The 57,448-nt window shown below is 71.4% G+C and carries 49 protein-coding genes, 3 rRNA genes and 2 pseudogenes (1 of these 54 cut by a window edge); 16 read left to right on the top strand and 38 right to left on the bottom strand.

From position 1 onward, the window contains the following. The 9 genes from ACVW07_RS00270 to ACVW07_RS00230 form a co-directional block, all read right to left on the bottom strand. Positions 1–704 carry the 5' portion of a TrmH family RNA methyltransferase gene (locus ACVW07_RS00270; protein ID WP_456817295.1) on the bottom strand. Its footprint begins 151 nt before the window's first position, so only the first 704 of its 855 coding nucleotides appear in the window; the start codon lies at positions 702–704; its stop codon lies beyond the left edge, outside the window. A gap of 37 nt (positions 705–741) precedes the next feature. Then, the gene (locus ACVW07_RS00265) at positions 742–2,010 is read right to left on the bottom strand and encodes an endo-1,4-beta-xylanase (RefSeq protein ID WP_456817294.1); all 1,269 of its coding nucleotides are present in this window, start codon (positions 2,008–2,010) and stop codon (positions 742–744) included. A 58-nt stretch (positions 2,011–2,068) separates the two neighbouring features. Beyond that, entirely contained in the window at positions 2,069–3,340 is a 1,272-nt protein-coding gene (locus ACVW07_RS00260; RefSeq protein ID WP_456817293.1) for an MFS transporter, read from the bottom strand. 82 nt (positions 3,341–3,422) lie between these two features. Next, positions 3,423–5,426: an ABC transporter ATP-binding protein gene (locus ACVW07_RS00255; protein ID WP_456817292.1), complete on the bottom strand. Its 2,004-nt coding sequence runs from the start codon at positions 5,424–5,426 to the stop codon at positions 3,423–3,425. Continuing rightward, positions 5,423–7,159, bottom strand: coding sequence for an ABC transporter ATP-binding protein (locus ACVW07_RS00250; RefSeq protein WP_456817291.1), 1,737 nt, complete (start codon positions 7,157–7,159; stop codon positions 5,423–5,425). The genes ACVW07_RS00255 and ACVW07_RS00250 overlap by 4 nt, the downstream gene beginning before the upstream one ends. After that, on the bottom strand, positions 7,159–7,866 hold the full coding sequence (locus ACVW07_RS00245; RefSeq protein ID WP_456817290.1) for a TetR/AcrR family transcriptional regulator: 708 nt from the start codon (positions 7,864–7,866) through the stop codon (positions 7,159–7,161). The genes ACVW07_RS00250 and ACVW07_RS00245 overlap by 1 nt, the downstream gene beginning before the upstream one ends. A gap of 91 nt (positions 7,867–7,957) precedes the next feature. Continuing rightward, a complete protein-coding gene (locus ACVW07_RS00240) occupies positions 7,958–9,163 on the bottom strand; it encodes an SPFH domain-containing protein (protein WP_456817289.1) in 1,206 nt (401 codons plus the stop codon). A 72-nt stretch (positions 9,164–9,235) separates the two neighbouring features. After that, positions 9,236–9,715 (bottom strand): NfeD family protein, encoded by a 480-nt coding sequence (locus tag ACVW07_RS00235; RefSeq protein ID WP_456817288.1) that lies wholly within the window; start codon positions 9,713–9,715, stop codon positions 9,236–9,238. Positions 9,716–9,823: 108 nt separating this feature from the next. Further along, a complete protein-coding gene (locus ACVW07_RS00230; protein WP_456817287.1) occupies positions 9,824–10,615 on the bottom strand; it encodes an ABC transporter ATP-binding protein in 792 nt (263 codons plus the stop codon). A 129-nt stretch (positions 10,616–10,744) separates the two neighbouring features. On the opposite strand from ACVW07_RS00230, the gene ACVW07_RS00225 reads away from it, so the two are divergent. After that, on the top strand, positions 10,745–11,509 hold the full coding sequence (locus ACVW07_RS00225) for a hypothetical protein (protein WP_456817286.1): 765 nt from the start codon (positions 10,745–10,747) through the stop codon (positions 11,507–11,509). A gap of 37 nt (positions 11,510–11,546) precedes the next feature. Here the strand turns inward: ACVW07_RS00225 and glgA are convergent, their stop codons facing one another. Further along, complete coding sequence (glgA, locus tag ACVW07_RS00220) at positions 11,547–12,773, bottom strand: glycogen synthase (RefSeq protein WP_456817285.1); 1,227 nt, start codon at positions 12,771–12,773, stop codon at positions 11,547–11,549. A 114-nt stretch (positions 12,774–12,887) separates the two neighbouring features. Between glgA and glgC the strand changes: the two genes are divergently transcribed. Next, complete coding sequence (gene glgC, locus ACVW07_RS00215; protein ID WP_456817284.1) at positions 12,888–14,129, top strand: glucose-1-phosphate adenylyltransferase; 1,242 nt, start codon at positions 12,888–12,890, stop codon at positions 14,127–14,129. Positions 14,130–14,223: 94 nt separating this feature from the next. Continuing rightward, on the top strand, positions 14,224–14,880 hold the full coding sequence (gene serB, locus ACVW07_RS00210; protein WP_456817283.1) for a phosphoserine phosphatase SerB: 657 nt from the start codon (positions 14,224–14,226) through the stop codon (positions 14,878–14,880). A gap of 56 nt (positions 14,881–14,936) precedes the next feature. Here the strand turns inward: serB and ACVW07_RS00205 are convergent, their stop codons facing one another. The 3 genes from ACVW07_RS00205 to fabG are packed head-to-tail and all read right to left on the bottom strand — an operon-like array spanning position 14,937 to position 17,026. Continuing rightward, positions 14,937–15,461: a SixA phosphatase family protein gene (locus tag ACVW07_RS00205; RefSeq protein WP_456817282.1), complete on the bottom strand. Its 525-nt coding sequence runs from the start codon at positions 15,459–15,461 to the stop codon at positions 14,937–14,939. Between the two features lie 15 nt (positions 15,462–15,476). Beyond that, entirely contained in the window at positions 15,477–16,247 is a 771-nt protein-coding gene (gene fabI, locus ACVW07_RS00200) for an enoyl-ACP reductase FabI (RefSeq protein ID WP_456817281.1), read from the bottom strand. Positions 16,248–16,282: 35 nt separating this feature from the next. Continuing rightward, positions 16,283–17,026, bottom strand: a complete 744-nt coding sequence (gene fabG, locus ACVW07_RS00195; RefSeq protein ID WP_456817280.1) for a 3-oxoacyl-ACP reductase FabG — start codon at positions 17,024–17,026, stop codon at positions 16,283–16,285. Between the two features lie 132 nt (positions 17,027–17,158). Here fabG and ACVW07_RS00190 point away from each other — a divergent pair, with 132 nt between their 5' ends. From ACVW07_RS00190 to ACVW07_RS00180, 3 genes are read left to right on the top strand one after another with little or no spacing between them, the layout of a single operon-like run. After that, entirely contained in the window at positions 17,159–17,494 is a 336-nt protein-coding gene (locus ACVW07_RS00190; RefSeq protein ID WP_456817279.1) for a DUF3099 domain-containing protein, read from the top strand. After that, positions 17,491–17,733 (top strand): hypothetical protein, encoded by a 243-nt coding sequence (locus ACVW07_RS00185; RefSeq protein ID WP_456817278.1) that lies wholly within the window; start codon positions 17,491–17,493, stop codon positions 17,731–17,733. Before ACVW07_RS00190 ends, ACVW07_RS00185 begins: the two co-directional genes overlap by 4 nt. After that, positions 17,730–18,650, top strand: a complete 921-nt coding sequence (locus ACVW07_RS00180; RefSeq protein WP_456817277.1) for an SURF1 family cytochrome oxidase biogenesis protein — start codon at positions 17,730–17,732, stop codon at positions 18,648–18,650. The genes ACVW07_RS00185 and ACVW07_RS00180 overlap by 4 nt, the downstream gene beginning before the upstream one ends. A gap of 16 nt (positions 18,651–18,666) precedes the next feature. On the opposite strand, the gene ACVW07_RS00175 is transcribed toward ACVW07_RS00180, so the two are convergent. Both ACVW07_RS00175 and ACVW07_RS00170 read right to left on the bottom strand, forming a co-directional pair. After that, a complete protein-coding gene (locus ACVW07_RS00175) occupies positions 18,667–19,347 on the bottom strand; it encodes a YceI family protein (RefSeq protein WP_456817276.1) in 681 nt (226 codons plus the stop codon). Positions 19,348–19,567: 220 nt separating this feature from the next. Continuing rightward, a complete protein-coding gene (locus ACVW07_RS00170; RefSeq protein WP_456817275.1) occupies positions 19,568–21,166 on the bottom strand; it encodes an ABC-F family ATP-binding cassette domain-containing protein in 1,599 nt (532 codons plus the stop codon). Positions 21,167–21,325: 159 nt separating this feature from the next. On the opposite strand from ACVW07_RS00170, the gene ACVW07_RS00165 reads away from it, so the two are divergent. From ACVW07_RS00165 to ACVW07_RS00145, 5 genes and pseudogenes are all read left to right on the top strand, one after another. Further along, positions 21,326–21,967 (top strand): biotin transporter BioY, encoded by a 642-nt coding sequence (locus tag ACVW07_RS00165; protein ID WP_456817274.1) that lies wholly within the window; start codon positions 21,326–21,328, stop codon positions 21,965–21,967. Between the two features lie 31 nt (positions 21,968–21,998). Next, positions 21,999–22,717: pseudogene (locus ACVW07_RS00160) on the top strand (energy-coupling factor ABC transporter ATP-binding protein). After that, positions 22,714–23,364 (top strand): energy-coupling factor transporter transmembrane component T family protein, encoded by a 651-nt coding sequence (locus ACVW07_RS00155; RefSeq protein WP_456817273.1) that lies wholly within the window; start codon positions 22,714–22,716, stop codon positions 23,362–23,364. The pseudogene ACVW07_RS00160 and the gene ACVW07_RS00155 overlap by 4 nt, the downstream one beginning before the upstream one ends. A gap of 106 nt (positions 23,365–23,470) precedes the next feature. Further along, positions 23,471–24,346: a KPN_02809 family neutral zinc metallopeptidase gene (gene ypfJ / locus ACVW07_RS00150; protein ID WP_456817272.1), complete on the top strand. Its 876-nt coding sequence runs from the start codon at positions 23,471–23,473 to the stop codon at positions 24,344–24,346. Positions 24,347–24,392: 46 nt separating this feature from the next. Next, positions 24,393–24,848 (top strand): hypothetical protein, encoded by a 456-nt coding sequence (locus ACVW07_RS00145; RefSeq protein WP_456817271.1) that lies wholly within the window; start codon positions 24,393–24,395, stop codon positions 24,846–24,848. Here the strand turns inward: ACVW07_RS00145 and ACVW07_RS00140 are convergent. The 8 genes from ACVW07_RS00140 to ACVW07_RS00105 form a co-directional block, all read right to left on the bottom strand. After that, positions 24,838–25,164 carry a metal-sulfur cluster assembly factor gene (locus ACVW07_RS00140; RefSeq protein ID WP_456817270.1) on the bottom strand — a complete coding sequence of 109 codons (327 nt, stop codon included), beginning with the start codon at positions 25,162–25,164 and terminating at the stop codon, positions 24,838–24,840. The genes ACVW07_RS00145 and ACVW07_RS00140 overlap by 11 nt on opposite strands. Then, positions 25,161–25,646, bottom strand: coding sequence for a Fe-S cluster assembly sulfur transfer protein SufU (gene sufU, locus ACVW07_RS00135; RefSeq protein ID WP_456817269.1), 486 nt, complete (start codon positions 25,644–25,646; stop codon positions 25,161–25,163). The genes ACVW07_RS00140 and sufU overlap by 4 nt, the downstream gene beginning before the upstream one ends. Then, positions 25,643–26,932, bottom strand: coding sequence for a SufS family cysteine desulfurase (locus ACVW07_RS00130; RefSeq protein WP_456820998.1), 1,290 nt, complete (start codon positions 26,930–26,932; stop codon positions 25,643–25,645). Before ACVW07_RS00130 ends, sufU begins: the two co-directional genes overlap by 4 nt. A 129-nt stretch (positions 26,933–27,061) precedes the next feature. Beyond that, on the bottom strand, positions 27,062–27,820 hold the full coding sequence (sufC, locus tag ACVW07_RS00125; RefSeq protein ID WP_456817268.1) for a Fe-S cluster assembly ATPase SufC: 759 nt from the start codon (positions 27,818–27,820) through the stop codon (positions 27,062–27,064). Between the two features lie 13 nt (positions 27,821–27,833). Next, on the bottom strand, positions 27,834–28,166 hold the full coding sequence (locus tag ACVW07_RS00120) for a non-heme iron oxygenase ferredoxin subunit (protein WP_456817267.1): 333 nt from the start codon (positions 28,164–28,166) through the stop codon (positions 27,834–27,836). Further along, a complete protein-coding gene (gene sufD / locus ACVW07_RS00115) occupies positions 28,163–29,461 on the bottom strand; it encodes a Fe-S cluster assembly protein SufD (protein WP_456817266.1) in 1,299 nt (432 codons plus the stop codon). Before sufD ends, ACVW07_RS00120 begins: the two co-directional genes overlap by 4 nt. Beyond that, positions 29,461–30,903: a Fe-S cluster assembly protein SufB gene (gene sufB / locus ACVW07_RS00110; protein ID WP_456817265.1), complete on the bottom strand. Its 1,443-nt coding sequence runs from the start codon at positions 30,901–30,903 to the stop codon at positions 29,461–29,463. Before sufB ends, sufD begins: the two co-directional genes overlap by 1 nt. After that, positions 30,900–31,643: a helix-turn-helix transcriptional regulator gene (locus tag ACVW07_RS00105; protein WP_456817264.1), complete on the bottom strand. Its 744-nt coding sequence runs from the start codon at positions 31,641–31,643 to the stop codon at positions 30,900–30,902. Before ACVW07_RS00105 ends, sufB begins: the two co-directional genes overlap by 4 nt. Before the next feature lie 209 nt (positions 31,644–31,852). Between ACVW07_RS00105 and ACVW07_RS00100 the strand changes: the two genes are divergently transcribed. From ACVW07_RS00100 to ACVW07_RS00080, 5 genes are all read left to right on the top strand, one after another. Beyond that, positions 31,853–32,776 (top strand): ABC transporter ATP-binding protein, encoded by a 924-nt coding sequence (locus tag ACVW07_RS00100; RefSeq protein ID WP_456817263.1) that lies wholly within the window; start codon positions 31,853–31,855, stop codon positions 32,774–32,776. Continuing rightward, complete coding sequence (locus ACVW07_RS00095) at positions 32,773–33,543, top strand: ABC transporter permease (protein WP_456817262.1); 771 nt, start codon at positions 32,773–32,775, stop codon at positions 33,541–33,543. Before ACVW07_RS00100 ends, ACVW07_RS00095 begins: the two co-directional genes overlap by 4 nt. Positions 33,544–33,636: 93 nt before the next feature. Then, positions 33,637–34,620, top strand: a complete 984-nt coding sequence (locus ACVW07_RS00090) for a COX15/CtaA family protein (protein ID WP_456817261.1) — start codon at positions 33,637–33,639, stop codon at positions 34,618–34,620. Positions 34,621–34,678: 58 nt separating this feature from the next. After that, complete coding sequence (locus ACVW07_RS00085) at positions 34,679–35,728, top strand: ATP-binding cassette domain-containing protein (RefSeq protein WP_456817260.1); 1,050 nt, start codon at positions 34,679–34,681, stop codon at positions 35,726–35,728. Next, positions 35,728–36,540 carry an ABC transporter permease gene (locus tag ACVW07_RS00080; RefSeq protein ID WP_456817259.1) on the top strand — a complete coding sequence of 271 codons (813 nt, stop codon included), beginning with the start codon at positions 35,728–35,730 and terminating at the stop codon, positions 36,538–36,540. Before ACVW07_RS00085 ends, ACVW07_RS00080 begins: the two co-directional genes overlap by 1 nt. A gap of 68 nt (positions 36,541–36,608) precedes the next feature. Here the strand turns inward: ACVW07_RS00080 and ACVW07_RS00075 are convergent, their stop codons facing one another. The 15 genes and pseudogenes from ACVW07_RS00075 to ACVW07_RS00005 all read right to left on the bottom strand — a co-directional run bounded on the left by ACVW07_RS00075 (position 36,609) and on the right by ACVW07_RS00005 (position 57,217). Then, a complete protein-coding gene (locus ACVW07_RS00075) occupies positions 36,609–37,226 on the bottom strand; it encodes an NUDIX domain-containing protein (protein ID WP_456817258.1) in 618 nt (205 codons plus the stop codon). Beyond that, entirely contained in the window at positions 37,226–38,893 is a 1,668-nt protein-coding gene (locus tag ACVW07_RS00070) for a CTP synthase (RefSeq protein ID WP_456817257.1), read from the bottom strand. The genes ACVW07_RS00075 and ACVW07_RS00070 overlap by 1 nt, the downstream gene beginning before the upstream one ends. A gap of 84 nt (positions 38,894–38,977) precedes the next feature. Further along, positions 38,978–40,651 (bottom strand): murein biosynthesis integral membrane protein MurJ, encoded by a 1,674-nt coding sequence (gene murJ, locus ACVW07_RS00065; RefSeq protein ID WP_456817256.1) that lies wholly within the window; start codon positions 40,649–40,651, stop codon positions 38,978–38,980. Then, positions 40,648–41,508: a hypothetical protein gene (locus tag ACVW07_RS00060; protein WP_456817255.1), complete on the bottom strand. Its 861-nt coding sequence runs from the start codon at positions 41,506–41,508 to the stop codon at positions 40,648–40,650. Before ACVW07_RS00060 ends, murJ begins: the two co-directional genes overlap by 4 nt. Before the next feature lie 44 nt (positions 41,509–41,552). Then, on the bottom strand, positions 41,553–42,581 hold the full coding sequence (locus ACVW07_RS00055) for a copper transporter (protein WP_456817254.1): 1,029 nt from the start codon (positions 42,579–42,581) through the stop codon (positions 41,553–41,555). Between the two features lie 76 nt (positions 42,582–42,657). Continuing rightward, positions 42,658–43,845 (bottom strand): putative cytokinetic ring protein SteA, encoded by a 1,188-nt coding sequence (gene steA / locus ACVW07_RS00050; RefSeq protein WP_456817253.1) that lies wholly within the window; start codon positions 43,843–43,845, stop codon positions 42,658–42,660. A gap of 6 nt (positions 43,846–43,851) precedes the next feature. Next, positions 43,852–45,592: pseudogene (recN, locus tag ACVW07_RS00045) on the bottom strand (DNA repair protein RecN). Next, positions 45,589–46,473: an NAD kinase gene (locus ACVW07_RS00040; RefSeq protein ID WP_456817252.1), complete on the bottom strand. Its 885-nt coding sequence runs from the start codon at positions 46,471–46,473 to the stop codon at positions 45,589–45,591. Before ACVW07_RS00040 ends, recN begins: the two are co-directional and overlap by 4 nt. After that, positions 46,470–47,588, bottom strand: coding sequence for a TlyA family RNA methyltransferase (locus ACVW07_RS00035; RefSeq protein WP_456817251.1), 1,119 nt, complete (start codon positions 47,586–47,588; stop codon positions 46,470–46,472). Before ACVW07_RS00035 ends, ACVW07_RS00040 begins: the two co-directional genes overlap by 4 nt. After that, entirely contained in the window at positions 47,585–47,905 is a 321-nt protein-coding gene (locus ACVW07_RS00030; RefSeq protein ID WP_456817250.1) for a hypothetical protein, read from the bottom strand. The genes ACVW07_RS00035 and ACVW07_RS00030 overlap by 4 nt, the downstream gene beginning before the upstream one ends. 243 nt (positions 47,906–48,148) lie before the next feature. Further along, positions 48,149–49,189, bottom strand: a complete 1,041-nt coding sequence (locus tag ACVW07_RS00025) for an HAD-IIA family hydrolase (RefSeq protein ID WP_456817249.1) — start codon at positions 49,187–49,189, stop codon at positions 48,149–48,151. Next, on the bottom strand, positions 49,186–50,202 hold the full coding sequence (locus ACVW07_RS00020; RefSeq protein ID WP_456817248.1) for a tetratricopeptide repeat protein: 1,017 nt from the start codon (positions 50,200–50,202) through the stop codon (positions 49,186–49,188). Before ACVW07_RS00020 ends, ACVW07_RS00025 begins: the two co-directional genes overlap by 4 nt. Before the next feature lie 1,762 nt (positions 50,203–51,964). Next, a 5S ribosomal RNA gene (gene rrf / locus ACVW07_RS00015) occupies positions 51,965–52,081 on the bottom strand. 75 nt (positions 52,082–52,156) lie between these two features. Then, positions 52,157–55,266, bottom strand: a 23S ribosomal RNA gene (locus ACVW07_RS00010). 429 nt (positions 55,267–55,695) lie between these two features. Further along, a 16S ribosomal RNA gene (locus ACVW07_RS00005) occupies positions 55,696–57,217 on the bottom strand. Together the 16S, 23S and 5S rRNA genes form the textbook arrangement of a ribosomal RNA operon. Positions 57,218–57,448 lie beyond the last annotated feature (231 nt).

Raw genomic sequence — 57,448 nt, 5'->3', positions numbered from 1 at the left:
GTCGCCGAGAGCCCGTGGCCCTCGGACCCGAGCATCCAGGCGAGGCGTTCCGGCAGCACCTGCACGAAGTCGGCGAGGTCGACCGAGTCGTCGCTCAGTGCCAGTGCCGCCAGCACGAACCCCTCGCTGCGCAGGAGCTGGAGGTCGACCGGCCACACGCGAGCGCGCGTGTACGGCATGGTCAGCGCCGCTCCCATCGAGACCCGCACGGAGCGCCGGTACAGCGGATCGGCGCAGTCCGGCGACAGGACGACGCCTTCGATCCCGAGCGCCGTGGCGCTGCGGAACACGGCCCCGACGTTGGTGTGGTCGACCAGACCGTCGAGGACCGCGATGCGGGTCCTGCCGGAGATCAGCTCGACCAGGGACGGCAGCGGCGGGCGGTGCATCGCGGCGAGGGCACCGCGATGCAGGTGGAACCCGGTGAGCTGCTCGACGACGTCGTCCGTCCCCACATAGACGGGCACCGGACCGAATCGTCGTTCGGCCTGCGCCACGAGCTCGCTCAGGGCGGGCAGCCACTTCTCGGTCATCAGGAGCGACCGGGGTCGGTGGCCCGCCTCGATCGCGCGGGAGATCACCTTGGAGCTCTCGGCCATGTAGAGACCCTCGGCCGGTTCGACGACTCGACGCAGCCTGACGTCGGTCAGGTCGAAGTAGTCGCTCAGCCGGGGGTCACGGGAGTCGACGATCCGCTCGATCATCGCGCGAGCCTGCCGCCGTGGTCCACCCCGGAGCGGGTCAGGCGAGCCGGGCGGTCGTGGTACCGACGCCCGCCGCCGCCAGGGTGAAGGTCGCCGACCGTCCGGCCGCGGTCACCGCGTAGTCCCCGAGGAACCCGGAGACGGGGACGCGCCCCTCGCCGTCGGTGACGAGCGTGGTCGGCGCCAGCCACCACTCCTCGCGCACGAGCGCGCGCAGCGCGTCGTAGGCGGGCTTGGGTGTCCCGTCGGGCCGCACGAGCCCCGCGGGAGCGTTCAGCCATGCGCCGCGGTCGGGCAGGCCCCAGTACGTCGAGCCGTGCACCGACGGGTGGGACATGAGCGTGCGGTGGTGGCGGACGATCTCGTCGGCCTGGCGCAGCTCACCCTCAGGCGTGGACGGCCACACGTCGACCTGGTGGTCGTTGAGGTCCTCGATGTGCGCGGGCATGAGCTCGCCGGACAGCAGGGTGCTCTCGGTGAAGTGGATGGGCAGGCCGAACCGGGAGAACCGCTCGATGATGCGGAGCGTCTTCTCCTCGCCCCAGTAGCCCTGGTGCATGTGGCTCTGCAGGCCGAGGACGTCGACCTGGATGCCGGCTTCGAGCACCGCCTCGATGAGGCACTCGTAGGCGGTCGACATGTCGAAGTCGTTGAGCAGCAAGGTCGCCTGGGGGTTCGTCTCGCGGGCCGCGTCGAACGCGAGCCGGATCGTCTCCACCCGCCCCCGCTCCCACGCGAGCCGCGTCAGGCCGTTGTCCTCCTTGTCGAACACCGGCATGATCACGACCTCGTTGATCGCGTCCCAGGTGTCGATGACCCCGGCGAAGTCCCTGACCTCCCGGTGGATCCGCTCCCGCTGGAGCTGCGCGATCTCGTCGGTGGTGAGGTCGAGCAGCCACGCCGGCTGCACGGTGTGCCACGCGAGCGGGTGCCCCTTGACCTGCACCCCACGGTCGACGAACCACTGCGCGGCCCGGAGCAGGCGTGCGGTGTCGGGGCGGCCGCGGACCGGCTCGAACCGACCCCAGTAGAACGGCAGCGTCGCGGCGTTGAACAGGTCGAGCCACAGGTCGCTCAGTGCGGGGACGTCACCCGACGGCGCCGGCTCCTCTCCGTTCGCGAGGTCGATGAGCTCGAACCCGGTGCAGCCGAACAGGAACGCGTGGCGGCGCTGCTCGACCACGACGGCGGTGTCCGCGAGCGGGACGCCGTCCGGGCCGAGCACGGTCAGTACGACGTCCGCGACGCGGTGCCGCAGGGTCGGGTCGGCGGCGCCGCGTGCGGCGTGGTCCAGGTGATGGTGCATTCCTTGCTCCTCAGTGTCCGTCGTCGTCGACGTCTCACCTTGCCAGACGTGGAAACCGCTATCGCACCGGGTCCACGGCCGGCGTGGTCCCGACGGTGACGGCGGGCGCGGCTGCACGCTGCAGCCGTCCACCGACGGCCGCCGAGCAGGCGCCCACCACGGCGATCACCGGGACGACGAGGAAGGCCTGGTGCGCCCCCACCGCGTCGGCCAGCGCTCCGAGGGCGAACGGTGCGACACCGACCGCGACGCTCCCGGCGAACGTCGCGCGTCCCTGCGCCCGGTCACCCGATCCCGGGGCGCTGGCGAGCAGCAACGAGATCGACAGCGGGTACTGCGCGCCGTACCCCAGCCCGGCGACGACCAGCCCGGCGAGCGCCGTCGCGGGCGTGGCCGCGGTCCACAGCACCGCCCAGCCGACGATCGAGACGAGGAACGAGCCGGCGAGCAGCAGCGCCGGCGACACCCGCAGCGAGAGCGGCCCCACGATGAACCGGATGGTCGCCATCCCGAGCACGAGCCCGGCGGTGGTGGCAGCGGCGATCCCTGCTCCGGCGCCGGTCTGCTGACGCACGAGGTCGGTGGACCAGTACGTGGTCGCGAACTCCAGGGCCACGCCGGCGACGAGCGCAGCGAGGAAGAACCAGGCCGGGATCCTCGACCGGGGTCGCCCGGACGCGGCGGCGGAGGTGGGTGAGCCGGCGACCGCCACGGCCCCGTCGGGCGCCGGTAGCCGGGGGCGCGGCGGGGACATGGCGCCGCCGACGGGGAGCCGGGCGAACAGCACGGCGCACGTGACCGCGAGCACGGCCGTCACGGCGACCGCGGGCCTCCACCCCCAACCGAGCGCCACCGTCGCACCCACAGCCAGCGGCCCGACGAGCCCGACGCTCGCGCCGACGCCGTTCGCCTCCGTGACGGCGGCGGAGGCAGCAGGGCCGTGGTGGTCGACGAGTGCGGGCTGGGCCGATGCGATCGCCACGTTGCCGCCGAGCGCGAGGACGAGCATCGCGGCGAGGCTCCAGACCAGGTCGGCCGCGAGGAGCATCGCGACGACGCTCACGACCACGAGCAGGCACGACGAGACCAGCGCCGCCCGCCTGCCGCGGCTGCGCACGAGCCACGGCGAGACGAACGCGGCAAGGATCCCGCCGAGGGCCATGGCGGTCCCGTGCAGACCGGCCTGGGCGTTGGAGATGCCCAGGTCGTCGGCCAGCAGCGGCACGCTCGGGTTGAAGCTGTACAGCAGCCAGCCCCACACCGCGAACGACCCGTACAACGTGAACGTCAGCCGGTCTCGACGCAGTCGCGGGGTCGGGGGTGGGGACATGCCCGCAGACTACGTCGCGTTCGGCGCCGCCCTCGCAGCCGGAGGTCCTGGTGCCGCGGGACGACCCGTTCGGTCCACGCGGTCAGTCCACCGGTGAGACGGCCGCCGCGAACTGGCTGGCGTACAGCCGCGCGTACGCGCCCTCGGCCGCGAGGAGCTCCTCGTGGGACCCCTGCTCGACGATCGCCCCGTGCTCCATCACGAGGATCACGTCGGCGTCCCGGATGGTCGAGAGCCGGTGCGCGATGACGAACGACGTGCGCCCGGCACGCAGCGCGTTCATGGCCTGCTGGACGAGCACCTCCGTGCGGGTGTCCACGGACGACGTGGCCTCGTCGAGGATGAGGATCGACGGGTCGGCCAGGAACGCCCGGGCGATGGTGAGCAGCTGCTTCTCCCCCGCCGACACGTTCGAGCCCTCGTCGTCGACCACGGTGCCGTACCCGTCGGGCAGCGTCCGCACGAACCGGTCGACGTGGGTGGCCTCGGCCGCTGCGACGATCTCCTCGTGCGACGCCCCGTCCACCCCGTAGGCGATGTTGTCCGAGAGCGTTCCGCCGAACAGCCACGTGTCCTGGAGCACCATGCCCATCTGGGACCGGAGCGCGTGCCGGGTCATGTCCCGGGTGTCGACGCCGTCGAGCGTGATCCGCCCGGCGTCCACCTCGTAGAACCGCATGAGGAGGTTCACGAGGGTGGTCTTGCCCGCGCCCGTCGGCCCCACGATCGCGATCGTCTGCCCCGGCTCGGCGACGAGCGACAGGTCCTCGATCAGGGTCGTCTCCGGCGAGTAGCTGAACGCGACGTTCTCGAAGACCACCCGGCCCCTGACCGGCTGCTCGGGGGCGACCGGTGCCGCCGGGTCGGGGTCCTGCTCCGGCGCGTCGAGCAGCGAGAACACCCGCTCGGCGGAGGCGACGCCCGACTGCAGCAGGTTCGCCATGGACGCGATCTGGTTGATCGGCTGGCTGAACTGCCGCGAGTACTGGATGAACGCCTGCACGTCACCGAGCGACATGGTCCCCGACGCCACCCACAGTCCGCCGACGACCGCGACGATCAGGTAGTTGACGTTGGACACGAACCCGAGCGCGGGCTGGATGGTCCCGGAGATGAACTGGGCCTTGAAGCTCGACCCGTACAGCTTCTCGTTGCGCTCGGCGAACACCTCGGCGGCCTCCCGCTGACGGCCGAACACGGTGACGAGCGAGTGCCCGGTGTACATCTCCTCGATGTGCGCGTTGAGCTGGCCGGTCTGCGCCCACTGGTCGATGAACTGCGGCCGTGACCGCTTCGCGATGGTGGCGGCGATCCAGACCGACAGCGGCACGGTGACGAGGGCGATGAGCGCGAGCAGCGGCGAGATCCAGAACATCATCGCGAGCACGCCCACCACGGTGAGCACCGACGTGATGAGCTGCGACAGCGTCTGCTGCAGCGACTGGGCCACGTTGTCGATGTCGTTGGTCACCTTGCTCAGCAGCTCGCCGCGCGGCTGGCCGTCGAGGTAGCTCAGCGGCAGCCGGCCGAGCTTGGCCTCCACCTTCTCGCGCAGCGTGTACACGGTGCGCTGGACGACGCCGGCGGTCAGCCGGCCCTGCAGCCACCCGAACAGGAACGCACCCACGTAGACGAGCAGGACGACGACCAGGATGTCCCGGAGCTGGTCGAAGTCGATGCCCTGGCCCGGCACGACGTCCATCGACGCCAGCATGTCGGCCTGCTGGTCCTGCCCCTGTGCCCGCAGACCGGCCACGGCCTGGTCCTTGGAGATCCCGGCGGGCAGCTGCTTGCCCGCGATCCCGTCGAAGATCACGTTGGTCGCGTTGCCCAGCAGCTTGGGCCCGATCACGGACAGGGTCACGGAGGCGACGGCGAGCACGACGACGCCGATGAGGACGAGCCGTTCGGTGCGCAGCTCCCGCAGGAAACGGGCGCCGGACCCACGGAAGTCCATCGACTTCTCACCGGGCATGCCGGCCGCGCCCATCCAGGCGGCCGGGCCTCGCCCGGCGGGCCGCCCGCCCGAACCGGGAGGCGGGGCCGTCGGCGTGACGGGACGTGCGGGGGGACGTGCGGCGCTCATGCGGCCTCCTCCGCGCTGACCTGCGAGTACACGATCTCGCGGTAGGTCTCCGACGACTCCAGCAGCTCGGCGTGGGTGCCGACGCCCACGACGGCGCCCTCCTCCAGCACGACGATCTTGTCCGCGTGCCGGATGGTGGCGACGCGCTGCGCGACGACGAGCACCGTGGCGTCCCGCGTCTCGGGGACCAGCGCCGCCCGCAGGGCCGCGTCGGTGGCGTAGTCGAGCGCCGAGAACGAGTCGTCGAACAGGTAGATGTGCGGCTGTCTCACGATCGCTCTCGCGATGGCGAGCCGTTGGCGCTGGCCGCCGGACACGTTGGTGCCGCCCTGCGTGATCGGCGCGTCCAGGCCGTCGGCGAGCTCCTCGACGAACGACCGGGCCTGTGCCACCTCGAGCGCGTGCCACAGCACCTCGTCGGAGGCGCCCGGATGCCCGTACTCGAGGTTCGAGCGGACGGTCCCGGCGAACAGGTACGGCTTCTGCGGGACGATCCCGACCTGCGACCAGAGGTCCTCGGGGTCGAGGTCGCGCACGTCGACGCCGTCGACGAGCACGGCACCCTCGGTCACGTCGAAGAGCCGTGGGACGAGGTTGAGCAGCGTCGTCTTGCCGGAGCCGGTGGACCCGATGATCGCCGTCGTCCGGCCCGGCTCGGCAACGAGGTCCACGTCGTGCAGGACGGCCTCCTCGGCCCCGGGGTAGCGGAACTCGACGCCCCGCAGCTCCAGCAGGCCGGGCCGCACGCGACGCAGCGGCACCGGCTCCACGGGGGGCAGCACGGACGTGCTGGTGGTGAGGACCTCGCCGATGCGGTCGGCCGACACCACGGCCCTGGGCACCATCACGAACATCATCGTCGACATCATCACGGCGAAGAGGATGTAGGCGATGTAGCTGAGGAACGCGGTCAGCGCCCCGATCTGCATCGAGCCGGCGTCGATGAGCCGGGCACCGAACCACAGCACTGCGACGCTGGTCAGGTTCAGCACGAGCATGACCACCGGGAACATGAGCGCCATCAGCTGGCCGGTGCGCAACGAGGTCTCGTAGAGGTCGCGGTTGGCGGTGGCGAACCGGGCGGACTCGCGCTGCTCGCGCACGAACGCCCGCACCACCCGCACGCCCGCGAGCTGCTCGCGCAGCACCCGGTTGACCGCGTCGATCCGCTTCTGCATCGCACGGAAGTAGGGCACCATCCGGGACACGATCAGCCCGATGACGACGCCGAGCACCGGGACGGCGACGAGCAGGATCGACGAGAGCTCCGCGTTCTCGCGGAGTGCCATCACGACACCGCCGACCAGCATGATCGGCGCCATGATCATCAGGGTGAACGTCATCAGCGTCACCATCTGCACCTGCTGCACGTCGTTGGTGGTGCGCGTGATGAGCGTCGGCGCGCCGAACTTCCCGACCTCCTGCGCCGAGAACGTCTGCACGTGCCCGAAGAGGCGTCCGCGGACGTCGCGGCCGAACGCCATGGCGGCCTTCGCGCCGAAGTAGACGGCGACGATCGCGCACACGACCTGCACCAGGCTCACGGCGAGCATCACGCCGCCGAGGCGCATGATCTCGGCGGTGTCGCCCTGCACCACCCCGTCGTCGATGATCCGCGCGTTGAGGCTGGGCAGGTACAGCGTCGCGATCGTCTGCACGACCTGCAGGACCACCACCGCGGTGACGGCGCCACGGTAGGGGCGCAGGTGCTCTCGGAGCAGTCGCAGGAGCATCACAGGGTCCTCTCGAGTGCGGGAACGGGGGCTGGTGCGTCCGTCTCGATCGGCGTGCCGCGGAGCACGCCGTGCAGGAGGAGCTCTACGAGCTCCTCGGGATCGTGCGTGGTGGGCCCGTTCCGGCCGCGCCGCGTCAGGTCGCCGGCCTGCATCGCGGTGCCGATGAGGACCACGTCGAAGAGGTCGGCCACCCGCCCGACCGGGAGCCGGAACGACGCGGCGTCCGGCATGAGCAGGTCGACGACCGCCACCTTGAGCGCCGCCGTCCCCGCTTCCTGGTGCTGCGTCCACTCGCGCCGCCCCCGCTCGGCCTCCTCCTCCGCCCGGTCGGGCACCGCCCGGCTGACCTCGTGCAGCAGGCCCATCCAGCGCATCATCTCGTCGACCCGCGAGAAGCCGATCGTGGCGAGCCGGAGCAGACGGTCCCGCAACGGGAGGGAGCGGTCGATGGCGTCGATGGCGGGCACGGCGGCGGCCGGGTCGAGCGCGGCGTGCACGGCGGCGCGCATGAGGGTGGCCTTGTCGTCGAAGACGCGGAACAGGGTCCCCTCGGCGACTCCGGCGGCCTCGGCGAGCTCCCGCGTGGTGGCGGAGATGCCGCGCTCGAGGATCACCGGCGCGACCGCCTGCAGGATCGCCCGTCGTCGTTCGTCGGGCGGCAGCGGTGCGGCACGCCGCGGCGGGTCGTGCGCCGTCGTGTTCACGCGACGAACCTAACTGAGTGAGCACTCACTCCGCTACGGCCTCACAGCGACGCCTGCGTTCGCCCTGGGCGAACGCAGGCGTGGCCGACCGTCAGCGCTGGGGAGCGTCCTCCGGCGGCGGAGCCTGCGGCGCCGGCGCGGGCGGGAAGGCCGGCGGCTGCGCAGGGGCCTGCGTGGGACGCGGCGGGACCGCACCCGCCCCCGGGCGCTGCCCCAGCTCGACCGACGGGTCGAACGGCACCCCGCTGAGCGTGCCCGCGCTCGTCGCGTCCGCGGTCGCCGCCGCCGACTCGCGACGCGCCTCGGCCAGCGCCTCGGCCGGGTCGGTCAGGGAGACGGGCGGCAGGTCGTCACCGAGCGGCGACGTCCCCGGAGCGCGTGTCGGAGAACCGCCGTCCGGGACGAAGCCGCCCCCGAAGCCCTTCGCGAGCTGCCCCAGGGCCCCCGACAGCTCGGACGGCAGGAACCACATCTTGTTGGACGGCGTCGCCGCGATCTTCGGCAGGATCTGCAGGTACTGGTAGGCCAGCAGCTTGGGGTCGGCGTCGCCGCGGTGCACGGCGTCGAACACCTGCAGGATCGCGCGCGCCTCGCCCTCGGCCGTGAGGATCGTCGCCTGGGCGGACCCCTCGGCCCGCAGGATGGCGGCCTGCTTCTCGCCCTCGGCCCCGAGGATCTGCGACTGCTTGAAACCCTCGGCCGTGAGGATCGCCGCACGGCGGTCACGCTCGGCACGCATCTGCTGCTCCATCGAGCCCTTGATGCTCTCCGGCGGGTCGATCGACTTGAGCTCGACCCGGTTGACGCGCACGCCCCACTTGCCGGTCGCCTCGTCGAGCACGCCGCGGAGCTGGCCGTTGATCTGGTCGCGGCTCGTCAGGGTCTGCTCGAGGTCCATCGACCCGACGACGTTGCGGAGCGTGGTGACCGTGAGCTGCTCGATGCCCTGGATGTAGTTGGCGATCTCGTACACCGCGTACCGCGGCTCGGTCACCTGGAAGTAGATGACCGTGTCGATGCTGACCACGAGGTTGTCGGACGTGATCACCGGCTGCGGCGGGAACGACACCACCTGCTCACGGAGGTCCACCCCCGCACGGACCCGGTCGACGAACGGGATGAGCAGGTGCAGGCCGGCGTCCAGCGTCCGCGAGTAGCGGCCCAGCCGCTCGACGATGATCGCGGCAGCCTGCGGCACGATCCGCACCGAGCGGACGAGTGCGACGACGAGGAAGAGCAGCGCGAGCCCGAGCACGATGGTCCACGCGAGCTGGCCCACGTTGGTCGTGTCGTCCATGGATCCTCCTGGGGGATGTTCACACGCCGACGAGCTCGCCGGCGCGGCGGTACGGGACCGGCGTAGGCCGGGTCAGGCGCGAGGGACGGTGCCGCCGCCGACGCCGGGCACGGCACCGGGGCCGTTGACCGACGGGGTCACCAGGGCCGTTGCCCCCTCGATGCGGGAGACGCGGACCGAGGTGCCCGGCGGGATCGCGGAGCCGGCGTCGGCACGGGCGCTCCACACCTCCCCGTTCAGCTTCACGCGACCGCTGTCGACCGTCACCGTCGACACGACGACGGCGTCACGGCCGACGAGGGCCGCCGAGTTGGTCTCGACGAGCGGGCTCCGCTGACGCAGGTGGTGCAGCAGCCACGGACGCAGCGCGCCCAGCAGCAGGGCGGAGGTGGCCGCCGCCACGAGGATCTGCACGGGGACGGAGGCGCCGAGGGCGGACGCCACCGCTCCGGCGAGCGCCCCACCCGCGAACATGACGAACACCAGCCCCAGCGTCAGCATCTCCATGATGCCGAGGAGCAGCGCCGCTCCGACCCACCACAGCCACTCCATCAGTGCGACCTCCTGGCCGTGCGACGTCCGTCGATGGACCTCGCAGTACGCACCGATCCTAGACGTCCGCTTTGCCCTCGTCGGACGTTCGGAGCACGGATGTGGGTGTCAGCGCGGGGCGGCGGCGCGGGCCGACCAGCGGCCGTCCCGGTGGTCGACGAGGAGGTCGACGCCGAACGCCCCCGAGAGGTTCTCGGCGGTGAGCACCTCCTGCGTCGGCCCTGCCGCGAAGACCGTGCCGTCGCGCAGGAGCAGCACGTGCGAGAACCCCGGCGGGATCTCCTCGACATGGTGGGTCACGAGCACCAGGACGGGCGAGCGCCTGTCCGCAGCGAGCTCCGACAGCGCAGCGACGAGCTCCTCCCGGCCGCCGAGGTCGAGGCCGGCGGCGGGCTCGTCCAGCAGGAGCAGCTCGGGGTCGGTCATCAGGGAACGTGCGATCTGCACGCGCTTGCGCTCCCCTTCGCTCAGCGTCCCGAAGTACCGGTCCGCGAGGTGCTGCACGCCGAACGCGCTGAGCAGGTCCGTCGCCCGCGACTCGTCGAGCTGCTCGTACGACTCGCGCCACCGACCGGTGACCCCGTAGGCCGCCGTGAGCACCACGTCGCGGACGGTCTCCCCCGGCGGGATGCGGTCCGCGAGCGCTGCGCTCGAGAGCCCGATCCGCGGCCGCAGCTCGAACACGTCGACCTGGCCGAGCCGCTCGCCGAGCAGGTGGGCGGTGCCGCTCGACGGGTGCATGCGCCCCGACGCCACCTGCAGCATCGTCGTCTTGCCGGCACCGTTGCGGCCCAGCACCACCCAGCGTTCACCCTCGCGGACCGTCCAGGTCACGCGGTCGAGGATCGTCGTCGTCCCCCGGCGGATCGTCACGTCCTGCAGGTCGAGCACGTCGGTCATGGGCACGACCCTAACCGCCGCCCGCAGCCCCGACGGCCGCACGACGAGGGCCGTCGCGTGGCCTGGGTCACGTCCGCGTCACACCCCCCGGCTCCGCCCCACCGGCGCCGAGCCGCCTACGGTTGTCCGGTGGACCGCACCCTCGAGCTGCCCCGATCCGTGCTGCTGGCGCTGTGGCTGTCCGAGCCCGACGCCGACCGTCCGGCACTGCTGCGGGCCGTCCAGGCCGACGACGAGCCGCACACGGTCCGCGGCGACGACGACGAGACGCCCGGCCCGCTGGCCCGCCTGCTCGACCGGTGCGGGGACCGGCCGCGGGACGTCGCCGCCGCCGTCCCTGCGGCCGGCGACCCTGCGTCGGTCCCTGCGTCCGTCAGCGGCGCCGCGCTGGAGGCCGGCGAGTGCGTGCTCGTGCGGACGCCCGGTGCCTGCCTCGCGGCCGTCCCGACCGTCGAGCGCTTCGGCTCGGCGATCGAGCCCGGGCACCTCGTCTCGTGGCGGCTCCACGAGGTCGCGGACTGGCGTACCGGTGTGCTGGGCACGACGGGGTCGCTCGCGGACGCGGAGCGCGAGCTCCGGCAGGGTCTGATCGATGCGACCGAGGCGCTGGTCCGGCTCGACGTCGCACGCTGGCGGCCCGAGGCCGCGGAGCAGATCGCCGGTGTACGGGACGCGCAGCTGTCGACCCGACGGCTTCCGGACGGGCTCGACGGCCGCCGGGTGCGGGTGCTGGCCAGCGCCGCGCGGTTGCGCGACATCGTGGCGCTCGCCGCGCGGGACGACGGCGGCGCCGTCAACCTCTGGCAGGCGGACCAGCGCTCGACCGCGCTGCGCGAGGTCGACCGGGTGGCCCGACGGGCGATGGCCGCCGCCGCGACCTGGATCGCGCCGTGACACGGACGGCAACGACGCCCGGCGCCGGCCGGTCGGGTCAGGCGAGCACGCGGCGGTAGACGTCCACCGTCCGTGCGGCGATGGCCTCCCAGGAGAAGTGGTCCTCCACCCGCCGCCGGGCGGCCTGTCCCCAGCGCGCCGCCCGCTCCGGGTCGGTGACGAGGTCGGTGAGCGCCGCGGCGAGGTCACCGACGAACCGCTCGGCGTCCACGGGCGTGCCGGTGCCGTCCTGCAGCTGGTCGATCGGCACCAGGGTGCCGGTGACACCGTCGTCGATGACCTCGGGGATGCCACCGGTCGCCGTCCCGACCACCGGCAGCCCGACGGCCATGGCCTCGAGGTTGACGATGCCGAGCGGCTCGTAGATCGACGGGCAGGCGAACAGCGTGCCTGCGTCGAGCACCGCCACGAGCTCGTCGCGCGGGAGCATCTGCTCGATCCACACGACGCCGGACCGCCTCTGCCTCAGCTGGTCGACGAGTCCCGTCACCTCCGCGGCGATCTGCGGGGTGTCCGGTGCGCCGGCGCACAGGACCACCTGGACGTCCTCAGGGAGCCGCTCGGCCGCCCGGAGGAAGTACGGCAGGCCCTTCTGCCGGGTGATCCGGCCGACGAACACCACCGACGGACGGTCAGGGTCGATGCCGAGCCGCCGCACCGTCGCGTCTCCGGCCGCTCGCGCTGCCTCGCCGGTCGGCCGCTTCCAGCCGTCCAGGTCGATGCCGTTGTGCACCACGTGGACCTTCGCGGGGTCGATCGCCGGGTACGACCGCAGGATGTCGTCCCGCATCCCGCCGCTGACGGCGATGACTCCGGCCGCAGCCTCGTACGCCGTCTTCTCGGCCCAGCTCGACAGGGCGTACCCACCGCCCAGCTGCTCCGCCTTCCACGGCCGGAGCGGCTCGAGGCTGTGCGCGGTGACGACGTGCGGCAGGCCGTGCAGCAGACCGGCGAGGTGGCCGGCGATGTTCGCGTACCAGGTGTGCGAGTGGACGAGGTCGCTCGCGACGCCGTCGTCGCCCGTGCGGCCGACCGCGTCGACCATCTCCAGGTCCACGCCGAGCGTCTGCAGCGCGGCGTTGGCCGCCGCCAGCTCGGCCGGCACGTAGTACCCCTGGACACCCGGCTCGTCGCGCGGTCCGTCGAAGCAGTGCACCCGCACGTCGATCGTGCGGCGCAGCACCTGGGACAGCCCTGCCACGTGCACGCCGGCGCCCCCGTAGACGTGCGGCGGGTACTCGCGGGTGAGCAGGTCGACGCGCACGCGCACACCTCCGGGTCGTGGCCGGTCCGGACGGACACAGCTCCTTCCGACACGCTAGCGCGTAGCGCGGGTCACGCCTCGCCGGGACGGTCACCTGGGCCTAGGGTCGTGCCCATGGCAGCGCCTCGGGTCCTCGCAATCGTCCTCGCAGGTGGCGAGGGAAAACGGCTCATGCCGTTGACGGCCCACCGGGCCAAGCCGGCGGTGCCGTTCGGAGGGCTGTACCGGCTCATCGACTTCGCGCTGTCCAACGTCATCAACTCGCGGTACCTGCACGTCATCGTGCTCACGCAGTACAAGTCGCACAGCCTCGACAGGCACGTCTCGAAGACGTGGCGGATGTCTGCCCTGCTGGGCAACTACGTGGCCGCCGTGCCCGCCCAGCAGCGGGTCGGCAAGCACTGGTACCTGGGCAGCGCCGACGCGATCTACCAGTGCCTCAACATCATCGAGGACGAGCGCCCCGACATCGTCGTCGTGGTCGGCGCCGACCACGTCTACCGCATGGACTTCTCCCAGATGGTCGACGCGCACATCTCGTCGGGCGCGGAGTTCACCGTCGCCGCGATCCGGCAGCCGATCGAGGAGGCCGACCAGTTCGGCGTCATCGAGACGGACCCCACCGACCCCGCGCGCATCAAGGCGTTCCTCGAGAAGCCCACGGACCCGGTGGGCCTGGCCGACTCCCCCGGCGAGATCCTCGCGTCGATGGGCAACTACGTCGCCGACGCGGACGCGCTCGTCGCCGCGGTGACGGCGGACGCGGAGAATCCCGACTCCCGGCACGACATGGGCGGCGACATCGCCCCCTACTTCGTGCAGCGCGGCACCGCCGGGGTGTACGACTTCCTCCGCAACGACGTCCCCGGCTCCACGCCGCGCGACCGGGACTACTGGCGGGACGTCGGCACCATCGACGCGTTCTACGAGGCCAACATCGACCTCATCTCGATCGAGCCGGTGTTCAACCTCTACAACCACCAGTGGCCGCTCTACACCGGCTACACGGGCCTGCCGCCGGCCAAGTTCGTGCACGCCGGCGCCGGCCGGCTCGGTCACGCCGCCGACTCGATCGTGTCCCCCGGCGTGCTCGTGTCGGGTGCCACCGTGTCGGGCTCGGTCCTCTCGCCGCACGTGCGGGCGCACTCGTGGGCGCAGATCACCGACTCCGTGATCATGGACGAGGTGGAGATCAACCGGTACGCGCAGATCCACCGGGCGATCCTCGACAAGAACGTGGTCGTGCCGGAGCGCGCCCGCATCGGGCTCGACCGTGAGCACGACCTGGCACGGGGGTTCACCGTGACCGAGACGGGCATCACGGTCGTGCCGAAGGGCACGATCATCTCGGACTGACGCAGCGGAACCGCCCGCCGCGCCGTGTGCGCCGGGCAGTTCGCGTCGTGGTCCCGTCCGCACGCCAGTCCGTGCCCGCACTACCCTGCGAGCCGTGACCACAGACCAGCCGGCCCGCCACCTCCTCGTCATGGACGTCGACTCGACGTTCATCACCGGTGAGGTGGTCGAGATGCTGGCCGCCCGTGCCGGGTCCGAGCCGCTCGTCACCGCGATCACCGAGTCGGCGATGCGTGGCGAGATCGACTTCGCGGAGTCGCTGCACCAGCGTGTCGCGACACTCGCCGGACTGCCCGAGTCGGTGCTCGCCGACGTGCTGGAGCAGGTCGTGCTGACGCCCGGCGCGGTCGAGCTGGTCGCCGAGATGGACCGCCGCGGGTGGCCGGTCGGCCTGGTGTCCGGCGGGTTCGTCGAGATCGTGGAGCCGCTCGCCGCACGGGTCGGTATCCGGTTGACCCGGGCGAACCGGCTGGAGGTCGCCGACGGCCGGTTGACGGGACGGGTGCTCGGCGCGGTGGTGGACCGGGCCGCCAAGGCCGTGGCACTCGCCGACTACGCCGCAGCGAGCGGCATCCCGCTCGAGCGGACGGTCGCGATCGGCGACGGCGCGAACGATCTCGACATGCTCGCCGCCGCCGGCTTCGGCATCGCGTTCAACGCCAAGCCCGTGGTGTGCGCCGCGGCTGACGCCGTGGTCCGCGACCGGCTCGACGCCGTGCTGGATCTGCCGGTCTTCGCGAGCGGCTGCTGAGACCTGGCCGGTCTCGCGCTCGTGGGTGCCGCGGCGGGGTCAGGTCGAGCGATCGGTCACTCCGGCAGCGTGAGGCGGAGCAGCGTCGCGGACCCGGGCACCAGGTCCGACCACGGCCCGTCGCTCTCGAGCCAGCTCCAGGACGCCGTGGGGACACCGACGCGGACCCGCGCGAGGGTCGTCGCGTCGGACTCCGGGCCCGCGAGCGTGCCGGCCGTCTGCGACATCGTCGGCTCGTGGCCCACCACGAGCAGGGTCCGGATCTCCTCCGGCACCGCCTGCACGAGGTCGAGGAGGGACCGGACGCCCGCCTCGTAGATCTCGTCGAGGAGCTCGACCCGCGGGTCCGCGTCCAGCGTCGTGCGCACGAGCTCCCACGTCTGCCGGGTCCGCAGGCTCGACGAGCACAGGACGAGATCCGGCACCAGACCGGCGGCGGTGATGGCCGCACCGACCAGGGGCGCCTGCCGTCGGCCGACCAGTGAGAGCGGCCGCTGGTGGTCGCTGATCCGCTCGGGGTGCTCGGACTTGGCATGGCGCAGCAGCAGGAGCGTGCGCAGGTCCTGGGACACGTCGGTCACCGGTTCAGAGTGCCATCACAGGCCCATGGCGTGCACGCCACCGTCGACGTGCACGATCTCGCCGGTGGTGGCGGGGAACCAGTCGGACAGCAGGGCGGCGACGGCACGCGCGGTGGGCTCCGGGTCGGTGACGTCCCAACCGAGGGGCGCACGCTCGGGCCAGCCGCCCTCCATCGCCTCGAAGCCGGGGATCGACTTCGCGGCCGTGGTCCGGATGGGACCGGCCGAGACGAGGTTGACGCGCACCCCGTGCGGACCGAGGTCACGTGCGAGGTACCGGGCGGTCGACTCGAAGGCGGCCTTCGCGACGCCCATCCAGTCGTACACAGGCCACGCGTACCGCGCGTCGAACGTGAGGCCGACGACCGCGGAGCCCCTGACGAGCAGCGGCTGTGCGGCGACCGCGAGCGACTTCAGCGAGTACGCGCTCACGTGCAGCGCGGTCGCGACGTCGTCCCACTGTCCGGCGAGGAAGTTGCCGCCCATCACGGACTGGGGCGCGAACCCGATGGAGTGCACGACGCCGTCGAGGTGGTCGAGGCCGGTCTCGCGGACGCGGTCCGCCAGGGCGTCGAGGTCCTCCTGCGAGGTCGCGTCGAGCTGCAGCACCTGCGCCTCCGCGGGCAGACGGCGGGCGATGGCCTGGGTGAGCCGGAACTGGCGGCCGAACGACGTGAGCACGACCTCGGCGCCCTGTTCCTGTGCCAGGCGGGCCACGTGGAACGCGATCGAGCCGTCGGTGAGCACACCGGTGACGAGGAGCTTCTTGCCGTCGAGCAGACCCATGGTGCGATTCCGTTTCTCGTAGTGCGGGAAGGAGGTCAGTGGCCCATGCCCAGGCCGCCGTCGACAGGGACGACCGCCCCGGACACGTAGCGGGCGGCGTCGGAGGCGAGGAACTCGACGACCGCTGCGACCTCGTCGGGCTGGGCGAAGCGGCCGAGCGGGATCGCGTCGACGTACGCCTTCTGCTGAGCGTCGGGCAGCGCACGCGTCATGTCGGTGTCGATGAACCCGGGGGCCACGACGTTCGCGGTGATGCCTCGACCGCCGAGCTCGCGCGTGATGGAGCGTGCCATCCCCACGAGGGCGGCCTTGGACGCCGCGTAGTTCACCTGGCCCGGCGACCCGTACAGGCCGACCACCGAGCTGATGAACACGATGCGGCCGCGGCGCAGCCGGATCATGCCCTTGGACGATCGTCGGGCGACGCGGAACGAGCCGGTGAGGTTGACGTCGAGGACCTCGTTGAACTCCTCGTCGCTCATGCGCATCAGCAGCTGGTCGCGGGTGATCCCGGCGTTCGCGACCAGCACCTCGACGGGGCCGTGCGCGGCCTCGACCTCGGTGAAGGCGGCGTCGACGGCGGTCGTGTCGCGCACGTCGCCGTGCACGCCGAGCACCCCGTCGGGGAGGTCGCCCGAGCGGTAGATGGTCGCGACCCGGTCCCCGGCCGCCACGAACCGTTCGGCGATCGCGCGGCCGATACCGCGGTTCGCGCCGGTGACGAGCACGCTGCGGGGGGCGGATGCGGGAGCGTTCGCGTTGTCGGAAGTCTCAGGCACGGGTCACGACGGTATCCGACTCGGCCCGTTCACCGGCGCAGGTGCCCGGAACAGGATCGCCGGTGAGCCTTGTCGGGTCCGGACAAGCCTCGCCGGGGCGAGGGGTGCATGGTGCCGGACTAGGATCAGGTGGTGAGCAAGAGCGAGCGCCCGGGCACTCCTGGCGAGGTGCACCGGATCACCTCCGCCCCCGAGCCGCTGGGCGTGGACGTCGCACGCCGGCAGAAGCGCTATCTCATCCAGATGGGCGTGCGCATCGTCTGCTTCGCGCTCGCGACCCTGACGTGGGGCCACCTGCCGATCGCCTTCTCGCTGGTCTTCATCGTCGGCGCCGTCGTGCTGCCCTACGTCGCGGTGATCTTCGCCAACGCCGGCCGTGAACGTCGCGACACCGACGTGGCCTTCGAGGCCCAGCGGGAGATCGGCCCCGGCAGCGGGTCGAGCGGCCAGCTCGGCGGTCGCCCGTGAGCCTGCTCGGACCGGTCCCCGACCCGGTCGACGAGCTGGTCTGCTCCGCCCGCAGGTGCTCCCAGCCGGCCGTGTGGGGGCTCCTGTGGAACAACGCCAAGCTGCACACCCCGGAGCGCCGCAAGGTGTGGCTCGCCTGCGACGACCACCGGGAGCACCTCACCCAGTTCCTCGCCGTCCGCGACTTCCTGCGTGACGTGGTCCCCGTGTCCGACCTCGAGCGGGTCGCGTCGTCATGAGCCCGGCGGTCCGACGCGCGGCCGGGCTGCTCGTCGTCGCCGTGGTGCTCGCCGTCGCATGCTCGTGGCTCGGCCGGTGGCAGTGGAACCGGCACCTGTGGCGCGACGGCCAGATCGCGATCGTCGAGGCGAACTACTCCGCGGCCCCCGTGCCGCTCGACTCGGTCCTGGCCGGCGCCGGCGCCACGATCAGTGACGGCGACGAGTGGCGTCCCGTCACGGCGGTCGGGCACTACGAGGACGACGCCACCGTGCTGCTGCGCAACCGGCCGGTGGACGGCAACGCGGCCTACCACGTGCTCGTCCCCTTCGTCGTCGAGGACGCCTCGGCCGGCACCGCGGACGCCCCGACGCAGGTGGGTACCGTGCTGGTCGTCGACCGTGGCTCAGTGCCGCTCGGGGCGAACGGGAGCGACGACGTCGCAGCACCCGCGCCGCCGTCCGGGTCCGTCACGCTCACCGCCCGGCTGCGGCACGACGAGAAGGCGTCCCCCCGGCGCGCCCCCGCCGGCCAGGTGCACGCCATCTCGACGGAGCAGGTGCTGGCCGCCGGCGGCCTGGACGGGACCGGGACCTACGCCGCGTACGGGCAGATGATGGAGGAGGACCCGCCGGCCGCGGCTCCGCTCGGCCCCCTGGAGGCACCCAGCACCGATCCCGGGTCCCACCTGTCGTACGCCTTCCAGTGGTGGACCTTCGCGCTCGGTGGTCTGGTCGCGTTCTCGGTCGCCGCTCACCGCGAGCTGCGCGGCGACGGTGCTCCGGTCGTCCGCGTGTCGGCACCCGGGGCACCCGGCGGGCCGCCGCAGCGAGGCGCGGGACCGCTCGTCGACCGGCCGCGCCGCCGTGGCGGGCGCGACGAGGACCACGAGGACGCGCTGATCGACGCCCAGCTCTCGACCGACCGGCCCGGGTGACCCCGGGTCACGACCGTCAGCCCTGACGGATCGCCTCGCCCGCGATCTCGACCCGCACCCGCTTGCCGACGAGCCACCCGCCGTTGTCGAGCACCACGTTCCACACCAGGCCGAAGTCCTCGCGGTTCACCTCGGCCGTGGCCGAGAACCCGAAGATCTCTCGCCCGTACGGGTCGCGGCGGGCACCGCCGAAGTGCATCTCGAGCTCGACCTCATGGGTGACGTCGCGGATCGTCAGGTCGCCGACGACGGTGAACCGACCCCCGACACCCACGGTCCGCTCGATGAGGCCCGCGGACACGTGCGAACGCTCCGGGAGGTGGTTGCGCAGCCGGGCCCAGTGCGCGATCGCGTCGTCCGCCACGAGCCGCTCGACGCGACGGCTGCGGAACTCGACGGCCGGGTACCGCTCGACGTCGAGGAAGTCCGGGCTCTTGAGGTGCGTGTCGCGCTCCTCGTTGTGCGTGGTCAGCGACTCGGCCCCGATGATCGCCGTGACGCTGGACAGGAGGGGGTCCTCGGCGACGACGATCGTCGCGGCGGCGGCCGCGAACTCGCCGCGAACCTGGCTCACCATCATGTGCGAGGCGACGAAACCGACCCGCTTGTGCGCCATGTCGAGGTCGTACTGCCCCGCGACGGGCAGCTCGAGCCCTTTCCATCGGCGCGTCGCCACCTGTGTGCTGTCGGACTCCATCGTCGTACCCCTCGTCGTCGCCTTCACGGCCGTCGCTGCACCGGTGCCGGAAGTGGCGGTTCCGAGGGTCGGCGCAGCCCGTGGACGGCAGCTGGCGAGCGGCCGACGGGATCTCGGCGATCGCCGATGCGTCAGGCGCACATGGTGGACGAGTGGATGAACCTTGAACCATCCCGCCCGGATCGTGGACGCTCGTCCTGCTGCGGACGAACGGGTCGGGTCACGCCAGGGCGATGAGGTCCAGGTACGCGGGTCCCCACAGGTCCTCGTCGCCGTCCGGCAGGAGCAGCACCCGCTCCGGGTCGAGCGCCGACACCGCACCCTCGTCGTGGGAGACCAGGACCACGGCCCCCTGGTACCCGCGCAGCGCCGCCAGGATCTCCTCGCGCGACGCCGGGTCGAGGTTGTTCGTCGGCTCGTCCAGCAGCAGCACGTTGGCGCTGGACACCACGAGGGCCGCCAGCGCCAGACGGGTCTTCTCGCCCCCGGACAGCACCCGCGCCGGCTTGTCGGCGTCGTCGCCCGAGAACAGGAACGACCCGAGCACCGAGCGCACCTGGGTGTCGGTGAGGTCGGGCGCCGCCGTCCGCAGGTTCTCGACGACCGTGCGCTCGAGGTCGAGGGTCTCGTGCTCCTGGGCGTAGTAGCCGAGCTTGAGACCGTGGCCGGGCTTGACCTCACCGGTGTCCGACCTCTCGATGCCTCCGAGAATGCGCAACAGCGTCGTCTTCCCGGCGCCGTTGAGGCCCAGGACCACGACCTTGCTCCCCCGGTCGATCGCGAGGTCGACGTCCGTGAAGACCTCCTGGGAGCCGTACGACTTCGACAGGCCCTCGGCGGTCAGCGGCGTGCGGCCGCAGGGCGCCGGGTCCGGGAACCGCAGGCGGGCGACCTTGTCCGACGCCCGCACCTCCTCGAGCCCCGAGAGCAGCCGCTCCGCCCGGCGTGCCATGTTCTGCGCGGCGACGGCCTTCGTGGCCTTGGCCCGCATCTTGTCGGCCTGCGCGATGAGCACCGACGCCTTCTTCTCGGCGTTGGCCCGCTCACGACGACGGCGCTTCTCGTCCGTCTCCCGCTGCAGGAGGTAGGCGTCCCAGCCGAGCGAGTACTGGTCCAGCGCCGACCTGTTCGCGTCGAGGTGGAACACCTTGTTCACGGTCGCGCGCAGCAGGTCGGCGTCGTGCGAGATGACGACGAACCCGCCCGCGTACGCCTTGAGGTAGTCGCGCAGCCACGCGATGGAGTCCGCGTCGAGGTGGTTGGTCGGCTCGTCGAGCAGGAGCGTGTCCACACCGGAGAACAGGATGCGGGCGAGCTCCACGCGGCGGCGCTGACCACCGGAGAGGGTACCGATGGTCTGGCCGAGCACCCGGTCGTCCAGCCCCAGGTTCGACGTGATCCGGTGCGCCTCGCTCTCGGCGGCGTAGCCCCCGGCGGCGGTGAACCGGGCCTCGAGACGCGTGTAGCGGTCCATGGCCGCCTCACGCGTCTCGTCGTCCGCGCTCGCCATCGCCCCCTCGGTCTCCCGCATCGCGCGGACGACCTCGTCGAGCCCGCGCGCGGACAGGACGCGGTGCAGCGCGAGCTGCGTGGTGTCACCGCTGCTCGGGTCCTGCGGCAGATAGCCCACCTCCCCGGAACGCGAGATGTGACCTCCGGTCGGCTGCGTCTGGCCCGCGAGAGTCTTGGTCAGCGTGGTCTTCCCGGCACCGTTGCGGCCGACGAGACCGATGCGGTCCCCGGCGGCGATGCGGAAGGTCGACGGTTCCAGCAGCACGCGGGCGCCGATGCGCAGCTCGACGGCCTGGGCGGTGATCACGTGGTGGGTTTCCTCCGATAAAGGCGTCCGGGTCTTGGCCGCGGGCGCAAACGACCGCAATTCTACGACCCGCTAGCGTGGCGAGCGGTCGCAGGGTCCGCCGTCGCACCCGTTGCCAGCAGTCATCGCCGCAACCCGTCACGACCCCGAGGGGGACCCATGTCCAGCGCACCTGAGCACGAGCCCACCGCCCTGACCGTCAGCGACGACCCGGCCGCTCCCCCGGCTCCCGTCGAGCGCAGCTCGGTCGCGACCGACGTCGCGCTGATCGCGACCTTCGCCGCGTTCATCGCCGTCTGCGCCCTGGTCCCCGCCATCCCGACGGGCACACCCGTGCCGATCACGCTGCAGACGTTCGGCGTGATGCTCGCCGGGCTCGTGCTCGGCTGGAAGCGCGGCGCGCTGGCCGTCCTCCTCTACCTGGCCGTGGGCCTGGCGGGGCTGCCCGTGTTCGCCGAGGGCACGGGCGGCGTCGCGGTCCTGTCCAAGCCGTCGGTCGGGTACCTCCTGGCCTTCCCGTTCGCGGCCGCGCTGGCCGGGTACCTCGCCGGGTACGCCCTGCGGCTGCCGACCGCCTGGCGCTACGTCGGGCTGTTCCTGTCCGGCCTGCTGGCGAGCATCTTCACGATCCACCTCGGCGGCATCATCGGCCTGCACCTGACCCTCGGGCTGTCCTATGCCGAGGCCTTCACCTTCGACCTGAAGTACTGGCCCGGCGACATCGTGAAGAATCTGCTCGCCGCCGGCGTCGCGCTCGCCGTCTTCCGCGCGTACCCGGACCTGCTGCGCACCCGGCGCTGACCGACCCGTGGCCGTCCTCGCCCTCGACGACGTGGTCGTCACCGCCTACAGCCCGGACCCGGGAGGCGGTGCCGACCGCGTCGTCACGCTCCTCGGGCCGGTGACGCTGCGGCTCGAGGAGCGACGGATCGCGGTCGTCGGGTCCAACGGGTCGGGCAAGTCGACCCTCGCGCGGCTGCTGAACGGGCTCGTGCTGCCGTCGTCGGGCACGGTCACGGTCGACGGGCTGGACACGGCCCGCGACGGGGCGGCGGTCCGCAGGCGGGTCGGTTTCGTGTTCACCGACCCGGACGCCCAGCTCGTGATGCCGACCCCCGTCGAGGACGTGGCGCTGTCGCTGCGCCGCCTGACGATGACTGCCGAGGAGCGGGACGTCGCGGCCCGCGCGGCTCTGGAACGGTTCGCTCTCGCCGATCGGGCCGAGGTGCCGGTGCACGTCCTGTCGGGAGGACAGCGACAGCTCCTCGCGCTCGCGTCGGCGTCCTCGCGACGGAGCCCGACGTCCTGGTCTGCGACGAGCCCACCACCCTGCTGGACCTGCGGTGGCGCGGCGTCGTCGACGACCTGCTCGCCCGGCTCGAGCAGCAGGTCGTCGTCGTCACGCACGACCTCGACGCAGCCCTGCGCGCGGACCGGGTCCTGGTCGTGGACGAGGGCCAGGTCGTCTTCGACGGGAGCCCCTCGGCCGCGGTCGGTCATTACCGCGACCTCATGACCGGCCCCAGCTACCGGGTCGGTGACCTCCGGTGAGCCGACGCGCGCGGAGCGCGGGGCCACTGCGGGCGCCGTGGGCCGGGCCTCTCGGCCTCTACCACCCGGGCTCAAGCCTGCTGCACCGCGCTCCCGCCGGCGCGAAGCTCGCGGGCCTGGCCGTCGCCGGCATCGCGCTCGCCGTCGCCCACGGTCCGGCCTCCGGACTCGTCGCCCTGGCGGTCGCCGTCCTCGTGCAGGTCGCCTCGCGGGTCCCGTGGCACCGGGCCGCGGCAGGGGTGCGGCCCGTGCTCGTGACGGCGCTCGTCGTCGGCGGCTACCAGTGGTGGGCGCGCGGCTGGGCGACCGCCGTCGAGGTCGTCGCCGACCTGCTCGCCCTCGTGATGCTCGCAGCGGTCGTGACCGCGACCACGCCGGCGGACCGGCTGCTCGACGTCCTCGCCCGGATCGTGCGCCCGCTGCGGCACGTCGGCCTCCCGCCCGAGACGTTCGCCCTGGCCGTTGCCCTGCTGCTGCGCACCATCCCCGTCCTGGCGCAGACCACCCACGAGTCGTGGGACGCGGCTCGCGCACGCGGTCTCGAACGTGAGCCCCGCGCACTCCTCGTGCCGGCCGCCGTCCGGATGGTCGGGCACGCGCGGGCCACCGGAGACGCGCTCGCCGCGCGCGGGATCGGCGAGGACTGAGCCGTTCGCCCGATCCGGTGACGCTGTGCCGCCGGCCGGTCCGACCTCTGGACATCGGTCCAGTCTCACCGCGCGGTTCCGCGCCTGCGGCGGCTACCTTTCCCGGATGACATTCCAGGATGGTGGCAGCTTCGAGGGTGGACGGGTCCGCACGCGCAGCGGCGGCAAGATCGCCGCGGGCGGCGGCGGAGTCGCTGCCCTCGTCGTCGCGCTCGTGTACATGTTCTCCAACGGCCAGGTCGACCTGTCCGGGGTGGCCGGCGGCGGCGCCGCGGCCGACGCGAGCGAGAGCACCATCGGGGAGTGCAGCGTCGAGCAGGCGAACACGGACCCGGCGTGCCGCCTCTCGGCCACGATCCAGTCCCTGGACGCCTACTGGTCCCCCACCGTGACCGCCGCGGGCGCGGCGTTCGCGCAGCCTGACGTGCTCAAGTTCGACGGTACGGCCGACACCGCCTGCGGCACCGCGTCGTCCAGCACCGGCCCGTTCTACTGCCCGCCCGACGCCACGATCTACCTGGACCTCGGCTTCTTCGACGAGCTGCAGAGCCGGTTCGGCGCCGAGGGCGGCCCTCTCGCCGAGGAGTACGTCGAGGCCCACGAGTACGGCCATCACATCCAGCAGATCACCGGCGTCATGGACCAGGCCCAGCGCCAGGGCACGGGTGCGGACTCCGACTCGGTCCGCGTGGAGCTCCAGGCCGACTGCTACGCCGGGATGTGGGCGGGCAAGGCGGCCACCACGATCGACCCGGACAGAGGCACCGTGTTCCTCGCTCCGATCACGCCCGAGACCCTCGAGCAGGCTCTCTCGGCCGCCCAGGCGGTCGGTGACGACCACATCCAGGAGCAGTCGGGCGGCGGCGTGAACCCCGACACGTGGACGCACGGGTCGAGCGAGCAGCGCGCCCGCTGGTTCACCACCGGGTACGAGCAGGGCACGTTCGAGGCGTGCGACACGTTCGCGACCGACGACCTGTGACGCGAATGCCCTGGCCACGGCCTGCATCACGGGTCACAGTCCATCCGTGAACCCCATCAGGGACGACGGCCCCGCCAGGCTTCACCCCTCCGTCGCCCGACCTGTCGTCGCGATCGACCTCGAACGACCCGACGAGCTCGACGCCGTCCGGGACGTCGTCACGCGGGCATTCGGCGCACTGGTCGGACGCGCGCTCGCGGTGGCGACCGCAGGCGGCTGGCCGCTCGTGCTGCTGGAGGGTGACCCGCACTTCTACGGCCGTCGCGGCTTCGCGGCCGCCGAACCGCTCGGCTTCCCGTCTCCCGCGCCGCAGCACATCCCGCCCGGCGCGTACCAGGTCGCCCTGCTGCCCGACCATGAGCCGTGGATGACGGGGACTCTCGTGAGCTCCGCCCCCTCGCAGCGCTCAACGACCTGCCGCGGTTCTGATCGGCCGGGACGCAGGACGCCCCGGACACGCGCTTGCCCGGGCGATCTCGACCTCGACTGCGTCAGATGTTGAACCCCAGCGCCCGCATCTGCTCGCGACCGTCAGGCGTGATCTTCTCCGGCCCCCACGGCGGCATCCACACCCAGTTGATCCGGAACCCGTCGACGATGCCGTCGAGGGCCTGCGCCGACTGGTCCTCGATGACGTCCGTCAGCGGGCAGGCCGCGGACGTCAGCGTCATGTCGATGACCGCGGTGTTGGTCTGGTCGATCACGACCCCGTACACGAGGCCCAGGTCGACGACGTTGATGCCGAGCTCCGGGTCGATGACGTCGCGCATGGCCTCCTCGACGTCCGCCACGGTGACAGGGCTGGTCTCGGTGCTCATGCGTCCTCCGATGTGCGCGTCGCGCCGGTCTTGATCAGGGCGTCGGTCAGGGCGACCCAGCCGAGGAGCGCGCACTTCACGCGCGCCGAGTACTTGCCGACACCCGTGAAGGCGGCGGCATCGCCGAGCTTCTCCTCGGCGTCCTCGTCCAGGCCGGCGCCGCGCGACTGCATGAGCGCGCGGAACGTGCCGGCCAGGTCGTCCACAGCGGTGAGGTCGTGGTCGACCACGAGGTCGTGCAGCACGGAGACGGAGGCCTGCGAGATGCTGCAGCCCTGCCCCTCCCACCGCAGGTCGCGGACGACGCCCGCGTCGTCGAGGTCCACCTGGAGGGTCACCTCGTCGCCGCAGGTGGGGTTGACCTGGTGCGACTCCCCCGTGCGCAGATCACCCGCTGCGACCCCGAGTCCCCGGCCGTGCGGGAACTTCGCGTGGTCGAGGATGACCTGCTGGTAGAGCTGTTCCATCGATCCCGTGCTCATGCACCACTCCCGTCGCTCAGTCCGAAGAACGCCCGGACCCCCGCGAGTGCTTCCCGGAACACTGCGATCTCTTCGTCGGTCGTGTAGACGGCCGCCGTCGCGCGCGCCGTGGCCGCGACGCCGAACCGGCGGTGCAGCGGCTGCGCGCAGTGGTGGCCGACGCGCACGGCGACGCCGGCGTCGTCGAGCACCTGGCCCACGTCGTGCGCGTGCACGCCGTCGACGACGAACGCGACGGTCGCGAGCCGGTCCGCCGTGTCCGTCGGGCCGATGACCCGCACGCCGGGTACCGATGCGACCGCGTCGAGCAGCAGGCCGGTGAGGTGCGCCTCGTGGGCGGCGACGGCGTCCATGCCGAGCTCGGCGAGGTAGCTCGCCGCGGCGCCCATGCCGATCGCCTGCGACACCATCTGGGTGCCGGCCTCGAACCGCTGTGGCGGGGGCGCGTACGTCGTGGTCTCCATGGTGACGACCTCGACCATCGAGCCGCCGGTCGTCACCGGGGGCATCGCCTCGAGCAGCTCGCGACGCCCGTACAGCGCGCCCACACCGGTCGGCCCGAGCATCTTGTGGCCGGAGAACGCGGCGAAGTCGACGCCCAGCCCGTGCAGGTCCACGGGCAGGTGCGGCACCGACTGGCAGGCGTCCAGCACCGTCAGCGCCCCCACCTCCCGCGCCCGAGAGACGAACCGGGCGACGGGCGTGATCGCACCCGTGACGTTCGACGCGTGCGTGAACGCGAGCACCTTGGTCCGGTCGGTGACGACCGCGTCGAGGTCGTCGGCCCGGATGCGGCCGTCGTCGTCCACGCCGAGCCAGCGCAGGGTCGCACCCGTGCGGGCCGCGAGCTCCTGCCACGGGACCAGGTTCGCGTGGTGCTCGGCCTCGGTGACGACGATCTCGTCGCCGGCCCCGATCGCGAACCGGCGGGAGGCTTCCCCGCCGCGGCCCAGCGAGGCGTTCGACATCGCGTAGGCGACGAGGTTGATCCCCGCGGTGGCGTTCGAGGTCCAGACGAGCTCGGCGGGCGAGACGCCGACGAACGACGCCACCCGGTCCCGTGCGTCCTCGAACGCCTCCGTGGCCTCCTCCGCGAGCTGGTGCGCGCCGCGGTGCACCGCGGCGTTGCGCTGGACGTAGAAGTCCTGCTCGGCGTCGAGGACGACCTCGGGCTTCTGCGACGTCGCACCCGAGTCGAGGTAGACGAGAGGACGCCCGCCGCGCAGCGTGCGGGACAGCAGCGGGAAGTCGGCGCGGACGGCAGCGAGCTCGACGTCGTCGAGCATCCCGGCCGTGCGCGCGGTGTCACGCGTCTCGTCGAGCGTGCTGGTCACGGGTCCGCCCTCCTGATGGTGCTGGTGGTGCCGCCGGTGCCACCCAGAGGGCGGCACCGGCGGTGGTGCTGTCGAGGACCGTCAGACGGCGCTGGACAGGAAGCGGTCGTAGCCCTCGTTCTCGAGGCGGTCGGCCAGCTCGGGGCCGCCCTCCTCGGCGACCTTGCCGTCGACGAAGACGTGCACGAAGTCCGGCGTGATGTAGCGCAGGATGCGCGTGTAGTGCGTGATGAGCAGCACGCCCACCTCGGGGTTCTGCCGGACGCGGTTGACGCCCTCGGACACCACCCGCAGCGCGTCGACGTCGAGGCCGGAGTCCGTCTCGTCGAGGATCGCGAACTTCGGCTTGAGGAGCTCCATCTGGAGGATCTCGTGGCGCTTCTTCTCGCCGCCGGAGAAGCCCTCGTTGACGGAGCGCTCCGCGAACGTCGGGTCCATCCGCAGGTCGTCCATCGCGGTCCGGACGTCCTTGACCCACGTGCGCAGCGGCGGCGCCTGGCCGTCGATCGCCGTCTTGGCGGTCCGCAGGAAGTTCGACACCGACACGCCGGGGACCTCGACCGGGTACTGCATCGCGAGGAACAGGCCGGCGCGGGCACGCTCGTCGACCGACAGCGCGAGGACGTCGACGCCGTCGAGCGTCACGGTGCCGGACGTGATCTGGTACTTCGGGTGGCCCGCGAGCGAGTACGCGAGCGTGGACTTGCCGGACCCGTTCGGGCCCATGATGGCGTGCGTCTCGCCGCTGCTCACGGTGAGGTCGACACCACGCAGGATGGGCTTGGCGCCCTCCTTGGTCTCGACGCTGACGTGCAGGTCGCGGATCTCCAGGGTGGCCATGCGGTGACTCCGATCAGAGGGGGGCGTCGACGTCGACCAGCACGCGCTGGCCGTCGACGGTCACGGGGTAGACGGGGACGGGGCGGACGGCGGGAGGCCCGGTCGGCTTGCCGGTGCGCAGGTCGAACCGCGACCCGTGCAGCCAGCACTCGATCGTGCAGTCCTCGACCTCGCCGTCGGACAGCGAGACCGCACCGTGCGAGCAGATGTCGCTGATGGCGTGCAGCTCGCCGGCCTCGTCGCGGATGATGGCGACCTCGACGGTGCCGGACTCCGCCTCGAGCTCGACGCGGAACGTCCCGGCGACCGGCACGTCCTCGTCGTAGCAGGCGAGCTGAGCGGTCATGCCTGCTCCGACGCGCCGACCGTGCCGAGCGCGCTCATCGACGCCTCGAGCTCCTTCTCGATCGCGGCGAGCAGCCGCTCCTCGACGTCCGGCACCCCGATCTCGTGGATGAGCTCGGCGAAGAAGCCACGCACGACGAGCCGGCGGGCGTCGGTCTCCGGGATCCCGCGCGCCTGCAGGTAGAACAGCTGCTCGTCGTCGAACCGGCCCGTGGCGCTCGCGTGGCCGGCGCCCTCGATGACACCGGTCTCGATCTCGAGGTTCGGCACCGAGTCGGCGCGCGCACCGTCGGTGAGGACGAGGTTGCGGTTGAGCTCGTACGTGTCGGTGCCCTCGGCCGCCGCGCGGATCAGGACGTCGCCGACCCACACGGTGTGGGCGCCCTCGCCCTGCAGGGCACCCTTGTACGTGACGCGCGAGACGCAGTTCGGCACGGCGTGGTCGACGAAGAGGCGCTGCTCCTGGTGCTGACCGGCGTCCGCGAAGTACAGCCCGAGCATCTGCACGCTGGCGCCCTCACCGACGAACTCCGCGTCGGGCGTCACGCGCACCACGTCGCCGCCGAGCGTGACGACGATGTGCTTGACGGTCGCGTCACGATCGATCCGCAGGCGGTGCGACGACGTGTGCACAGACCCCGCGGCCCAGTCCTGGACCGACACGACCGTGAGGTGCGCACCGGCGTCGGCGACGATCTCGACGGTCTCGGTGAGCGACGCGTGCCCGACGTGGTCGAGCAGCACGACGCCCTGCGACAGCGCCTCGGCATGCACGACGAGGTGCGTGGCCGACGGGTCGAGCGGCGCCTCGTGCGTGCCGGCCCCTTCGACGCCCTCGACGCGGATCGACGTCACGCTGGACGCGATCGCCTCACGAGGGATCGTCACGACCGTCGCGCGCGGGAACGACGCCCACGCGGTCGCCGCGGTCCGGTCGCCGGGCTTGCCGGCGCGGCCGAGGCGCGCGTCGTCCCGCTCCACGATCTCGACCCTGACCTCGGGCGCCTCGACGACCGTCGTCAGCACGCCGTGACCGGCGAGGACGCCGTCGGTGTCCGCGGCGAACAGCGGGGCGATGCGGTCGACCGGCGAGAACCGCCACTCCTCCTCGCGCCCCGTCGGCACCGGGAAGTCGGCGACGTCGAAGGACGTCGGCCGCGACGCGCGCGACGACTCGGGGGTGCCGCCGACGCCGTGCGTGTGGGCGCCGTCGGCCGTGGCGCGGGTGTGATCGGTCGGCGACCCGGCGACGCCACGATTCGCCGTGGTTGCCGCGTCGTTCGTGGTGGTCGTCATCAGCCGACGGCCCCTTCCATCTGCAGCTCGATGAGGCGGTTCAGCTCGAGGGCGTACTCCATGGGCAGCTCGCGGGCGATGGGCTCGACGAACCCGCGCACGATCATGGCCATGGCCTCGGTCTCGGGCATGCCTCGGGACATCAGGTAGAACAGCTGGTCCTCGCTCACGCGGGACACCGTGGCCTCGTGGCCCATCGACACGTCGTCCTCGCGGACGTCGACGTACGGGTAGGTGTCAGAGCGGGAGATCTGGTCGACGAGCAGGGCGTCGCAGAGCACGTTCGACGCGCTGTGCGAGGCGCCCTCGAGGATCTGCACGAGCCCGCGGTACGACGTACGGCCACCGCCGCGCGCCACCGACTTGCTGACGATGGACGACGACGTGTGCGGCGCGGCGTGCACCATCTTCGAGCCGGCGTCCTGGTGCTGGCCCTCGCCGGCGAACGCGATGGACAGCGTCTCGCCGCGGGCGTGCTCGCCCATGAGGTAGATCGCCGGGTACTTCATGGTGACCTTGGAGCCGATGTTGCCGTCGACCCACTCCATGGTCGCGCCCTCGGCGGCGGTCGCCCGCTTCGTCACGAGGTTGTAGACGTTGTTCGACCAGTTCTGGATGGTCGTGTACCGCACACGGGCGTTCTTCTTGACGATGATCTCGACGACGGCCGAGTGCAGGGAGTCGGACGAGTACACCGGCGCGGTGCAGCCCTCGACGTAGTGCACGTACGAGCCCTCGTCCGCGATGATCAGCGTCCGCTCGAACTGGCCCATGTTCTCGGTGTTGATCCGGAAGTAGGCCTGCAGCGGGATCTCGACGTGCACGCCCGGCGGGACGTAGACGAACGAGCCGCCCGACCACACGGCGGTGTTGAGCGACGCGAACTTGTTGTCGCCCGGGGGGATCACGGAGCCGAAGTACTGCTCGAAGATCTCGGGGTGCTCACGCAGACCGGTGTCGGTGTCGAGGAAGATGACGCCCTGCTCCTCGAGCGACTCCTGGATCTGGTGGTAGACGACCTCGGACTCGTACTGCGCGGCGACGCCGGCGACGAGTCGCTGCTTCTCGGCCTCGGGGATGCCCAGGCGGTCGTACGTGTTCTTGATGTCGTCGGGCAGGTCCTCCCAGCTCGACGCCTGCTTCTCGGTGGACCGCACGAAGTACTTGATGTTGTCGAAGTCGATGCCCGACAGGTCCGCGCCCCACCAGGGCATGGGCTTCTTCTCGAACAGGCGCAGCGACTTCAGCCGCGTCTTCAGCATCCACTCGGGCTCGTTCTTGAGCGCGGAGATCTCCCGCACGACCGCCTCGGACAGACCGCGCTTCGCGGTCGCCCCGGCGACGTCCCGGTCGTGCCAGCCGAAGCTGTAGTTGCCGATCGAGGCGATGGCCTCGTCCTGGGTGAGCTGCGGCTGGGCCGCGTTCTCGGTCGGTGCGCTCATGCTGTCGGTCCTTCCATGGCGAGCACTGGAGCTGGGAGGTTCGTGGAGGCGGCGGGCATCGTGGTCGGGATGTTCGTGGTGCAGACGTGGCCGCCGCCCGCGAGGGTCGCCAGGCGCTGCACGTGGACGCCGAGCAGGCGCGAGAACGCCCGGGCCTCCGCCTCGCAGAGCTGGGGGAACTCGTGAGCGACGTCCTGCACGGGGCAGTGTCCCTGGCACAGCTGGACGGCGTGTCCGCCCGGAGCCGGGCGGGCGCTCGCGGCGTACCCCTCGTCCGTCAGGGCCTCGGCGAGGACGCGTGCCCGCGCGCCGACGTCGACCGTGCCGGACATGCCGGCGGAGAGCCGGGCCTCGAGATCGCGGACGCGCTGCTCGGCGAAGGACTCGACGGCGTCCCGGCCGGCCGTCTCCGCGAGGAAGCGCAGGGCCTGGGTCGCGAGCTCGGAGTACCGGTGCGAGAGGGCCGCCTGGCCGCGTCCTGTGACGACGTACCGGCGTGCGGGCCGGCCCCGGCGGGCGGGTCCGGCGCCCGTGGCCTCGTGGACGGCGATCTGGTCGGTGTGCTCGAGGATCGCGAGATGGCGACGGATCCCGGCCGGGGTGAGGTCGAGCTGGGCGGCGAGCTCCACGGCCGACACCGGGCCGCTGCTCGCGACGAGCTGCAGGACGTGCTGACGGGTCCCGGCGTCGGTCTCGGGCACGTCGACGGCGGGAGCCACGGCGGGCAGCGTCGCGCTCATGACACCTCCGGATCGTCGTCCCCGCGCCACCGCCGAGCCGTGGCGCACGTCGGCCCCGAAGAGGGCCGCGATATCGGCAACATCCTTGTTGTCGAAATCCATCCCCGCAAGCAAGGCGGACCTCACCACGCCTGCCGTCCGCATGACGACGGTCACACCCGCACGCTCACGTCCGGGCCCACGACAGCACGGTCCTAGACTTCGCTTCCGTGCCCGACTCCCCCGCGCTCGAGATCACCGGGCTCGTCAAGAGGTACGGCGACCGTGCTGTCGTCGACGGCCTCGACCTCGTCGCCCTGCGCGGACGGGTGACCGCCGTGCTGGGACCGAACGGCGCCGGCAAGACGACGACCATCGAGTGCTGCGAGGGCCTGCGCACCCCCGACGAGGGCACCGTGCGCGTCCTCGGGCTCGACCCGGCCACTGCCGCGCGCGAGCTGCGGCCGCGCGTGGGCGTGATGCTCCAGGACGGCGGGCTGCCCACGGGCGTGCGGGCGCAGGACATGCTCGCCCACGTCGCCCGCATGTACGCGGCCCCCCGGGACCTCGGCGAGCTCGCGGAACGGCTCGGGCTCACCTCGTTCGCGCGGACCACCGTCCGGCGCCTCTCGGGCGGCCAGCGCCAGCGCCTCGCGCTCGCCGCCGCGGTCGTCGGACGCCCTGAGGTCGTCGTGCTGGACGAGCCGAGCGCCGGGATGGACCCGCAGTCGCGGCGGGCCGTCTGGGACCTCGTGCGGGAGCTGCGCGACGACGGCGTCGCGGTGCTCCTCACCACGCACCTCATGGACGAGGCCGAGGATCTCGCGGACCACGTGGTGGTCGTCGACCACGGGCGTGTCGTCGCCCAGGGGTCGGTCGGCGTCCTGCTGGCGGCCGCGGACGACCACACGCTCCAGCTGCAGGCCTCCCCCGGGCTCGACACGCTCGCGCTCGGAGGCGCGCTGGGCGGCGGCCTGACCGTCGACGAACCCGTGTCCGGCACCTACGCGGTGAGCGGTCCGGTGACGCCCGGCACGCTCGCCGCCCTCACGGCGTGGCTCGCGGAGCACGACGAGCTCGCCACCCGCATCACCGTGGGGCGCCGCACCCTCGAGGACGTCTTCCTCGACCTGACCGGACGGGACCTACGATGACCGGCACCACGGCGACGCACGCGGGCGCGGCTCCCGCCTGGCGACGGGTGCTCGCCCAGACGTCGTTCGAGACGCGGGCCATCCTGCGCAACGGCGAGCAGCTGATGGTCACGGTGATCGTCCCCGTGCTGGTGCTCGTGGGCCTGACCCGTGCCACGTTCGTCGACCTCGACACGGCCGGCGAGTCGCGCATCGACTTCCTCACCCCCGGTGTGCTGGCCCTCGCCGTCATGACGTCCTCCTTCACGTCGCAGGCCATCGCCTCGTCGTTCGACCGACGCAACGGCGTGCTGCGGCTGCTCTCGACGACGCCGCTCGGCCGCGGTGGCCTGCTCGCGGGCAAGGTGCTCGGCGTCCTGGGCGTCGAGGTGGTCCAGATCGCCGTCGTCGGCGTGACGGCGGTGCTGCTCGGGTGGCGCCCGGACCCGGCCGGCCTCGCGCTCGCGCTCGTGGCCGTCGTGCTCGGCACCGCGGCCTTCACGTCGCTCGCGCTCCTGGTGGCGGGGACGCTGCGGGCGGAGGCGGTGCTCGCCGTGGCCAACCTCGCGCTCATCGTGCTGGCGGTCGCCGGTGGGGTGGTCGTCCCTGCGTCACGTCTGCCGGGCCCGCTCGAGCATGTCGCCCTCCTGCTGCCGTCGGGCGCGCTGGGCGAGGCCATGCGCGAGTCGCTCCTGCACGGCGTCCTGCCGCCCATGTCCGTGGTGGTCCTCGTCGCCTGGGCCGCCGCGCTCGGCTGGGCCGCCCGGACGCTGTTCCGCTGGCACTGAAGGGTGATCGCGCGAACGACCGAGCTCCCGATGTGACGAGCCTCGCCGCCGCCAGGGCCGGAGGAGACCCGACCGGACCGTAGGCTGGTCGGCGTGAGCTCGACGCGTGACCTCGACAACCCGTCGGCGACCGGGTCGGCTCTGTCCGCCCCGTCGGCATCCGACCGGTTCCGTGCGCGGTGGACGGGGACCGCCGTCGTCGCGAACCTCGTCGGACAGATCGCCATCGTCGTCACGGGCGGGGCCGTGCGGCTCACCGGCTCCGGCCTCGGCTGCTCGACCTGGCCCGAGTGCGAGCCCGGCGAGTTCACCCCTCAGCTCCACGAGGCAACCTCGCTGCACCCGTTCATCGAGTTCGGCAACCGGACGGTGAGCGGCCTGCTCGTCGTCGTCGCCCTGGTCGTCGCGGTGCTGGTGACGTCCGACCGGCGGCGCCCGTGGTCGTACCGCCGGCTCGGCATCGTCCCGGTCGCGGGCGTCCTGCTCCAGGCCGTCATCGGGGGCATCACCGTCCTGGTCGACCTCCACCCCGCGATCGTCGGCAGCCACCTGCTCATCTCCATGGCGCTCGTCGCGTTCTCGACGTGGCTGGTGGTGCGGACGCGCGAGGGCGACGGACCTGAGGTACCCGTGGTCGACCGCACGACGAGGACCCTCGCCCACGTCGTCGCCGCCCTGACGGCCGCCGTGCTGGTTCTCGGCGTCGTGGTCACCGGGGCCGGCCCGCACTCGGGCGACGACGAGGTGGGCTACCGGTTCGACGTCGATCCGTGGCTCGTGGCGAAGCTGCACGCGGCGTCCGTCTGGGCGTTCCTGGGCGTCCTCGTCGCCGTGCTGGTCCTGCTGCGTCGCCGGGGCGTGTCCGGGCCGCCTCGGTCGGCTGCGCTGACACTCCTCGCGGTGGCGCTGGGCCAGGGGCTCGTCGGGTACGTCCAGCTGTTCACGGGCCTGCCGATCGGCCTGGTCAACCTGCACATGCTGGGCGCCGCGCTGCTGGCGTCCGCCGTGACGTTCTTCCTCGGAAGCCTGCGCACACGTCCTGCTCTCGCCGCCGTCCACGCGGCGGCCGGTGCCTGAGACGTTCTGACCCGGTTTGCCCTGTCCCGATGTCGGTGCTCTCTCCTAGCCTCGACCCATGGCAGACGCGATCACCGCTCAGGGGCTCGTCAAGCACTACAAGAGCGTCACGGCCCTCGACGGGGTCGACCTCACCGTGCCGGCCGGCTCGGTGCTCGGTCTGCTCGGGCCCAACGGCGCCGGAAAGACGACGATCGTCCGCATCCTCACCACGCTGCTGAGACCGGACGGCGGTTCCGCGACGGTGGCGGGTGTCGACGTCCTCGCCAAGCCGCGGGACGTCCGGCGCCGGATCGGCCTGTCGGGGCAGTACGCCGCGGTCGACGAGTACCTCACCGGGTTCGAGAACCTCGACATGATCGGCCGGCTCTACCACCTCGGCGTGAAGCGATCCCGCGAGCGTGCACGCGAGCTGCTCGCCGCGTTCCGGCTGGAGGACGCTGCCGACCGCCCGTCCAAGACGTACTCAGGCGGGATGCGGCGCCGGCTCGACCTCGCGGGCGCCCTGGTCGCCGACCCGCCGATCATCTTCCTGGACGAGCCGACCACAGGCCTGGACCCACGCGGTCGCACCGAGATGTGGGACGTGATCCAGAACCTCGTCGCAGGGGGGACCACACTGCTCCTGACCACGCAGTACCTGGAGGAGGCCGACCTGCTGGCCGACGAGATCGTGGTCATCGACCACGGCAAGATCATCGCGCAGGGCACGGCGGACCAGCTCAAGCTTCAGGTCGGCGGCGAGCGGCTCGAGCTCACCGTGCGCGATCCGGCGCAGCTCCTGGACGCCCGGGACCTGCTCGAACCACTGGGGGTGGGCACGGCGAGCCTCGACGAAGGGAGGCGGACGTTGCTCATGCCGATCAGCGGGGGTGCGCAGGTCCTCACGCAGGCGCTGCGCGTCCTCGACGACGCAGGCATCGGGATCGACGACGTCGGCCTGCGCCGACCGACGCTCGACGACGTCTTCCTCTCGCTCACCGGCCGGTCCACGGAGGAGATGGGCGCGGAGCAGCCCGGTCCGGCGCAGCCGCCCCCGGTGGCTCCTGCGGCTGCCGGAGCTGCCCGCGCTGCGGCCGCCGACGGGCCTCTCGAGGGAGATGTGTGATGGCCGCGCCGACCGTGTTCTCCGACTCCTACGTCGTCGCCAAGCGGAACATCATCAAGATCAAGCGGGTGCCGGACCTGCTGGTCTTCACCACGCTGTCGCCGATCATGTTCGTCCTGCTGTTCGCGTACGTGTTCGGCGGCGCCATCGCCGTGCCCGGCGGAGCCGATCCCGCCGCGTACCGGGAGTTCCTCATGGCGGGGATCTTCGCCCAGACGGTCATCTTCGGCTCGACGATCACGGGCGCCGGCCTGGCGGAGGACGTCAAGAAGGGGATCATCGACCGGTTCCGGTCACTGCCGATGGCCCCGTCTGCCGTGCTCACCGGCAGGACGATCTCCGACGTCGCCAACAACGTCCTCGTGCTGGTCGTCATGTCTCTGACGGGGCTGCTCGTCGGCTGGGGCATCCACAGCTCGTTCGCGGAGGCGGCGCTCGGCTACCTGCTGCTGCTCGTCTTCGCCTACGCGATCTCGTGGATCATGGCCTGGCTCGGGATGCTGGTCCCGAGTCCCGAGGTGTTCAACAACGCCACGTTCATCGTGATCTTCCCGCTGACGTTCGTCGCCAACACGTTCGTCCCCCTGGAGACGCTTCCTGCGCCGCTGCAGACGTTCGCCGAGTGGAACCCGGTGTCCGCCGTCACGCAGGCGTCACGTGACCTCTTCGGCAACATCCCGCCCGAGGTCCCCACCCCCGACGCCTGGCCGCTGCAGCACGCTGAGCTCTACACGCTGATCTGGGCGGCGATCTTCATCCTCGTGTTCGTGCCGCTGGCCAACATGCAGTACCGCCGGTCGACGAGCCGCTGAGAACCCTGGGCGGCCTCGCCACTGCAGGGCGCGACGCCGGCGGGCGTGGTGGGTCGACGTCGGCCCGGTCAGGGCAGCCGGACCGGGCCGAGGGTGGCCCACCCGCGCGAACGGGCCGCTGCCGCGGCGAGCACGCCGGTGATCGCGCTGGGGCTGTGGAGGCGACCCGCGAGCACCGCCTCGACGGCCTCGTCCAGCGGCACCCAGGCCAGCACCATGCCGGCCTCCTCGTCGACCCGCGTGTACCGGTCCGAGTCCGCGACGGCCGACAGGTCACGGGCGAGGAACACGACGATGCGCTCGTCGGAGCCGCCGGGCGTCGTGAAGAACTCGACGAGCCGCGACCAGGAGCCGGCCACCAGGTCCGCCTCCTCGGCCAGCTCCCGTGCGGCGGCGGTCACGAGGTCCTCGCCCTCGACGTCCAGGAGGCCGGCCGGCAGCTCCCACAGCTCGTGGCGGACGGGGTGCCGGTACTGCGAGAGGAGGAGCACCCGGTCCTCGTCGTCGAGCGCCACCACCGCAACGGCACCGGGGTGGTCGACGTACTCGCGGAGCACCCGCGTGACGCCGAGGTCCACGACGTCCGACACGAGGTCCCACACCTTCCCGTGGTGGAGCACCTCGTGCGACACGACCGTGCGAGGTGCCGAGAGGTCGGCGACCTCGACCGGCGGGGTCTCCCCCATCAGAGGTCGTCGCGCTGTGCGAGTGCCGCGCCGACGAGCCCCGCGAACAGCGGGTGGGCCCGGGTCGGACGGGACTTGAACTCGGGGTGCGCCTGGGTCGCGACGAAGTACGGGTGCACCTCGCGCGGCAGCTCGACGAACTCCACGAGCGACGTGTCGGGCGACACGCCGGAGATGACCAGGCCCGCCGCCTCGAGCTTGTCGCGGTAGGAGTTGTTCACCTCGTAGCGGTGCCGGTGCCGCTCGGAGACCGTCTCGGACCCGTAGGTCTCGGCGACGATCGAGCCGGGCGTGAGCTTGGCCTCGTAGCCGCCGAGCCGCATCGTGCCGCCCAGGTCGCCGTCGCCGCCGACGATCGCGAGCTGCTCGGCCATCGTCGCGATGACCGGGTGAGCCGGGTCCTCGTCGAACTCGGACGACGATGCGCCCTCGAGGCCGAGGATCGTGCGCGAGTACTCGATGACCATGCACTGCAGACCCAGGCAGATCCCGAGTGTCGGCACCTTGTTCTCGCGGGCCCAGCGCAGCGCACCGAGCTTGCCCTCGATGCCGCGCACGCCGAAGCCACCGGGCACCAGGACCGCATCGACGCCCTCGAGCGCGAGGCGCGCGCCCTCGGCGGTCTGGCAGTCGTCGGACGTGACCCAGCGGATGACGACCCGGGTGTCGTGGTGGAAGCCGCCGGCCCGCAGCGCCTCGGTGACCGACAGGTAGGCGTCCGGCAGGTCGATGTACTTGCCGACCAGTGCGACCTCCACCTGGTGCGCCGGCTTGTGCACCCGGTGCAGCAGCTCGTCCCACCCGGACCAGTCCACGTCCCGGAACGGCAGGCCGAGACGCTGCACCACGTAGGCGTCGAGACCCTCGGAGTGCAGCACGCGCGGGATGTCGTAGATGCTCGGGGCGTCCTTGGCGGTGACGACGCCCTCGACGTCCACGTCGCAGAACAGGGCGATCTTCCGCTTGGTGCCTTCCGGGACGTCGCGGTCCGCGCGCAACACGATCGCGTCCGGCTGGATACCGATGCTGCGCAGGGCGGCGACCGAGTGCTGCGTCGGCTTCGTCTTGAGCTCCCCCGACGGGCCGATGTACGGGAGGAGCGAGACATGGAGGAAGAACACGTTGGACCGGCCGAGGTCGTGCCGCACCTGGCGTGCCGCCTCGAGGAACGGCTGGGACTCGATGTCACCGACCGTGCCGCCGATCTCGGTGATGATGACGTCGACGTCCTCACCCGCCTGCGACCGCATGCGCTCCTTGATCTCATCCGTGATGTGCGGGATGACCTGCACCGTGTCGCCGAGGTACTCGCCGCGACGCTCCTTGGCGATGACCTGCGAGTAGACCTGGCCGGTGGTCACGTTCGCGGAGCCGACGAGGTCGACGTCCAGGAACCGCTCGTAGTGGCCGACGTCGAGGTCGGTCTCCGCGCCGTCCTCGGTGACGAACACCTCGCCGTGCTGGAACGGGTTCATGGTCCCCGGGTCCACGTTGAGGTACGGGTCGAGCTTCTGCATCGTGACCTTGAGGCCGCGGGACCGCAGGAGACGGCCCAGGCTGCTCGCCGTGAGGCCCTTGCCGAGTGAGGAGGCGACGCCTCCGGTGACGAAGATGTGCCGGGTCGTGGATTCCGACCGCCCGGAGAGTCGATGCGCGCGCTCTGTCACGGGGTTCCAGCCTACCCGACCCGGTACGGTCGTCGGACGGATCGGTGGGGCGAGTCCCGACAGGTCCCCGCTCGGACGGACTCGTCAGTCCGTCGGGTCGGGGACCGACGGCACGGGCTGCCCGGCGGGAGCCGGGTCCCGCTCGATCCGCAGGAAGCCCGTCACCGTGCCCCGGTCGAGGAGCGCGATCCCGGCACCGACCACCACGACTGCCACGAGCGCCCCGCCGGCCGCCGCCGCGATGGCGGACCAAAGATTCTCGCCGACCAGCGCGCCCACCGTGTCGACCACCCAGCGCCCCACGAAGGCGCCGACGACGCCTGCGAGGACGACCACGACCAGCGATCGGCCCAGCCCTCGCAACGCCTCCGGCCCGGCGGCGCGGCGCAGCCCGACCACCGCCCCGGTGCCGCCGACGAGCATCCCGGCCGAGCTCGCCACGGCCAGCGCGACGAGCGTCCGACCGGTGGCGTCTCCGTCGGGGACGAGCCAGGCGGCGGCGACGACCGACGCGACGGCCGACGTGCCCCAGCCCGCCACGTTGGCGGTGATGGCGAGACGTCCACGCTCCAGGGCGTACAGCGCCCGGGACCCGTGGAACATCACCGCGAAACCGACGAGCCCCGGCAGCAGGAGCGTGATCGTCGGCGCCATCGCGGCCACCGACTCCGGGTGACGCCCGATCGAGCCGAACACGTCGGCAATCGCCGGCGCCGCCGCGGCGACAGCCGCCGCACCGACGCCCGCCGCCACGACCACGGCCCGGGTGGTGGCGGACGCCATGGCCGCGAACTCGGCATGACGGCCGGCCGCGGCCCGTGCGGCGAGCCGGGGGAAGGTCGACGTGGCCAGCGGCACGACCAGCACGGCGTACGGCAGCAGGTACACCTGCTGCGAGTAGAGGTACACGGTGAACGTGCCGTGGCCGCCCTTCCAGGACGAGACGAGCACCACGACGAGCGTCGCGACCTGCTGCGCGACCACGGAACCGACCCCGGCGAACGCCAGCGACGCGAGCCGCCGTCCGATCCCCGGCGCGAACCGAAGCGTGGGGCGCAGCCGGACCCCGAGCCGGTGCACAGGGACGAACATCGGCAGGCACATCGCGGCCACGCCGAGCGTGGTGCCCCACGCGAGCAGAGCGAGCGGCCCATGGCCGACCGCCGTCGGGTCGTTCGGCTCGCCGTCGGCGAGCACCCCATACACCGCGTACGTCCCGATCACCACGATCGACGACATGACCGGGGCGAACGCCGGCCAGAAGAAGCGTCTGTGCGCCTGGAGCACGGCGTAGAGCAGGACCGCGACCCCGTACAGCGGGATCTGGGCCGCGAACACCACGATGAAGAACTGCAGCAGGTCGCGGTGCGCCGCGTCGGCCTGGCCGGGCCAGACGTCGGCGATCAACCCGCTCGCGGCGGCGAGCGCGGCCGCGAGCGGGACGAGGACGACCAGCGTCCAGCCCAGCGCCGCTGACGCGATGCCGTCGACGTCCTTGCGCAGCCCCCGGGAGACCGGGAGTGCGAGCAGGGGGATGAGCGCCCCCGCGAGCGCACCGCCGGCAGCGGCCTCGAAGAGGATGTTCGGCAGCAGGTTGGCGCTGTTGTAGGTGTCGCTGATGCTCCCGGCGCCGCCGAAGGCACGGGCCTGGACCAGATAGCGGGTGAAGCCGAGGAGGCGGCTCAGCACCGTGATCGCCGCGATCATCGCGGCGGCACCCCCGAGGCCGCCGACGAGGCGGCGCACCGCTGGGCTCACGCCGCGCCGGTCGACGACGTGGTCGGCGCAGGAGAGGTGTGCGCCGACCGCCGGCCGAGGGCGTCGAGCTCCCGCAGCACCGGCGTGCGCTCGATCACGCGCGTGAAGCTCACCTTCTCGCTCGCGACGGTCAGGCCGACCACGAGACCGAGGGCGACGAGCCGCACGCGGCGCGACGCACCGAGGACGAGCGCCGCGCCGAGAGCCGCACCGAGCGCGTTGGCACCACCGTCGCCGAGCATGTCCGTCTCCGCGAGATCCCGGTCGAACGCCGCCCCGGCGGCGCCCAGGACGGCGGCTGCCGGACCTGCGCCCGCGCCGCCGCCGAACGTCAGCGGGCCGGCGACGAGAGTCGCGGCCTTGAGCGCCCGCCCGGGCCGCAGGTCGAGCAGGTTGACGAGGTTGGCGCTCGCAGCGATGAGCGCCCCGGAGGTCGTGACGTCGAGCACGTACGCGGCGCACGACGCCGACCCGCGCAGTCTGTCCCGGGCCGGGATCGCCAGCGCGGCGGCGACGAGAGCGCCCGCCCCGATGCCGAGCACCTTGAGGCCGCCGGTCGTGACCTCGCCGCGGGCCATCGCGCCGAGGTGACCCCGAAGGCCCTTGCGCTTGGCGTCGGCGTCCTCCGCGAGGTCGTCCACGATCCCGAACGCCGCACCCGCGGCCGTCGCGACCCCGACGGCCGCGGCCGCACGGGTGCTCGACGCACCGATCACGGAGCCCACGAGCAATCCCGCGGCGACGGCAGGCCCCTCCAGCATGCTCACGGGCTCCCCGCGGTGGTTGGTGCGGGTCCAGCGCGCCTGTCCACCCGGTGCCCGTGCGTCGAGGGCACCGCGCGCGACACGCGTCGTCATGCAGGCGACCACGGCAGCGGCGACCCCCCGGAACCGGTGCACGCTCACCCCTGCGTCTCGCCCGCAGGCGGCACGAGCGCGCTCTGCGGGGTGCGGTCGACGGGGGGCAGGGTGACCGGCTCAGGCATCACCGTCAGCCCGTCGCCGAACCCGTAGTGGCCGTTCACGCCGCCGATGCGTGCCGCGAGGGCGAGCGGCACCGAGACCTGGCCCGGGACCTCCTCGGCCTCCGACACCGTCGTGAGCGTGGAGGCCAGCTCGTCGTCGGCCAGGACCGCCTCGGTGAGGCTGCCCTGGACGAGCGGGCCGTCGGCCAGCACGGCGCCCTCCGTCAGCTTCTGGGCTGCGCTCAGCACCCCGAGCTGCGCGTCGACCAGCACCTGGACGTCGGCTGCGGTGGTGGGCGACGGTGCGCCCGAGTCCTCGTCCCGGACGGGAGCGAGCACCACGATCGCGTCGGCGGGCACCTCGACCGGGTCCTGCAGCGTCACGAGCGGGGAGTCGCCGCCGCTGAGCACCTCGAGCATGCTCGACGCGTCCAGGGTGAGGGTGTCCGGCGCCGCCGGGTCCGCTCCGGAGAGTCCTTGGACGAGGGCGTAGGTGAGGTCGGTCTGCGCGCCCTCGTCCTCGTCGGGGACAGGGTCCAGCAGCGTCAAGATGTTGCCGACGAGCGCCTGGCGGTAGCTCGCCACGTCGGGGTCGGTCCACGACTCGGTGAGCGTCACGTGGGCGGTGACGGTGGCACCCGCCTGGGCGAGCCGGTCGTCGAGGGCCTTGCTGCGGTCGTCGTCCACGGGCCCCAGGGCGACCACGGCGACACGACGGGCGGTCAGGGCGCCACCGAGCAGCTGCGGAGCGGCCGCGTCGACGTAGGCCGTCGTGTCCGCGAGGTCGCCGGCCGACTCGTCGAGCTCGGTGCGCAGCGCGTCCTTCTCCGCGCGCAGCTGCTCCACCTGGCCGGTGAGGGTGTCGCCGATCGTCTCCTTCAGCGGCCCGGCGCCCAGCGCGATGCCGACGGCCAGAGCAAGGAACACGGAGATGAGCGAGACGATGTGGTACCTGAAGTCGATCACGGTGCGAGGTCTCCGTCGGGGGATGCGCCGCTCGGCGCCAGGAACACGGGCGTGGGGCGGGGGTCGAGCAGAGGGCTCACGGTGTCGCTCCGAACAGCTCGCGGACCCACGACGTCATGTCGTCGACGCGGGCGCCCAGGAGGCCGAGAAGCGTCTGTCCGGCGGCGGTGGACGCGAGGGCGACGCCGAGGGCCAGGAGGCCGGCGAGCACCAGCAGGATCAGCTGCACGTTCGAGATCCGGTGCTTGTAGAGGCGGGACACACCCTTGGCGTCGATCAGCTTGCCGCCCACACGCAAGCGCGTGAGGAACGTGCTGGCCATGCCGGAACGTCCCTTGTCGAGGAACTCGACGAGCGTCGCGTGCGTGCCGACGGCGACGATCAGCTCGGCGCCCTTGTCGTCCGCCAGGAGCATGGCCACGTCCTCGCTGGTGCCCGTCGCGGGGAACACCACGTGCTTGACGCCGAGCTGCTCCACGCGGGCGAGACCCGGCGCGCGCCCGTCGCGGTAGGCGTGCACCACGACTTCCGCGCCGCACATCAGGGACCGGTCGGACACCGAGTCCATGTCACCGACGATCAGGTCCGGCTTCCAGCCCGCGTCGAGGATCGCGTCCGCGCCACCGTCGACCCCGATCAGCACCGGCCGGTACTCACGGATGTACGGCCGCAGCGTGACGAGGTCCTCCTTGTAGTGGTACCCGCGGACCACGATGAGGACCTGGCGACCCTCGATCGGTGTGCTGATGTCCGGCACACCCACGCCGTCGAGCAGCAGGTCCCGCTCCCGGCGGAGGTAGTCCATGGTGTTCGCGGCGAACGACTCGAGCTGCACCGACAGGCCGGCCCGGGCCTCCTCCATCGCGGCTGCGACGGTGACCGCGGTCTGCTCGACACCCTCGGAGACGAGCGTCTCACCGTCGTAGACGGACGCCCCGACCACGCGCAGCCGGTGCCCCTCGGTGATCGCCATGACGTCGGTGCCGAGGTCGTCGACCAGCGGGACGCCGGCGGCCACGAGGATCTCCGGACCCAGGTTCGGGTAGCGACCCGACGTGGACCGCGCGGCGTTGAGGACCGCCGCCGGCTGGCACGCGACCAGCGCCTCCGCCGACACCCGGTCCAGGTCGAGGTGGTCGATGACGGCGACGTCTCCCGGGCGGAGCCGCTTCGTCAGCGCCTTGGTGCGGGGGTCGACGCGGGCTGGTCCGGCGACGACACCGGATTCGGGCAGGGGTGTGCGTCTACGCAGGGAGGCTCTCATCGCCGCTCATCGTCCCACGGACGAGAGCTCCAGCAGTTCCGCCGCATGGGTGCGCGCCGCCTGGGAGTCGTCCTGCCCGGACAGCATCCTGGCCAGCTCGCGCACCCGGTCGTCGCCCCCGACCCGTCGCACGTCCGACTCCGTCACCACGTCGATGCCGTCGGAGGTGGACTTCGTCACGACGAGGTGGCGGTCGGCGAACGCCGCCACCTGCGCGAGATGTGTCACGACCAGGACCTGGCTGCCGCGCGCGAGCTCGGCGAGCCGCCGACCGACCTCGATCGCAGCCCGGCCGCCGACGCCCGCGTCGACCTCGTCGAACACGAACGTGCCGGGCCGGGCCGCGTCGTCGTGCGGAGCGGTCGCGAGCGCCACCTCGAGGGCCAGCATGACGCGCGAGAGCTCACCGCCGGACGCACCCTTGCCGAGAGGGCGCGCCGGTGCGCCGGCATGCGGCACGAGCAGCATCTCCACCCGGTCGGCGCCGTGCGGGCCCGGGCCGTCCGCCGGCTCCACCACGACCCGGAGCTCGGCCCCGCTCATCGCGAGCCCGTCCAGCTCGTCCGAGACGACCTGCGCGAGCCGCCATGCCGCCTCTGTCCGACCCGACGTGATCTCCCGTGCGAGCTCGACGATCGACGCGTCGAGCTCGTCGCGTGCCACCCGGAGGGACTCGATGCGCTCGTCCCCACCCTCGAGCTCCAGCAGCCGCAGCCCGGAGGTCGACGCCCATGCGAGCACCTCCGCGACGTCCGCGCCGTAGCTCCGGGTCAGCGTGCCGAGCTCGGCTCGTCGCTGCTGGACGACCTCGAGCCTGCGAGGGTCCGCCTGGAGGTCCTCGACATAGGCACCGAGATCGGCGGCCACGTCCGCGAGCAGGTACCCCGCCTCGGCGATGCGCGTCGCGAGCGTCGCGAGCGTCGGGTCGTGCGCGCCGACCTGGTCGAGCAGACGCCGCGCGTGCTCCACCACGGCAGCCGCCGAGACCGTGTCGGTGCCGCCGTCCTCGTCGCCCGCCAACGCGGCGTGCGCGCCCGCGGCCGCAGCACGCAGGTCCTCGGCGTGCGCGAGCCGCCCGGCCTCCTCGGCGAGGGCGACGTCCCTCCCCCGGCTGCGGGTCGACGCGCTCCACCTCGCCGAGACCCAGCCGGAGCAGCTCCGCCTCGCGGGAACGGTCCTGTGCCCGCTCGACGAGCTCGCTCAGCTCGGCGTCGACCCTCGCCCGATCCGTCCACGCGGCACGGTAGCGGCCGAGCGTCTCGCGGTGCTGAGGCCCGACGAACTGGTCGAGCGCCTCGCGCTGGTGCGCGGGCGAGCGCAACCGCGCCTGGTCCGCCTGGCCGTGCACGGTCACGAGCGCCTGCGCGAGCTCGCCGAGCACCGCCTGCGGCACCGACCGGCCGCCGACGAACGCGCGCGAGCGGCCGCCACCTCCGTCGCCACCGGCACTGACGGTGCGTACGAGCAGCAGGCTGCCGTCGTCGTCCAGCTCCGCGCCCGCCTCCTCGGCCCGGAGCAGCGCCGGAGCGTCGCCGGGCAGCACGACACGGCCCTCGACGGCCGCGCCCTGCGCGTGCGTCCGCACCGTTGTCGGGTCCGCCTTGCCCCCCAGCAGCAGCGACAGCGCCGTCAGCACCATGGTCTTGCCCGCACCGGTCTCCCCGGTCAGCACGGTCAGGCCCGGCCCGAGCTGGATGTGCGCGCGCCCGATGACCCCCAGGTTCTGGATCCGGATCTCCTCGATCACGGTGCCTCCTCCGTCGCAGGTCCGCCGGCACGGTGCGCCCTTCCTCGCCAGCCCTCCACCGGCAGGCCGAACTTGTGCACCAGTCGCGTCGTGAACGGGGCCGGGGTGAGCCGGGCCAGCCGGACAGGGATGTTGCTGCGGGTGACCTCGACGCGTGAGCCACGGGGGACGTCCAGGCGGCGGCGGCCGTCGCACGTGACGAGCCCGGGCGCCGGCGACCGATCGAGGACCTCCAGTGCCAGCAGGCTGCGCGGACCGACCACGAGGGGCCGCGCGAACAGGGCGTGCGCCGACAGCGGCACGAGGATCATGCCGTCGACGTCCGGCCACACGACCGGGCCGCCGGCTGAGAACGCGTGCGCCGTCGAGCCCGTCGCGGTCGCCGCGACGATCCCGTCGCACCCGAACGACGACAGCGGATGCCCGTCGACCTCCACCATCACCTCGAGCATGCGCGACCGGTCGACCTTCTCGAGGGCGGCCTCGTTCAGCGCCCAGCCGGTCCGCACGTCACCCTCCGGGGTGAGGACCCGCACGTCGAGGGTCCCGCGCTCCTCGACGATGAAGTCACCGGACGTGAGCCGTCGGACGGCGTCGCCGATGTCGTCCCTCTCGCTCTCCGCCAGGAACCCGACGTGCCCCAGGTTGACGCCGAGCAACGGCACCGGCGTACCGCGTGTGAGCTCGGCGGCGCGCAGGATGGTGCCGTCGCCGCCCAGCACGATCCCGAGCTCGAACTCCGGCAGCTCCTCCGGCGTGCAGTCCTCCGGTGCGAGGAACGGCTCGACACCTGCTGCCTCGAGCTCCTCGACCGCCTCCTTGGTGGCCGCCAGCGCCTCTTCGCGCCCGCGGTGGGTCACGACGAGCGCCCGGCGGGTCACGGACCACCGTCCGGGCTCGGGGCCTCGCCAGCTCTCGGGACCCCGCCAGCTTCCGGGACCCCGCCAGCTTCCGGGACCTCGCCAGCTCTCGGGGACGGCCCGCTGCCGGGCGCAGGGTCCGGCCGGGGATCGGGCGCCCGTGAGGAGGGCGGGAGCAGGGCCACGCCCGGAGCCGCGCAAGGCACGGCGAGGGGTGCACCTCCCACGACCACCGCCGCGACCGCAGCCTCGACTGCGACCAGCCATGGGTCACCGGCCCCGTCCCGAGCCGACGTGCCGGGCCCGCTCAGGTTCGAGCGAGCCCCGACGGGGCCGCCCTCGTCCGGCACAGGCCCGGGCATCCGTCCGCCCTTCGCCCGGAGCACCGGTCCCGCTCCTCGCAGCCACAGGAAGTACTCCAGGTTGCCGCTCGGTCCAGGCAGCACGCTGGGAAGCACCGCGAACAGCTCGAGACCGAGCTCCCGTGCCGCCCGTGCGACGCCGACGACGGCCTCCGCGCGCAGCGCGGGGTCGCGCACGACGCCACCTGATCCGAGCCGTTCCCGTCCTACCTCGAACTGCGGCTTGACCATCAGCAGCATGTCGGCACCCGGGGCGGCGACCGCGACGAGCGCGGGCAGGACGAGCGGGAGCGAGATGAACGAGAGGTCTGCGACCACCACGGCTGGGGCCGGGTCGATCGCTCCCGCCACCAGGTCCCGCACGTTCACGCCCTCGCGCGAGTCGACGCGCCCGTCGGCAGCAAGCCTGGGAACGAGCTGGCCGTGTCCGACGTCGACGGCGACCACGCGGGCTGCGCCCGCGCGCAGGAGCACGTCGGTGAAGCCTCCCGTGCTGGCCCCGGCATCGAGGCACACCTGCCCTCGGACCGCGGGACCCGTGGCTCCGAGTGCGGCGAGCGCCCCGGCAAGCTTGTGCCCGGCACGCGAGGCGAACCCGGGATCAGAGTCGTCCTCGGCCACCGCGACCTCGTGCTGGGCAGACACCCGGACCGCACTGCGGCGCGCCGGGCTGCCGTCCACAGACACCCGCCCGGCCGCGATGAGCTCCCCGGCCTGGCGACGTGACCGCGCGAGCCCTCGGTGCACCAGCTCGCTGTCCAACCGCGTCGTCACGCGCCCACGCCTTCCGCGTCCGCGAGCCGGTCCCCGAGAGCCCGGTGCACCGCGTCGAAGTGCGCGACGTGCTCTCTCAACGGGACGTCCTCGAGCCCGTCCAGCCGGGTCAGTGCGGCGTCGACGTGCGGGTCGCCCGTGGGACCGCCGCTCCCGGCGACCGCGGGTACCCGTTCGGGACCGCCGCTCCCGGCGACCGCCGGTACCGGTTCCGGACCGTTCACGGTGGCGGCCGGAAGGCGCACCGAGGACGGGGTCGGCCGCGCGAGGGCCTCGTCGCGACCGCCGTCGGCGTCCGGACCGGACATCGTGCTCACGGTTGACTCCTTAGTCTCTCGGCATCCTGGTGCCGCGTCACGGGGCTGCGCTGGGACGACCGCAGCCGCACGGGCCGGCAGACACGTCCCCCAGGGAGCCCGTCGACCGGAGTGACGACGGAGCGACGACCAGGACGCGCCCACGTTACCCGGCGACGCACACGCACCCGCGCTCACCGTCCACACCCAGCGGGGCGAGTCGCCCCGCACACCGCCGACGAGTCGCCTCGCACGCGCGCGACGTCAGGCGCCGACAGCCCGTACGTCCAGCTCCGGCACGCTCGAGACGTCGAGCGTGCCGCCGTCGTCGACGAAGGCCCACGCGGCGGCGCACGCCGCGCGAACCACGTCGACCCGGTGCTCGAGCCCGTCCTCGCGGCCGCGGTCGATCTCCAGGCGGCCGTGCGCCACGCGTGCGGCAGCGCCGCGGACCGTCCACCACCCCTCGGCGCCGGGCTCGGGAGCCGGGTGCGCGTCGAGCAACGACAGCAGGTCCGCGCCGATGAAGTGGGGGCGCTCGCCGGGGGCGGCGAGGACGTCGTCGCGCGCCGAGCTCACACCCGTCAGCACGTGCAGCCCGAGGTAGCCCCCCGACCGTGCACCCGCAAGATCCGTGTCGAGCCGGTCGCCGATGACGAGCGTCTCGAGGGCCCCGGCACGCTCCACGGCCATGTGGTACATCGTCGGCGACGGCTTGCCGGCACTGTCAGGGACCACCCCGGTCGCGGCCTGTACCGCACCGACGAGCGACCCGTTACCGGGGGCGAACCCTCGCGCAGTGGGCAGGCTGAGGTCGAGGTTCGACGCGACGTGCCATGCGCCCCGTTGCACGGCGTACGCCGCCTCGGCGAGCTGGGCCCACCCGAGATCAGGCGAGAAGCCCTGGGCGACCGCCTGGGGCTCGTCGTCCGCGGAGTCGACGACCGTGTACCCGGCCTGCTGCACCGCCGTCACGAGCCCGGCGCCCCCGACCACGAGCACCTTGGCCCCCCGAGGGAGTCGTGTCCGCAGGAGCTGCGCCGCTGCCTGCGCGGCCGTCATGACCTCGGCAGCCTTCGTCGGGATGCCGAGCTGGGTGAGCTGGTCGGCCACCGACTCCGGTTCCCGGGAGGCGTTGTTCGTCACGAACACGAGCCGCATCCCGCGGTCCCGGGCGGTCGTCAGACCCTGAGCGGCGCCGTCGATCGGCTCATGACCGCGGTACGCGACCCCATCGAGGTCCACCAGCGCCAGGCCGAAGCGGTCGGCGAGGGGTGTCGTCGACCCCTCGAGACCTCCGCTCATGCGGCTCCCTCCGGCTCACCGTGAGCCCGCTGGGCCGTCTCGGCGCCGGTCTCGTCCGCACCGGGCCCGTCGACAGCCGTCGCCACGACCTCCCGGTCCGACCGCCCGGCGACGTCCTCGAGTCCGTGGGGGCCGCCGTCGGCGCCAGCCTCGAGGTCTTCGTCGGCGTCGTCCACGCCGTCCTCCTCGTCGTCGCCCACGTGGTCGTCGGCCAGGACCTCGTCGTCGATCCCGTCGTCGGACTCGTCGTCGGACTCGTCGAGGTCGAAGACGACGATCTCGTCCTCCTCCTCCACGTCGCCCGCGGCCGAGGCGAGCTCGGCCACGCTGTAGGGCGCCAGCTCGGCCACCGCGTCGTCGGGACGGCCGTCGGCCTCGAGCGCCGCCGCCCGTGCTTGGGCCACCCGGGCAGCCAGGACACCGACGGCCGCACGGACCGCCGGCGTCGACACCGCGGCCACGGCGGCCTCGGCCTGGCCGAGGTCGAGCCGCGCGCCGCTCACGACCATGGCGAGCTCGACCTGCCCGTCAACATCGAGCGTCGCCGCCTCGGGCTCCTGCGCGAGGGCGATCGCCCGTTCCGGCCGCCCCAGGCCCCGCTCGCAGTCCGCCATGATCGGCAGGTGCTCCGACGAGCCATTGAGGCGCCTGACGGTGCGCAGCTCGCGAAGCGCCTCGGCGTAACGCCCTGTCCGGTAGGCCGCGAGGCCCGCCGCCTCCCGGACCACGTCGACCCGCCCGGCACGACGGACGGCCGCCTGGGCGTGCTCGTACGCGAGCTCCGGCTCCGAGTCGAGCAACCGGCCCACCATCACGAGGTGCCGACCGACACCGTCCGCGTTGTCCTTGCTGAGGGTCCGGAGGCGGCCCCGCACCGACTTGTCGAGGTCGCTGAAGACGACGTCCTCCGGGATCTCCGGCCCCTGGACGCGCTCGTCCTGCGGAGGCCGCGTCGGACGTTCCTCGTGCGGTCGTCGGACGCCGTCGCTATGGCCACGTCCGCCGCCCGACACGGGGCGTCCTGACCGGGCCGCCCCGGCCGCACCGGCACCGGCTGCACCGGCACCGCCTCCGGGGCCGTGGGTAGGCGCGCGTCGCTCGTCTCCCGACCGCGTCGGCCGTGAACGGCCCTCGGCGTCGTTGCGCGCGCCGGTACCGGGTCCGGCGTCCGAGCGGCCCGCCCGCGGCCCGGACGACCGTCGAGCGTCGTACCGGTCGCCGGACCCACCCCTCGGATCCCCGCCCGAGCGGTGGTCCTGCCTCTCACCGTCGGCGTCGCGTCGGACGAACGGCGGCCGGTCCGTGGCGCGACGTCCTGCCGGACGACCTTCCGCGTCCTCTCGGCGTGCACCACGGCGCGCGCCGTCCGAGCCCGCACCGTCACGCGCCGCCCCGGTCCACGGGCCACGTTCGTCCCGGCGCGGAGAGGAGGAACGACCGCCACGCTCGTCGCGTGCACCGTACGGCGAGGCGCCCGGTCCACCGTCATGGCGGGGCCGCGCGGAGTCCTGACCGCGATCCGGACGAGCGTAGGGCGGACGCTCCGGCCGGTCGTCACGCGAACGGTGAACGGCACCGCCGCCGGCGGCCGACCGACCCGCCGACCAGGTCCCTTGTCCACGCTCGTCCCTGCGCGGGTACGACGAGCGCTCGCCGCGGTCATCGCGTCCGCGGCCGGCGGGGCCGCCTGCTCGATCCTCCCGACGCGGGCCGGTCGAGCCACGCTGGTCCCGGCCTCCGCGGTCGTCCGAACCGCCCTCGTCTCTCCGGCCGTACGGCGGGCGCGCACCCCGATCGTCCTGGCGCGCATACCCCCCCGCCTGTCCGGCACCCCGAGAGCTCCCGGTAGGGGTGCGCACACCGCCGTCACGACGGGGATAGCCCGCGCTGCGCTGCTCACCGGCAGGGCTGCCCGCGTCTCGGGAGTACGACCTGGGACTGTCTCCGGCCGATCCCGCCGGCCGCGCAGAGCGGTTGCCGCCCGACCACGACGACCGCGGCGCACCGGCGTCGCCGGCCGGTCGTGGCCCACGGTCATCGCGTGACGAGTACGGCCCCGACCCGCGGGCCTCGCGGGGACCACGCGGTCCATCACCGCGCGGCGGCGTGGCGCGACCGCGTTGGTCCGTCCAGGAGGAACCGCCAGTACGGCCCCCCGATGCCGTGCCGGCCGCGCGCCCACCAGCGGCCCTGTCCGGACGAGCACCGCCCCCGCGACGTTCGTCGCGGTCGCCGCCAGCGCGCGCGGGCCCGTCCCCCACCCGAGGCTGGTTCGAGGCCCGTGAGTCGCGGACCCAGGCGGGAGCAGGACCCTGCCGCCCACGCCCCGAGTCCTTCCCGCCGGCGCGCGGCAGCCCGCTGCCGGAAGCCCCCGACGATCGACCGGCCCCACCTGGGCGCTCGCTCCGACCGTTCGCACCGACGCCCCGACGATCGTCGCGTGCGTGTCCTCGGTCAGGGGTGCGCCCCGCGCCGTTGTCGCTGTTCATCGTGTGACTGCTCTCCTCGACCTGACCAACGCCCCATGCTCTCACCCCGGACGAGCGTGACGAGACGGATGCCCTGTCATGGCACCGTCACCTGGGCCACAACCACGCCGGCGGGTGTGCCGGAATCCGTCCTGCGCCGCGGGTCGTCCCCTGTGTGGGGAGCCGGTGCCCGGTGCGTGTGCGAGCTCGGAATCGCTCGGGATGTGGTCGGGGGCGTTGTGGGGAAACACGTTGTGGGGAAACAGAAAGAGCCACCCCCGGAGGGGTGGCTCTTTCTGAAATGAGTGTCCGGCGGCGTCCTACTCTCCCACACCCTGGCGAGTGCAGTACCATCGGCGCTGAAGGGCTTAGCTTCCGGGTTCGGAATGGGACCGGGCGTTTCCCCTTCGCTATGACCGCCGTAACGTTGTCGAGTTGTCAAACGGGTTCCCGTTCGTCTCTCGGGAACCGCACAGTGGACGCGTAGCAATGAATGAAGGTGGTGAAGTTGTCGGCATATTAGTACCGGTCAGCTGCGAGGGTCTTTCGTCCCCTCTTCCACATCCGGCCTATCAACCCAGTGGTCTAGCTGGGTGCCTCTCAGGGATCAAGTCCCCGTGGAAACCTCATCTTGAAGCAGGCTTCCCGCTTAGATGCTTTCAGCGGTTATCCCTTCCGAACGTAGCCAACCAGCCGTGCTCCTGGCGGAACAACTGGCACACCAGAGGTTCGTCCGTCCCGGTCCTCTCGTACTAGGGACAGCCCTTCTCAAGTTTCCTGCGCGCGCAGCGGATAGGGACCGAACTGTCTCACGACGTTCTAAACCCAGCTCGCGTACCGCTTTAATGGGCGAACAGCCCAACCCTTGGGACCTACTCCAGCCCCAGGATGCGACGAGCCGACATCGAGGTGCCAAACCATGCCGTCGATATGGACTCTTGGGCAAGATCAGCCTGTTATCCCCGGGGTACCTTTTATCCGTTGAGCGACGGCGCTTCCACAAGCCACCGCCGGATCACTAGTTCCGACTTTCGTCCCTGCTCGACCTGTCAGTCTCACAGTCAAGCTCCCTTGTGCACTTGCACTCGCCACCTGATTGCCAACCAGGCTGAGGGAACCTTTGAGCGCCTCCGTTACATTTTAGGAGGCAACCGCCCCAGTTAAACTACCCACCAGGCACTGTCCCTGGTCCGGATCACGGACCGAGGTTAGATATCCAGAGCGACCAGAGTGGTATTTCAACGTTGACTCCACCGACACTGGCGTGCCGGCTTCACAGTCTCCCACCTATCCTACACAAGCCGCACCGAACACCAATACCAAGCTATAGTAAAGGTCCCGGGGTCTTTCCGTCCTGCTGCGCGTAACGAGCATCTTTACTCGTAGTGCAATTTCGCCGAGTTCGCGGTTGAGACAGCGGAGAAGTCGTTACGCCATTCGTGCAGGTCGGAACTTACCCGACAAGGAATTTCGCTACCTTAGGATGGTTATAGTTACCACCGCCGTTTACTGGGGCTTAAATTCTGAGCTTCGCCTTGCGGCTGACCCGTCCTCTTAACCTTCCAGCACCGGGCAGGCGTCAGTCCGTATACATCGTCTTGCGACTTCGCACGGACCTGTGTTTTTAGTAAACAGTCGCTTCTCCCTGGTCTCTGCGGCCCTTCACGCTTCCCCGAGCTAGTCGGTTCACGCTTCAGGCCCCCCTTCTCCCGAAGTTACGGGGGCATTTTGCCGAGTTCCTTAACCACGATTCTCTCGATCGCCTTGGTATTCTCTACCTGACCACCTGAGTCGGTTTGGGGTACGGGCGGCTAGAACCTCGCGTCGAGGCTTTTCTTGGCAGCATAGGATCACCATTTTCCCGCGTTCGCGGTCACCATCAGCTCTCAGGCTTCATGAGAGGCGGATTTGCCTACCTCTCGCCCTACGACCTTGGACGTGGACTACCATCGCCACGCACGGCTACCTTCCTGCGTCACCCCTGTTAATACGCTTACCTACTACCGGTTCGGGTCACGAGCTCCCCGGCACGGTACCCCCGAAGGGGTGGTGTGCCGGCTCGGTCGTTTAGCATCACCGGGCTCGGTATGGGCGGTTCTTCGCCGGTACGGGAATATCAACCCGTTGTCCATCGACTACGCCTGTCGGCCTCGCCTTAGGTCCCGACTTACCCAGGGCGGATTAGCCTGGCCCTGGAACCCTTGGTCATTCGGCGGACGGGTTTCTCACCCGTCATTCGCTACTCATGCCTGCATTCTCACTCGTGTAGCGTCCACCGCTGGGTCACCCCGCGACTTCACTCGCCACACGACGCTCCCCTACCCATCCACACACCTGAACCACGAAGGCTTAGTTATCGTGTGAATGCCACAGCTTCGGCGGTATGCTTGAGCCCCGCTACATTGTCGGCGCGGAATCACTTGACCAGTGAGCTATTACGCACTCTTTCAAGGGTGGCTGCTTCTAAGCCAACCTCCTGGTTGTCTGTGCAACTCCACATCCTTTCCCACTTAGCATACGCTTAGGGGCCTTAGCTGGTGGTCTGGGCTGTTTCCCTCTCGACTACGGAGCTTATCCCCCGCAGTCTCACTGCCACGCTCTGGCTTACCGGCATTCGGAGTTTGGCTAACGTCAGTAACCTGGTGGGGCCCATCGGCTATCCAGTAGCTCTACCTCCGGCAAGAAACGCGTGACGCTGCACCTAAATGCATTTCGGGGAGAACCAGCTATCACGGAGTTTGATTGGCCTTTCACCCCTAACCACAGGTCATCCCCCAGGTTTTCAACCCTGGTGGGTTCGGGCCTCCACGCGGTCTTACCCGCGCTTCACCCTGCCCATGGCTAGATCACTCCGCTTCGGGTCTAGAGCACGCGACTGAGACGCCCTATTCGGACTCGCTTTCGCTACGGCTTCCCCACACGGGTTAACCTCGCCACGTACCACTAACTCGCAGGCTCATTCTTCAAAAGGCACGCCGTCACCCCTGCTAGGGAGGCTCCGACGGATTGTAGGCACACGGTTTCAGGTACTATTTCACTCCCCTCCCGGGGTACTTTTCACCTTTCCCTCACGGTACTTGTCCGCTATCGGTCACTAGGTAGTATTTAGGCTTACACAGTGGTCTGTGCAGATTCACTCCAGGTTTCTCGGGCCCGGAGCTACTTGGGATCCCTCACGGGAGGCCACGCCATTTCGTCTACGGGGGTCACACCCTCTGTGCCGGGCCTTTCAATGCCCTTCGACTATGACGCGACTTTCTGACTCCCTGTCGGTTCGGCAGAACCAACAGCAAGGTCCCACAACCCCGCATACGCAACGCCTGCCGGCTTGAACACGTAGACGGTTTGGCCTGATCCGCTTTCGCTCGCCACTACTCACGGAATATCTCTTCCTGGCGGTACTGAGATGTTTCACTTCCCGCCGTTCCCTCCACACACCCTATATATTCAGGTGCGGGTCACACGACATGACTCGTGCGGGGTTTCCCCATTCGGACATCCTCGGATCACGGTTCGTTTGCCAACTCCCCGAGGCTTATCGCAGGCTACAACGTCCTTCTTCGGCTCCTAGTGCCAAGGCATCCACCCTGTGCCCTTATAAACTTGACCACAAAGATCATTCAAAGATGCTCGCGTCCACTGTGCAGTTCTCAAGCTACGACCGGGTGACTCGCCCTTACACTCCCCCGCCTACCCACCACACGGTGAGCGGTTCGAAGGACCAGGCGGCCCGCAGGCCGACGCGCACCACCCCCACCCACAGGCGGCGACAGTGCGCGACTCGACCCCAAGTTCCCAACCTTCCGGCTGTTCCCTCAGGACCCAACAGCGTGCCAAGCCCACCCAGATCATCCGGCGATCCACTCGTTCCCTCCCCACCGCGAACGGCAGGCGTACTAGAGCAACCACCGGCACCAGGCCGGCCATAGTCGATGTTCCACCCTCGAGCACCACCACACGATCGTTCGCCGTGTGTGCGGGCCTGGACACCCTGCACCCACCCATGACAGGCGAGCACGGCTGCCAGATGCTCCTTAGAAAGGAGGTGATCCAGCCGCACCTTCCGGTACGGCTACCTTGTTACGACTTAGTCCCAATCGCCAGTCCCACCTTCGACAGCTCCCTCTCTTACGAGTTGGGCCACCGGCTTCGGGTGTTACCGACTTTCGTGACTTGACGGGCGGTGTGTACAAGGCCCGGGAACGTATTCACCGCAGCGTTGCTGATCTGCGATTACTAGCGACTCCGACTTCATGGGGTCGAGTTGCAGACCCCAATCCGAACTGAGACCGGCTTTTTGGGATTCGCTCCACCTCGCGGTATCGCAGCCCTTTGTACCGGCCATTGTAGCATGCGTGAAGCCCAAGACATAAGGGGCATGATGATTTGACGTCATCCCCACCTTCCTCCGAGTTGACCCCGGCAGTCTCCTATGAGTCCCCGGCATAACCCGCTGGCAACATAGGACGAGGGTTGCGCTCGTTGCGGGACTTAACCCAACATCTCACGACACGAGCTGACGACAACCATGCACCACCTGTACACCGACCTTGCGGGGAGCGCATCTCTGCACTTTTCCGGTGTATGTCAAGCCTTGGTAAGGTTCTTCGCGTTGCATCGAATTAATCCGCATGCTCCGCCGCTTGTGCGGGCCCCCGTCAATTTCTTTGAGTTTTAGCCTTGCGGCCGTACTCCCCAGGCGGGGCACTTAATGCGTTTGCTGCGGCACGGAACTCGTGGAATGAGCCCCACACCTAGTGCCCAACGTTTACGGCATGGACTACCAGGGTATCTAATCCTGTTCGCTCCCCATGCTTTCGCTCCTCAGCGTCAGTTGCGGCCCAGTGACCTGCCTTCGCCATCGGTGTTCCTCCTGATATCTGCGCATTCCACCGCTACACCAGGAATTCCAGTCACCCCTACCGCACTCTAGTCTGCCCGTACCCACTGCAAGCCCGAGGTTGAGCCTCAGGTTTTCACAGCAGACGCGACAAACCGCCTACGAGCTCTTTACGCCCAATAATTCCGGACAACGCTTGCGCCCTACGTATTACCGCGGCTGCTGGCACGTAGTTAGCCGGCGCTTCTTCTGCAGGTACCGTCACTTGCGCTTCTTCCCTGCTGAAAGAGGTTTACAACCCGAAGGCCGTCATCCCTCACGCGGCGTCGCTGCATCAGGCTTGCGCCCATTGTGCAATATTCCCCACTGCTGCCTCCCGTAGGAGTCTGGGCCGTGTCTCAGTCCCAGTGTGGCCGGTCGCCCTCTCAGGCCGGCTACCCGTCGTCGCCTTGGTAGGCCATTACCCCACCAACAAGCTGATAGGCCGCGAGCCCATCCTTGACCGATAAATCTTTCCAGACGCCACACATGCGTGTACGTCTCATATCCGGTATTAGCCACCGTTTCCCGTGGTTATCCCAGAGTCAAGGGCAGGTTGCTCACGTGTTACTCACCCGTTCGCCACTGATCAGACCAGCAAGCTGGCCATCACCGTTCGACTTGCATGTGTTAAGCACGCCGCCAGCGTTCGTCCTGAGCCAGAATCAAACTCTCCGTAAATGTCTACGTGGCACCGGCACCACCAAAGCGGACCGGCAACCGACACACGAAACAGTCCCGAAGGACCAATCAGATTCGGCTGTATTCGAGCCGCCCACCCACGGAGGCGGGTATCACGACTCGCATCTCAACCAAGACCCACCACATCACTGCGATGGACCATCTTGGCATCGACTACTTGGCACACTGTTGAGTTCTCAAGGAACAGACGCGCATCGCTCCAGGCCTTCC

This window comes from Cellulomonas sp. URHB0016 (assembly GCF_054057935.1).
This window is presented reverse-complemented; position numbering and strand designations above follow the sequence as displayed.

Excerpts from the sequence above, each read along its gene's own strand:
- ACVW07_RS00265 (WP_456817294.1), bottom strand. The coding sequence starts at position 2,010 with ATGCACCATCACCTGGACCACGCCGCACGCGGCGCCGCCGACCCGACC.
- ACVW07_RS00260 (WP_456817293.1), bottom strand. The coding sequence starts at position 3,340 with ATGTCCCCACCCCCGACCCCGCGACTGCGTCGAGACCGGCTGACGTTC.
- ACVW07_RS00255 (WP_456817292.1), bottom strand. The coding sequence starts at position 5,426 with ATGAGCGCCGCACGTCCCCCCGCACGTCCCGTCACGCCGACGGCCCCG.
- ACVW07_RS00250 (WP_456817291.1), bottom strand. The coding sequence starts at position 7,159 with ATGCTCCTGCGACTGCTCCGAGAGCACCTGCGCCCCTACCGTGGCGCC.
- ACVW07_RS00240 (WP_456817289.1), bottom strand. The coding sequence starts at position 9,163 with ATGGACGACACGACCAACGTGGGCCAGCTCGCGTGGACCATCGTGCTC.
- ACVW07_RS00235 (WP_456817288.1), bottom strand. The coding sequence starts at position 9,715 with ATGGAGTGGCTGTGGTGGGTCGGAGCGGCGCTGCTCCTCGGCATCATG.
- ACVW07_RS00230 (WP_456817287.1), bottom strand. The coding sequence starts at position 10,615 with ATGACCGACGTGCTCGACCTGCAGGACGTGACGATCCGCCGGGGGACG.
- glgC (WP_456817284.1), top strand. The coding sequence starts at position 12,888 with ATGGCAGCGCCTCGGGTCCTCGCAATCGTCCTCGCAGGTGGCGAGGGA.
- fabI (WP_456817281.1), bottom strand. The coding sequence starts at position 16,247 with ATGGGTCTGCTCGACGGCAAGAAGCTCCTCGTCACCGGTGTGCTCACC.
- ACVW07_RS00180 (WP_456817277.1), top strand. The coding sequence starts at position 17,730 with ATGAGCCCGGCGGTCCGACGCGCGGCCGGGCTGCTCGTCGTCGCCGTG.
- ACVW07_RS00175 (WP_456817276.1), bottom strand. The coding sequence starts at position 19,347 with ATGGAGTCCGACAGCACACAGGTGGCGACGCGCCGATGGAAAGGGCTC.
- ACVW07_RS00165 (WP_456817274.1), top strand. The coding sequence starts at position 21,326 with ATGTCCAGCGCACCTGAGCACGAGCCCACCGCCCTGACCGTCAGCGAC.
- ypfJ (WP_456817272.1), top strand. The coding sequence starts at position 23,471 with ATGACATTCCAGGATGGTGGCAGCTTCGAGGGTGGACGGGTCCGCACG.
- ACVW07_RS00140 (WP_456817270.1), bottom strand. The coding sequence starts at position 25,164 with ATGAGCACCGAGACCAGCCCTGTCACCGTGGCGGACGTCGAGGAGGCC.
- sufU (WP_456817269.1), bottom strand. The coding sequence starts at position 25,646 with ATGAGCACGGGATCGATGGAACAGCTCTACCAGCAGGTCATCCTCGAC.
- ACVW07_RS00130 (WP_456820998.1), bottom strand. The coding sequence starts at position 26,932 with ATGCTCGACGACGTCGAGCTCGCTGCCGTCCGCGCCGACTTCCCGCTG.
- sufC (WP_456817268.1), bottom strand. The coding sequence starts at position 27,820 with ATGGCCACCCTGGAGATCCGCGACCTGCACGTCAGCGTCGAGACCAAG.
- ACVW07_RS00120 (WP_456817267.1), bottom strand. The coding sequence starts at position 28,166 with ATGACCGCTCAGCTCGCCTGCTACGACGAGGACGTGCCGGTCGCCGGG.
- sufD (WP_456817266.1), bottom strand. The coding sequence starts at position 29,461 with ATGACGACCACCACGAACGACGCGGCAACCACGGCGAATCGTGGCGTC.
- sufB (WP_456817265.1), bottom strand. The coding sequence starts at position 30,903 with ATGAGCGCACCGACCGAGAACGCGGCCCAGCCGCAGCTCACCCAGGAC.
- ACVW07_RS00105 (WP_456817264.1), bottom strand. The coding sequence starts at position 31,643 with ATGAGCGCGACGCTGCCCGCCGTGGCTCCCGCCGTCGACGTGCCCGAG.
- ACVW07_RS00095 (WP_456817262.1), top strand. The coding sequence starts at position 32,773 with ATGACCGGCACCACGGCGACGCACGCGGGCGCGGCTCCCGCCTGGCGA.
- ACVW07_RS00085 (WP_456817260.1), top strand. The coding sequence starts at position 34,679 with ATGGCAGACGCGATCACCGCTCAGGGGCTCGTCAAGCACTACAAGAGC.
- ACVW07_RS00080 (WP_456817259.1), top strand. The coding sequence starts at position 35,728 with ATGGCCGCGCCGACCGTGTTCTCCGACTCCTACGTCGTCGCCAAGCGG.
- ACVW07_RS00075 (WP_456817258.1), bottom strand. The coding sequence starts at position 37,226 with ATGGGGGAGACCCCGCCGGTCGAGGTCGCCGACCTCTCGGCACCTCGC.
- ACVW07_RS00060 (WP_456817255.1), bottom strand. The coding sequence starts at position 41,508 with ATGACGACGCGTGTCGCGCGCGGTGCCCTCGACGCACGGGCACCGGGT.
- steA (WP_456817253.1), bottom strand. The coding sequence starts at position 43,845 with ATGAGAGCCTCCCTGCGTAGACGCACACCCCTGCCCGAATCCGGTGTC.
- ACVW07_RS00025 (WP_456817249.1), bottom strand. The coding sequence starts at position 49,189 with ATGAGCGGAGGTCTCGAGGGGTCGACGACACCCCTCGCCGACCGCTTC.